Origin of the sequence: Streptomyces sp. NPDC007875 (assembly GCF_042868035.1) — a bacterium.
Lineage (GTDB): Bacteria > Actinomycetota > Actinomycetes > Streptomycetales > Streptomycetaceae > Streptomyces > Streptomyces antimycoticus.
Genome location: NZ_JBIADZ010000016.1, coordinates 1 through 57070, shown reverse-complemented (window position 1 = coordinate 57070; position 57070 = coordinate 1). Strand labels below are relative to the sequence as shown.

Genomic DNA, 57070 nt, shown 5'->3' with positions numbered 1-57070 from the left:
GGCACCGGAGCCCCGGTGTCGGGTGCGGCGCGCAGCGTTGTGGCGATGTCGGCCGCGGTGGCGCGTATCGCCTCCTCCAGCCCCGAGGGCCACGTGCCGCCGTCGCCCTGCCCGCTCACGGATTCCACGCGCCCTCCCTGCACCGAGCCGGGGAACTTCCCCGGGGTACGAACCCTGTCACGGCCCCACGGCCGCCACGATCACGGTGTCAGCACGATCCTGCCGAACACCTCACCGGCGTCCATCTTCTGGTGTGCCAGCACGGCGTCCTCCAACGGCAGCAGCTCATGGACCACCATGGGCAGCTCGCCGCGGCTTGCGGCAGCGAACTGCTCGGTCCGCACCGCACGTCGATCGGCTTCGGTCACGGTGTCGGCGCTGAAGGTGGCGAAGGACATCGACTTCTGGAACGCCGCCATCATCGTCATGCCGAAGTCCGCCGGCGGCCGGCCTCCGACCATGCCGACGGCCACCATGCGACCGTTCGGGTTGAGCTTGCCGAAGAAGGAAGGCATGTCCGCACCGGCGACGATGTCGATGATGACGTCGTAGCCCTCGGGGGCGTCCTGGCCACCCTCGCCCGAGCGGTCCAGCACATGGGTCGCGCCGAGCTTGCGCAGACGATCGCCACGCTCGGCCGACGACGTCGTGACCGCCACCGCGCCGGCACCGCCACGAGCCGCGAGCTGGACCGTCATGATCCCGATGCTGCCGGCCGCGCCGCGCACCAGCACTGACTCGCCAGGAGCGAAGTGGGCATGGGCAAGGCCGAAGTGGGCCACCACTCCGGAGCTCCCGAGCGTCACCGCGTCGACAGGCGACAGGTTCGCGGGGAGGGTCAGGATCTCCTCGACCGAGGCGATCGCCTGTTCGACGTAGCCGCCACTCACGCCGGTGAACGCCCATACGCGCTGACCGATCCATGACGGGTCGACGCCGCCGCCGACCGCGGTCACGGTGCCCGCTACCTCGCTGCCGGGGATATGGCCTTCCTTGAAGCCGTAGGAGGCCAGAACACCGCTGCGGATCAGGACGTCGACGCCACCGACGCCGATCGCCTCATTGGCGATGAGCACCTGCCCCTCGGCGGGAGTAGGGGCGGGGAGGTCGATGAGTGCCAGACCTTCGGGGCGTCCGAACGCCTGGATCGCGACTGCCTTCAATGTCGTCTCCTTGTCCTGGGGCGGCCGGGATCGAATGGGACCGGTCGGGACCGGCCGACCCCCGTCCCGGCGCCGAGGGGCCGCACTCGGAGAAGTGCCGGGCTTCCATGCCTTCGGACGCTAACGGACGCCCCCGTCCGTTTGGCTAAAGTGAGAGTGGTGACCGACCGTTTGCCTCACCCCCTGCGCTCCGACGCCCTGGACAACCGCGAACGCATCCTCGACGCGGCCCGCGCGCTGTTCGCCACCGAAGGTCTGAACGTGCCGATGCGGGAGATCGCCCGGCACGCCGGGGTCGGCCCCGCCACCCTGTACCGCCGTTTCCCGACCAAGCAGATGCTGGCCACCGAAGCCTTCGCGGACGAGATGCGCGCATGCCACGTCTTCGTCGACGAGGGGCTCGCCGAGCCGGACCCGTGGCGTGGCTTCTGCCTCGTGATCGAGAAGACCTGTGAGCTGCACGCACGCAGCCGAGGCTTCACCGAAGCCTTCATGTCGGCCTTCCCCGACGCGATGGACTTCTCCGCGGAGCGTGCGTACGCACTGAAGTCGATCGCCGAACTGGCCCACCGCGCCAAGGACGCCGGCCATCTGCGCCCCGACTTCGTCCTGGACGACCTGATCCTCATGCTCATGGCCAACAGGGGCATCCACACCACATCGAAGGCCACCCGGGTCGCGGCCTCCCGGCGCTTCGCCGCGCTCGTCATCCAGGCATTCCGTGCCTCCCCGCAGCACTCACCGCTCCCGCCGGTGGCACGGTTGGCACCCGCTGCACCAGGCAAGATCATGTGAAGACACCATCGAGGACCTGTCCGGGCGACGACCGTCGTGCGGACCGGCCCCGCGGCCCCTCCCACGTGCGGGCCCCAAGCGCAGCCCGGCCCGGAGAAGTCACCGTGCTGGTGGGTCCGAACGGCAGCGGGAAGTCGACGCTCCTGGGCACGATCGCGCGGTTGCGGCGGCCCAGGGCCGCCACACTCGTCCTGGACGCCGACACCGACGGGCCGGCCCTCAGCCCTCGTGAGTTCTCGCGCCGCGTCGCCCTGCTGACCCAGGGGCGTCCCATGCCCAGCGGGCAGACCGTACGGGACGTCGTGGAGTTCGGCCGCTATCCGTACCGGAGCCGCTGGAGCAAGGCGGACCCGGACGGCAGGGTCGCCGTCGAGCGAGCCCTCGCCATGACGGGGGTCACGGAAGTGGCGGGCGCCGCTCTCCAGGCGGTCAGCCGCAACGTCCTCGCATCCCCCGACACCCTCGCGGTGAACGCGGGCTCCTGCCTGGCCCTCGGCCTGGCCGCCGTCACCGGCACCTCGCTCCCGCTGCTCGCCTCCTCCGGTGTCGCGTTCATCGGCGGGCTTGTGGCGGCCGCCGTCGTGCTCGGGCTGTCGGGCTTGGGCGAGGGCACCGTCCGGCTCGTGCTCGCCGGCAGTGCCCTCGCCCTCGGCCTCACCGCCGTCACCGAAGGGCTGCTCCTGCTCTTTCCCGAGCGGAGGGAGGGCCTCTTCCAGTGGAACCAGGGCAGCATCTCCCAGAACGGGTTCGACCGCGTCGTGCAGATGGCGCCCATCGGCCTCATCGGGCTCGCCGGACTGCTGCTCCTCGCCCCCCCCGCATGAACGCCCTGACGCTCGGTGACGACGCCGCCCCCGGCCTCGGCGTCCCGGTCCGTGCCACCCGGGTCACCGTGGTCGTGCTCACGACGCTGCTCTCCGCGGCGGCCGGGCGTGCATCGAAGTGCGTGGCACGGGAGACCGAGGCGTGCCCCGTGTCTGCCTGGTGGTGCGAGATGGCGACGGTAGCCTCTACCGCGGACGGCGGCACGCAGGTACGGCGTTTTCACACGCGGGTGCGGATTGCCACCGGTTGGTCGTACGGGGGAGCGTTCTGGTGGCCGGGTCCCACCGGAGTCCGCGGACGGCCGCCAGGAGACATGAAGACATCGGGAGGGGCGGGCATGGGCCTGTGGGGCACGGCGCTGGATGCCGCGGGGATCAGTGACCCCCGGCTGCGGGAGGACTATACGCGCCAGCGGAAACTGGTGGCGGGCTACCGGCGCAGCTCCTACCTCGCCGCGCGCCTGCTGCTGCCCCCGCCGTTGCTGCCGCATCTGATCGCGGCGACCGCCTTCATGCATCGCACCGACACCCTCCTCGACAGCGGCCCCGCCGAGGAGCGCGCCGGGGCCTTCGCGGAGTGGGTGAAACAGGTGCGTGACGGCCTGGCCGGTGATGAAAGCGAGCATGCTGCCGTACGGCCGCTGCTGCACACCGTTTCCGCCCACCCAGGGCTGCGCGACCGGGTCGAGGACTTCCTCGACGCGGCCCCACTGGAGCTGGAGTTCACAGGATTCGCCACCGAAGCGGACTACCAGCGTTACGTCGACACCTATGCGCTACCGGCGTTCATGCTGATCGCCGGGCTGATCGCCGGGGAGGACACCGCGGTGGGCTACCGCGAGGCCTGCCGCGTGTACATCGACGGCAGTCAGCGCCTGGACTTCGTCAACGACCTGTCCGAAGATCTCGCCGACGGGCGCCTGAACCTGGTGCGGGAGACCCTCGACGCGCACGGTGTCACCCGCGACGACCTGGAGAACGCCCGGGACACCACCGGAACCCGGAGCCTGCTGGCGCACCTGCTCCGCCAGGCCCGTCAGTCCCTGTCCACCAGCCGGAGCCTGGTCGGCCTCGCGCCGCCCGAGGGCCGCCCGCTGTTCCGCGCCATGATCGAGATCGAGCAGCTCACGGCCACGGCGGCCGCCGCCAAGGGCCCCGGCGTCCTCCGCGCCCCCGCCCGTCCACCGCTGCCGACCACCGCTCGGGTGCTGCTCCGCGAGCGTCGCCGCGCCCGCCATCCGCGCGGAACGTGGCAGACGCTCGCGTAGATGCCGAACGTGGCACGCGCGCGCGTGAGTGCCGAGCGGGCAGCGGCACAGCTCGCCTCGTCGTCCGTGGCCTCTCAGGAAGCGCGTGCCTCGCTGGGCTCGGCCGCACCGGTGTCCCCGTTCGGGGTGGCAGTCGAATAGAAGACGGACTTCTGCTGCTTGGTGCGGTGTGCTTGGCCCTTGGCGACGAGTGATTCGAGGGTGCTGCGCACCACCGTGGGCTTGATGTCGCGTCCCGGAAGAGCCTGGGTGAGAGTGGCGGTGATCTCGGCCGCGGAGCGGGGCTCGCCGTGCTGGGTGAGGTCATCACGCACAAGCTCTCGGAGCGTGGGCGCGCCTGCTTCGCGCACGGACTTGCGGCTCGGGCGGCTACCGGCTGACGCCGCCCCCTTCCGCTTTCCGCCGGTCGCATCGGCTTTCTTCTTGGGCTTGCGCGTGGCAGGCAGCGCCACGGACTCCAGTGTCGCGGACGGACCATCCCCGGAGTCGCTGACGCCACCCTTCTCCGGTGCGCCACCAACGGCGTCGTCACCAAGAGTCTCTCGCATGCTGAGCAGAAGCGCCCGGTTGTCCTCCAGCACCGCCAACTGCTGTTGCAGTGAGGCGATTTCGGAGCTGAGACGCTCGTGCTCGGCGGAGTTGCGTTCCAGATCGGCGGCGACCTGAGCCGCGTACTGGGATTTCAGGTTGGTGTTATCGGCAGGAGTGTCCACTACAAGCTCCCTCATCTGGGCGCACACCACGTTGGTGCTGGATGGTACATCCGTGTGATTGCCACGTGGAGGCTGAGCCCGCCGTTGAGCCGGCGCGGTGGCCGCGGCCACCGCGCCAGGAGGTGCACACGCGGTCGGCCTCTCGGTGGCCGGGCTCTGACGGTCCCACAGCCTCTTGCTTCGCTCAGCCTGACACTCGTAAGGTGACGAGTGTCAGGCGGCTTGGGCCGTACGGGGGAGACGAGGACGTGTGGGTGGCGTCCACGCTTCCGTCCTGCCGGGCCGCCGACGCTTCAACTCCGCAGCAAGGAAGGCGAGATGACGACCATCGCATCCGAGGCCGCTTCCATCGAGGAAGCACCGTTCTTCCCCGCCCCGCGCACGTGTCCGTTCAGCGCGCCTTTGCAGCACACCGCGTTCCGGGAAGCCGGCGGTCTCCACAAGGTCACCATCTGGGACGGCTCCACGCATTGGCTGGCCACCCGGCACGCGGACATCCGTGCCGTCCTCTCCAGCCCGTCCTTCAGCGCCGATGTGCGCAATCCCGACTTCCCGCTGGTCCACTCCAACCAGCCCGACCACGAGGGCGGTCTGTTCCTGCGGCTGGATGACCCCGAGCACGCCCGGCTCCGGCAGATGCTCACCAAGGAGTTCAGCGTCAAGCGCACACAGGCGATGCGCGAGAACCTGCTGCGGATCACGGACGAGTTGATCGACGCCATGCTCGCCAAAGGCGGCCCGGCCGACTTCATCCGGGACTTCGCGCTACCCCTGCCCTCCCGGGCCATCTGCCTCGTCCTCGGCGTCCCTTACGAGGACCACGACCTCTTCGAGCGGCACGCCAACGCCGGGACGGACCTGGACATCAGCCACGACGAGCGCGCTCGTACACAGCGGGAGGCGTTCGCCTACTACGAGGCCCTCGTCGAGCGCAAACGCCGTGAGCCCTCGGACGACATGATCAGCCGGCTGCTGGCCCACCACACCGGCCCGGACGGGTTCGCGCCCGAGATGATGCCCGTCCTGGTCGGGATCCTGGTCGGCGCCGGGCACGAGACCACCGCCAACATGCTGAGCCTGGGCACGGTGGCGCTCCTGGTCAACCCCGACCAGCGCGACCGGCTGCGGGTCCACCCCGAGTTGGCCCCGAGCGCCGCGGAGGAGATGCTGCGCTACTGGAGCATCGTCTCCACCGATCCGCGACGTGTGGCCCTTGAAGACGTCGAAGTGGGCGGGCAGCGTGTCCGCAAGGGCGAGGGAGTCATCGTCTCGCTGATCGCGGGAAACCGGGACCCCCGTGCCTTCGGCGCCAACGAGGGCGAGTGTCCCGCGGACACGCTCGACATCGCGCGCAACGCCCGTCGCCACGTGGCGTTCGGATTCGGCTCCCACCAGTGCCTGGGCCAGAACCTGGCGCGAGTGGAGATGCAGGTCGCCTGGCCGCGGCTCTTCGAACGCATCCCCGGGCTGCGGCTCGCCATCGCCCAGGACGAGCTGCCGTTCAAGAAGAACTCCATCGTCTATGGCCTCAACTCCCTTCCGGTCACCTGGTGAGCCGGGCGGACCCCTGACGACAGAAGGACTGGCCATCGAGGTACCGCAGAATGAGGTGCATGAACGAGGACACCGCCACCGACACCACACGCAGGCGCAATCCCCGCGGCCAGGGGGACCGGCTCCGCGCGGAGATTCTGGCTGCCGTGGCACGGCTCCTTGACCAGAAACTCACGGGAAACCCACTGCCGGTGTCCCTCCGGGAGGTCGCACGCGAAGTCGGCATCGCCGCCCAGAGCATGTATCTGCACTTCGCCGACAAGGACCAGCTCGCCCGCGCCGTCGCCGAGGACGGCTACCAACGTGTCGTCGCGGCCATGTGCGACGCCGACACCCAGGCGGCCGACCACGGAGCCGACGCCGGCGAGCGCCTCCGCGCCCAGGCGAACGCCTTCTGCACCTTCGCCCGCACCGAGCGCGGTGTCATCCGCCTGATGTTCGGTCATAACTCGTCCAGCTTCGGCGAGCCCGGTCAGACGCACCCGGCCCGCCTGCTGTGGCAGCAGTGGCTGGACGCCATCCGCGCATGTGAACAGGAAGGGCTGCGCTGGCCGGACGGTGCCGAGCAGACCGCGATCCTCCTGTGGTCCGCCCTCTTCGGCCGCTTCGCCCTGTGGGCCTCCACCTTCGGGCGCCACGATGCGCAGGAGCTCACCACCTTCGTCGACCGTACCGTCGACACTCTGCTGCGCGACGGGCATCGGTGACGGGGCCTCAGGGTCTGTCGGCGGGTGCGCCGACATGGGGCAGACTGCGTGCGGCATCATGATCACTCGCCGTCCCCGTACCGGCGCGGTGACCGGCCGCTCCACCCGGCGAAGCACCTGAAAGGAACCACGGATGACCTTGGACGCAGGACCGATACGCTCCGGCGCGCACTCAACGGCAGACGCGGTGGCGGACGCGCTCCCGGCCACGATGCGCGCGGCGCGGTTCGACACGGCAGCGGGCACGCTCACCGTTGAGGATGTGCCCGTGCCCCGGCCGGGAGCGGGCGAGGTCGTGGTCAAGGTGGCCGCGTGCGGCATCTGCCAGTCGGACCTGAGCCAGCTCGACGGCCATATCGCACCCCGGCTGCCGGTGGTCACCCCCGGGCACGAGGCGTCGGGCGTGGTGGCGGCGGTCGGCGATGGCGCCGGGCACTGGAAGGCGGGCGACCGGGTGGTCCTGGGCGCGGGAAAGGCGTGCGGCACGTGTCCCGCCTGCCGGTTCGGCGGTGGCACGAACACCTGTGAGGACCTCCAGGTCATGGCCTTCCACTACGACGGGGCCTGGGCCGAGTACGTACTGACCGACGCCACCACGCTCATCGCCGTGCCCGACTCCGTACCCCTGGAACACGCCGCCGTGCTCGCCGACGCCGTGTCCACCCCGTACGGCGCCATCGACACCGCCCAGCTGCGGTCGGCCGAATCCGTGGGCATCTGGGGGCTGGGGGGCCTGGGCACCCACCTCGTGCAGCTGACCCGCATCTGCGGCGCCTCCCCGATCGTCGCCCTCGACCCCCTGCCCGCCGCGCGTGAGCGCGCCCTCGCCCTGGGGGCCGACTTCGCGCTCGACCCGACGGACGATGACACCCGGGCCAGGCTGAAGGAGATCACGGCGGGCAAGGGCCTGGACGTCGCCTTCGACTGCGTCGGGCGCACGCCCTCCTTCACCCAGGCAGAGCGTGCCCTCGGCCATCGGGGCCGCCTGGTGCTCGTCGGCATCTCTCCCGACCCGCTGTCCGTGGGCCCGGAACTCCACTTCGTGCGCAACCGCCACACCGTGATCGGACACACCGGGTATCGCATGGAGCATCTGGAGGACTTGGTCGAGCTGACCGCCCGGGGCCGTCTGGACATCTCCGGGTCGGTCAGCGCGATCCTGCCACTGGAGGAAGTGAACGAGGCCATCCGCCGGCTGCGCGACCGGGAGGGCAACCCGATCCGCATCCTGCTGCGGCCCTGAGCCGGGTCTGCTGTTGGCGAAGGCCGTTCTGCCGGTGGGCCATTCGCCTGGCCTCCCCGCTCAGGCCCCAGTCGCCCGGGCGGTCTGATCGACCCGTTCGCGTACCCAGGTCAGGAAGGTTCGCACCTCGGCGGCGGGCAGGGGGATCGCGGATGAGCGGGGGCGCTCGAAGCTGCGCACCGCGGCCTCGATGAGCGGGCGGAAGTCCTCCTCGGCCAGGGCGACTTCCCGCGCCGCCCCGCGCTTGGCCATCCAGCGACCCGTACGGCAGAACATCACCGAGCGGCAGCCGTTGAGCACACGGTTGTCCGCGAGGTGGCCTTCGCCGTCGCTGTGCTCACGGACGGAAGCGCGGATCGCGGCGAGCAGGTCCGGGCGCCGCGGCGCGGCGATCACCTCCCGCGCGGGGCGGCCGGACAGCGAGAGCCCGGTCTGATGGGCGACGGAGCGGTCGATGACGTACCAGAACGCCGGGGACCGCGCCGCGTCGAAGTCGGCGCGGTTCGGCAGCAGCGGGCCGGTGTTGAGGTCCAGAAGGTACCCGGCCGCGGCGGAGGGGCGGCTGAGGAAATCCGTTCCGTAGACCACCAGTTCCAGGCCCGCCGCCGGGCAGGGCAGGTGGGGGTGGGCGAGGGCCCCGGCCAGGTCGTGCAGGGCCGGTCCGGGCAGTGACGGCTCCACGGCGACCGTCACATCGACGTCGCTGCGCCCGTGCCGATAGTCCCGCAGTGCCAGGGAACCGACCGCGAAGACACTCACCAGATGAGGCCCGCACACCGTGCGGGTGCGCCGGACGAGTTCCTCCAGGTAGGACCGCAGTTCGGTGGGGAGGGACTGCGGATCTTCGTGAGGGTGGGCCATGTGTCCAGTATCCACGGCGTGATCCGGGCCGCAGATCCCCTCCGCGCACCCCAAGCATCCCTTATTGTGCCCTTTGTCGTAGATCCTTCGTGAGCGGGACGGAGTCGGGGACGTGGCGTTCGCGGAGTCGGCCGGTGGCGGCGAGCCCGCGTCCTCTCCTGAGCCCGGCCCCGTGTCCGGCATGCGGTCCTGGGTCCCGCTGCTGGCCGTGTGTGCCGGGTACTTCATGGTGATCCTGGACGTGACGGTCATCAACGTGGCCGTGCCGGTGATCGGCCGGGAACTGTCGGCTTCGCTCACCGGCATCCAGTGGATCACCGACGGGTACACCCTGGTCTTCGCCGGGTTCCTGTTGAGCGGCGGTGCGCTGGGGGACAGGCTGGGAAACCGCCGGATCTTCTGCACCGGCGTGGCGGTGTTCACCGTGTCCTCGGCCGGGTGCGCCTTCGCGCCGAGCGCCCCCGTCCTGATCGCTGCCCGGGTGGTGGAGGGCCTCGGTGCCGCGTTGATCGTGCCCGGCTCACTGGCCCTTCTCCAGCAGGCGTATCCGGCTCCGGCCGCCCGCTCGCGGGCCTTTGGGGTATGGGGCTCCATCGCGGGCATCGCGGCCTCGGCGGGGCCGCTGCTGGGCGGGCTGCTGGTCTCCACCGTGGGCTGGCGGTGGGTGTTCCTCATCAACCTGCCCGTCGGCGTCGCCTGCCTGGTGCTGACGCTGCGCCATGTGGCACCCTCCGACCGGCTCACCGGCCGGGCTCTGGACTGGCCGGCGCAGTGCGCGGTGGTGGCGGCAGTGGCCTCGCTGACCGCCGCGCTCAACGAGGCCGGCCGGCGTGGGTGGTCCGATCCGGTCGTCCTCGCCGGGGTGGGCCTGTCCGTACTGGCCACGATGGCGTTCCTGGCGCGCGAGCGGCTGGCCCGCTCGCCCGCCGTTCCGCCGAGCCTGCTGCGCTCGCGTGCGCTGGGCGGCGGAGCCGTCATCGGCCTGCTGTTCAACTTCGGCTTCTACGGCATGGTGTTCACCGCCAGCCTGGACTTCCAGCATCAGCGCGGCTACAGCGCCCTCGTCACCGGCCTGGCGCTGTTCCCCGCGGTGGCGATGACCATGTTCGCCTCCGTCCTGTCCGGGCGGCTGGCCCGCACGACCGGCGACCGTCCGCTGGTGTTCACCGGCATGCTTCTGGCGGGCCTGGGGCTGGCCGGCTGGGTCGCGGCGGGAACCGAGCCCGCCTACCCGCTGCTGGTGGCCCCGATGATGGCTGCGGGATTCGGCACCTCCTTCGCACTCACCGGCTCCGCCTCCACCGTCATGGGCGCCGCGCCCCCGGCGTACTCGGGGACCGCCTCCGCCCTGTTCAACACCACCCGCCAACTCGGAAGCGCCATCGGCGTGGCACTCGGTGGCACCCTGCTGGCCACGGCTGCCGACTACGGGGAGGGGCTGCGCACCAGCATGGCCATCGGCGCGCTCGCCTACCTGGCCGCCGCGGGGCTGGCATGGTTCTGCGTACCGCCGGGGCCCAAGGGCGAAACGCCTGATACGGAGGCTCGCACATCCCGCTGAGCGGTTGCCGACCCTATTACGGAACGTCGTGCGGCTGCCCGTCGTCGCGGACCCGTTGCACTCTGGTAAAGGTAAGTGACAATTCGTGGCCGGCGGTTCGGACCGTCTCGGGGCCACTGCCTCGACCTGTAATTCAGTCGAGCGAAACCGTTGTTTCGCTGCCCCCGCGGCTTCTGCCTCTGTCGTAGGCAGGATGCGCGCGTCCGTGTACGCGCGATGGCCGGGGAACCGCCCCGCGCACCCGCTCGTGGCCGAGGAGGGTGCGGAAGCCGAGGCGAGTGTGGTCGCTCCGTTCCGTGGTCGGCGTGCTCACCCCTGGAACGCCGTGGCGAATCGCCGGTCTCGAGGACGGTCCCCCCGGCCTGCCGGGCATCGGCTTGTCTCTGCCGCCGGAATCAGGTCATCGCGGCGGCCAGGTCATGGACCGCGGGCCGCCGTCGAAAAGGCACCGTTCCGTTGGCCGTTCGGCGGTGTCGCCGGTAAACGTGACCCTGCCTCATGGGTCGGCTGATTGGCCGAATATCGAAATGGTGAACGTGTCGGCCGGACCGGACCGGGCGGGCCGCGGCACGCGACCGACGCCGGCCGTGCGACCGGCCCCGGTCCCGTCGGATCGTCACAGCATGCCATCTGTGCGGTTGAATCATGCATGAATGTCCGAAAGTAAATCGGGATGAAGCGGTTTTATGGTGGCAGTACTTACGGCGAGGTGGCCGGGATTAGCATGCGACCTCGCGCGGCGGCAAGGGTGCCTGTGGGGGATTGGCTAAATCGAAATACATGATCGATTTAGGCTGAAACTAGCTGGCTGAACATCATTGCCGCTCCGGAAGAGGCCCAGATACCGTAAATGCGGGCCCCGTACGACGCGAAATGCGCAGGGAAACAAATTTCTGCCCGGGGTCCATTTCGCTGGACCCACCACTCCGGTATAGCGCAGTAAGTGAACGTATTGTCGAGGGCTTTGTCGCGCCGTCATGGCGTTTCGGAGCCCGGTCGGCGGATGAGGCCTCGCCGGAGGCCGGGACCGAAATGAGGGTGATGCACAGGTGGATGCTGTCTTCGTCATGCCCGGAACTGTGGCCGCTCCGCGCGGGGGCGTCCTTCGCGACCTCCACGACCGTTACGAGACCGTCCGTGACGCGCTGTCCCGCATCGACAAGGCAGCCGGGGGCCTGGGACTGCCCGACATCAGCACCAGGCTGATCGAGGACAACGGCACGAGCGACCGGCGCGGTCCCGAGGTCCAGTATCTGGAAATCTTCGCCGTCAGCCTCGCGACGCACCACATGCTGGTCGCCGAAGGCGTCGAGCCCATCGCGATCGTCGGACAGAGCATCGGGGAGCTGTGGGCCCTCGCCGCCGCGGGCCACCTGCCGGTGGAGGACGCCGCGCGCCTGGCCGTCGCCCGGTCCCAGGCGCTGACCCGGCAGAGCTGGCGGGGGAAGATGCTCGCGGTCGGCGTGGACGGACGGCGGGCGGAGTCGCTCGCCGGGCTGATCGACCATCCCCACCTGGTACTGGCCTGCGAGAACGCCCCTCGACAGAGTGTCATCAGCGGGCCCGAGGAACTGATCCGGCATGTGGAGCGGGTGGCCGACGCGCTCGGCTGGCCGAGCCTTCCCCTGGACGTCCCGCACCCGACGCACACTCCGGCGATGGCGCAGGCCGCGCGGGATCTCCGGACGACCGCGCCGAGGGTCGCGTACGGTTCCGGACGCTGGCGGGTGCGCTCCCCCTGGCTGGGGCGGGACGTCGGCGACGACGACCCGGTCGACCTGGTCGCCGGCGCGCTCACCGCCCGGGTCCGGATGCTGCAGACGGTCCGTGAGCTGCACGCGGCGGGTGCAGACGTCTTCGTCGAGTGCGGGGAGTGGCCCGTCGTCACCAAGTTCGTCGAGGCGTCGATCCCCGGTGTGCGGTGTGTCGTACCGCTCAGCGAGAGCGATCCGGTCGGAGCCGTCCGGGCGCTGGCCGAGGACTCCACGGCCATCGGCCCGTTCTACTCACGCCCGCCGGCACGGCCGAGCGACAGGCTCCTGCCCTCCGCGCGGGTGAGCACGCCCGAGCCGGCCGGCCCGCCTTCGGCGGTCGCCGTCGCGGAGGCGCCGGCCAGGGTCTCCGCGCCCGTGTCCGCCGCCCCGGCGTCCTACGCGGAGCCCGCCGCTCCGCCCGTCCCGGCCGCTCCGGTCATCGCCGCCGCTCCGCCCGTCCCGGCCGATCCAGTCATCTCCTACGCTCCGCCCGCTCCGGCAACCGCCCAGGCTCCAGCCGCTCCTGTCACGCCGGCCGCTCCGGTGGACGCGGTCGCCCCGCCGTCCACCGGGCTGGACTACGAAACGGTGCTGGCCGAGTTGCGCACGCTCTACGGTGACTTCCTGGGCTACCCGCCGGACCTGCTCGGCGAGGACGACGGTCTGGAGTCCGAGCTGGGCGTGGAGTCGCTCAAGCAGGTCACCCTGCTCGGCCGGGTCTCCGAGCGGTACGACCTGCCCGATCTGAGGTCGAACTCCTCGCTGCTGACCGCCGGTACGCTGCGCCGGATCGCGGAGAGCGTCGTACAGGGCCGGGCGGGGGCCGCCGGGTGACGGACGACAGCCTGCGGGGCAAGGTCGCCCTCGTGACGGGCGCCGCGAAGAGCCTCGGCGCGGACATCGTGCGCCGCCTGGCGCGGGGCGGCGCCCATGTGATCGTGAACTACTTCCACTCGGTCGACCAGGCGAAGCTGCTCCATGAGGAACTGGAACAGGCTGGCCACAGCTGCGAGTTCATCCGTGCCTCCGTGGCCAAGACCAGCGAGATCGACCGGATGTTCGACCTGGTCCAGGAGCGCCACGGTGGCCTGGACATCCTGATCAACAACGCCGCGGGCGGGGCGTTCCTGCCCCTGTTCGACATCGACGACACCTACTGGCAGCGGGCGTGGTCCACCAACGTGATGGCGGCCTACCACTGTTCGCGCCGGGCGGCCGAGCTGATGGCGGGACGTGAGGGCGCGAGCATCCTCTGCCTGTCCAGCGTCGGGGCGCACCAGCCGGTTCCGGGCTACGGTCCCGGTGGTGTCACCAAGGCGGCCCTGGAGTCGCTGGTCCGCTATCTCGCGCTGGAACTGGTCGGCCAGGGCATCCGGGTCAACACCGTGCTGCTGGGCTCCGTCGCCAGCGAGATCGTTGTGAACCTCGACGGTCCGGCGACGTTCGGCGGCACGGCCGTGGCCGACGAACTGATGAACCGCACCCTCTCGACGCCGGAGGCGGCCCGGTTGATCGTGCACCTCCTCCACGAGGACGCCGGTTTCATCACCGGGCAGACCCTCGTCGCCGACGGTGGTATCAGCATCGGCGGGATGCAGGGCCTGCGACTGCACAGCAGGCTGGCCGACCAGGTGAGCAAGCCCGTGCGCCGCCCGGTCCTGTCGGCATCGGCGCCGACAGCGTCCGCGCCGTCCGCGACCGTACCGGCCCCCGCACCGCCAGCGACCGCGCCTTCCGCCTCCGCACCCGCCCCCGCCCCCGCGCCATCCGCGTCCGCACCGTCACTCGCACCGCCCCCAACACCCCGACCAGTCGTGACCCCGGTGTCGGCCGAGGTATCGAACGAGGTGTCGGACCGGTCGGCGGAGGCGGATCCCGGTGCCGTCGCGGTCGTCGGACTCGGCCTTGCACTGCCCGGAGCCAACAACACCGCCGAGTTCTGGGACCGGCTGCGGGAGGGCGTCCTGCTCTCCAGCGAGCCGTCCGCCTTCGACCTGAAGCACTTCTGGGCTCCCACCCGCGAGGAGACCGACGCCTTCTACGTCCGCGAGGCCGGATACCTCCACGACTTCGTGCCGGACCCCGCCTCGATCGCCGAACCGGACGGGAACATCGGACACCCCGGCTGGCCGCGGACCACCCGCTGGCTGAGGCACTGTGCCGTCCAGGCTCTGGCGGGGGTGCGTCGGCGTCCGACGGACCGCTGGCTCACCGCGACCACCGGCATCCACGACCAGACCGGGCTCGGTCCCCAGGGCATCGTCCTCGGCGACGAGTACCGGCGCATGGTGCGCGAGGCGATCCCCGCCGACCGGGACGGCGACTGGCTGGCGGAGCTTGCCGACCACGCGATCAGCGCGCACTACGGCGGTGACGGCGGCGACCCGCAGTCCTACCTGCCCGCGTCTGTCGTCCGTAACGCGTTGCGCGGGCTGATCCCCGATGACACACAGCACCTGACCCTCGACGCGGCCTGTGCCAGCGGGCTGTTCGCCCTGGACGCGGCGGTCAAGGCGCTGCGCGAGGGCTCCTGCGACGTGGCGCTGGCCGGTGGCACCTCGGTGATCGAGCCGATCGGGTTCACGCTGTTCTGCCGGGCGCAGGGCATCTCGATGAGCGGCCGGGTACGGCCCTTCGACCGGGCGGCCGACGGGACCCTGATCGGCGAGGGCGCCGTCACGCTCGTCCTGAAGCCGTACGCGCGGGCCGTCGAGGACGGCGACCGGGTGCTCGGCGTCATCCGGGGCACCGGACTCGCCGCCGACGGACGGGGCAAGGGCATCCACGCCCCGGCCACGCGTGGGCAGGAGTTGGCGATCGCCCGTGCCTGGGCCGACGCGGGCGTCGAGGCCGACGACGTGGACTGGGTCGTGGCGCACGGCACCGGGACGCCGGTCGGCGACGAGATCGAGCTCCGCTCGTTGCTGTCCCGGCTCGGGCCGGGCGAGCGGACGTGTCTGCTGACGTCGAACAAGCAGGTCTTCGGGCATACCGGGGTTCTGGCGGGCCTGGTCTCGGTCGCACATGCGCTGGTCGCCCTCGAACGCGGAGCGGTGCCCGGCCAGCCCGTGGTCACCGATCCGCATCCGTTGCTGGGCGACGGCGAGCGGCTGACCGTGCCGGTCAAGGACGCCCCCTGGCCGGCCGACGGGGCGCGACCGCGCGTCGTCGGGGTGTCGTCGTTCGGCCTCGGTGGGGCGGACGCGCACGTGGTCCTGTCCGACCACGTGCCACGGTCCGCCCCCGCGCGGAGGCGGGGCGCCGACGTGCGCGACGACAGGGAGGACCTGGTCGTCGTCGGCTGGAACACCCACCTTCCCGGCATGGAGCCCGACCAGGTGCCCGCCTGGCTCCGTGGCGACGGGCCGCTCCCGGAGCCCGGCTTCGGTACGCCGTACCCCCTGCCCTCCCCGCGTGACGTACGCATCCCGCCGCTGACGATGCGGCACATGGACGCCGCCCACCTGATGGTGCTCCAGGCGCTCGGCCCGCTGCTGGAACAGCTCGGCGAGCCGGGCACGAGCCTGCGGCCCACCACGGCGATCGTGATGGGCTCGACGCTGCCGACCACGCACAACACCCAGGCGGCGCTGCGGGTACACGCCGCCGAGTGCGCCACCGCCTTCGACCTGCTGCCCGACCCGGCGCAGGCCCAGGTGCTCAAGGAGTACCTCGCGAAGGGCATGGCGGAGGCCAAGGGAGTGATCCCCGGCGATCTGAACGAGGACGACTTCACCGGGGCGGTCTCCTGCATCCTGTCGGGCCGGGCCGCCAACTACTACGACTTCCAGGGCCTGGGGACCAGCGTCTACTCCCAGCGGGACTCCGCGCACACCGCCGTCGACCTGGCCCTGCGTCAACTCCGGCACCGGGCCTGCGACCTCGCCCTGGTCGGCGCGGTGTGTCTGCGGCCGATCAGCGGCTGGGACCGGCACCTCGCCCACCTGGTGCCGGAGGGCCGGTCCATCGCGGAGGGCGCCGCGGTCCTGGCGGTCACCCGGCGCTCGACCGCGCTGGAGCACGGATTTCCCGTCCTGGGCACGCTCTCCGCCGAGGTCGCCGTCGCCGACCCCCGGCACCCGGTGACGCCCTCGCACGCCCTTCCCGTACTGGCCGGCACCGGACACACCTATCTCTCCCTGGATGCCCTGCTGACGGTTCTCAAGGCCGTCGTCACGGAGACGGACACCGTGGTCCGGCCCGCCGCCACCGGCTCGCCACTGATCCGCTTCACCCCGCCCGCGGGCCCGCGGGACGCGCTCACCGACCCGGAGCAGTCCGAACCCGAACGCGCCGGACCCCAACGCGCCCGGGCGGAGCACACCGGATCCGGGCACGCAGGGTCCGCGCACGCCGACCCAGCACCCGTCCGGTCGGAGCATGCCGGGTCGGAGCAGGACAGGGCGGAGCACACCGAGGAGTTCACCGGCCGCCGTCAGACCTTCCGGCTCGTGCCGACCGATCCGCCGCAGGCTGCGCCCGCCACGCCGTCGATCCCGCCGGGCACCGTCGTCATCACCGACGCCCCCGACCTCGCCGCCGCGGTCACCGGTCCGGACACCGCCGTCTGGTCACCGCGGCCGGGCGTCGCGGGCACCGCCCATGTCCCACCCGAGGACGCGCCCGGCGCGCTGACCGGCCTGCCGTTCGTCCCGCGCCACATCCGGGTGCTGGCCCGGCTGCCCGTCGACGACGACGGGTGCGAGGAGTCCGAGGCCGCCCGGATGGAGGACCTTCAGGACCTCGCCTTCACCACGCTCCAGGCGGCGCTGCCCGCACTGCGCTCCGGCGGCTCGCTCGCCGCGCTGCTGCTCGGAGAGGTGCAGGACGACCTGCCGCCCCCGCTGAGCGGGCTGTTCACCGGTCTCGTCCGCTCTGTGCGGGCCGAGGTGCCGCAGTGCGGCGGACTGACCCTGATCAGCGACGCGGTGGACGCGGCGACCGCGCTGGACCAGCTGGCGCGGGCGGGCGCCGCCCAGGTGCCGACCCACACGCTGGCCTGCCGCGGGGACGACTGGTTGGCCCTGGCAGTGGCCGACGATCCCGTATCCCCGTCCGACGGCGTCCCGCTGCCCTCAGGCGCGGTCGTGGTCGCCTTCGGCGGCGCCCGGGGGATCACTCCCGAGCTGCTGCACGAGGTGGCGACCGGCACCGACCGGCCCCATGTGTACGTCATCGGCCGCACCCCGCTGCCGGACACCGACGACGCGCTGCCATCGCAGGCCGAGTTCATGGCCGCCGAGCGCCGACGGCGTCCCGACGCCTCCGTGCGCGAGCTGCGCGTCGCCTACGAGAAGGCCGAGGCGCGCCTGGAGGTGCGCCGTACGGTGCGACGGCTGGCGGAGCTGTGCGGCCCGGACCGGGTCCACCACCGCGTGTGCGACGTCCTCGACGCCGAACGCACCACCGCCGTCCTCGGCGAGATCCTCGACCGGCACGGACGGATCGACCTGCTCATCAACACCGTCCTCGACCTGCGCTCGCGCGCCCTGCACGCCAAGACCCTCACGGACTTCCGGGCCGTGCGGGCCACCAAGGCGACCGGCTACCGCAACCTGAAGCGGGCCCTGGCCGGACGTACGCCCCGGATCTGGTGCAACTTCAGCACCCTGGCGACGCTCGCCCCCGCGCCCGGCGACATCGACTACTGCGCCGTCAACGAGTACCTCGCGTACGCGAGCGCAAGGGCACAGCGGCACGGGCCGGCGGGCGGCCACGAGATCGCGGTCCTGTGGAGCGGCTGGCGCGACGTCGGCGTCGCCAGCAGCGTCACCATGCGGGAGACCCTCAAACGCAACAAGATGGACGCCTACATCAGCACCGCACAGGGACGCGCGCAGTTCCTGTCCGCGGTGACCCGGCCGCCGGCGGGCGGAGTGGCGTTCTTCATCCGGGAGGAGGAACGCGTCCTGCTGGCCCGGCGCGGCATCAGCACCCATGGCTCCCGCGCCGAGCCGCGGATCGAGGCCCCGGACGCGCCCGATCCGGCCCCGCCGGACCCGGAGCTGACCACACCTCTGCTCGACGGAGTGCTGTACCGGGGCGACGACTGGGCCGTGTTCACCAAGACCTGGGATCCGGGCACCCTCGCCGAGCGGGACGGGCGGTGGATGCGGCATCACCAGGTCAACGGTGAGTACACGCTCGCGGGCACGTTCACCCTGGAGGCGGCGGCCGCGGCGGCGGCCACCCTCTGTCCCGGACTGCGGGTCACCGGGTTCCGCGGTCTCGTCTGCCGGTCGTCGATCACGGTCCGGCTCGCCGGGCCGATGCGCACCGTCGCGGTGGAGGCCCGGGTCGTGAGCCGTGCGGGCGACCGCGCCGAGGTGGCCGTGCGGATCACGGCACACCGGATCGGCAAGAACGGCAAGGTACTGCGCTTCAACGACCTGCTGTGCGAGACGCGGGTGCTGCTCGCGGACCGTTTCCCGGCGCTCGCCGGACCACCCGACTTCTCGGGCCACGAACCCGAACCCGACTTCGCGATGCCGGTGTACTCCCCGGATCCGCCGATCTCGCTCACCGGACCGTTCGCCGGCACCGGTGACTACGCCCGCGGGCCGGATGGCAACAGCGCCAGGTTCCGTCTGGACCACGCCGCCTGGGCTCCGGTCCTGGCCGGGATGACCGTACCGGCGATCCTGCTGGACGCCATGGTGCACCTGTTGCTGCTGCCGCCGCGCGGTGACCTTCCACCGCTGGTCGGCCCGATGGCCGGACTCGACGAGGTCGACCTGGGCGGGCCGGGCGACGACTGCCGGCTCAGCGCGCTGCATCCGGTCATCCGGCTGCACTGCGACTTCGCCACCGGGGAGCTGACCGCGCTGACCGGTGACGGGCAGGTGCTGGCCCGGATATCCGGGGTCAGCGCACACGCCCTGGACCACAGCGGAGAACTCGTCCGGCCCCGCGGCGACGCGCCACGACCGGTCCGTTCGTGACAGCCGATTCGTGACAGCCGAGGAGACAGCAGTGTTGTGGCAGGACATCACGATCGCCGGGACCGGTGCCTGGATACCGCCGATCCGGCAGAAACACGAGCCGTGGGACATGCCGGTGGACAACGGGCCGCCCTCGCTGGTCGCGCTCAACGGATTCACCTCGGCCGCCGTCTCCACGGACAGCACGCCGTCGCAGATGGCCGCCCGCGCCGGCCTGAAGGCACTGCGCCACGCGGACGTCACGGGCGCCGACCTGAGCCTGCTGGTGCACGCCAACTTCCAGGACGAGGACCACTACGCGCCCTCGGCCTATCTGCTGCGGGTGCTCGGCGGGCCGGACACCAACGCGATCGAGCTGGGCGCCGCCAGCGACGGCGGGGGAGCCGCGCTGGTCACCGCGGCCGAGCACCTCACCGCCAAACCGGTCGCGAAGGCCGCTCTGGTGACCGCCGGTGTCCGGTTCCGGCCAGAGCGGTGGGGCCACGTCTCGGAGATGGGGCACCTGGCCGGTGACGCCGGGGCCGCCGCCGTCCTCACCCGGGGGACGGGCTTCGCGCGGCTGCTGGCGACCGATCAGGCCGCGCAGCCGCAGCTGGAGGTGCTGACCCGGGCCCGGACGGCGGCCGACGGCAGCGGCCGGCCGCTCCTCGTCGAGGAGACCGGATTCATGCCGTACATCGACGCGCTGCGGCAGTCCACGCGCCGCTGTGTCGAGACCGTCCTCGAGGAGACCGGCGTCCGGCCGGAGGGCATCGCGCGTGTGCTGCCCATCGCGATCGGATCGGAGGTGCTCGACCTGCTGCTCGGCGGTGCGCCGCTGGGCCTGCGGGCCGCCGACACCAGCTGGACCTTCGGCCGGCACCTCGGCCACTGCGGACCGTGCGACGTCCTGCTCGCCCTCGACCGGGAGTTCCGCTCCGGCACGCTGCGGGCCGGAGAACGGGTCCTCGTCGTGAGTTTCGGGCTCGGCTTCCGCTGGACCACCGCGCTGCTGGAGATCACCCGCGATCCCGTCACCGCGGTGCCGGACGGCCACTCAACGAAGAAGTGAGGTTCCCCATGACAGACACGAGTACGGCCTCCGCCGGGTCGGTGCCGCTCGCCCCGCGGGCGTGGCCGCTGCTGGGCCACGCGCTGCCGCTGCTCCGTGACCCGCTGGCCTTCATCATGTCGCTGTCCGGATACCGCGAGATGGTCCGCGTCCGGCTCGGCCCGAGCTCCGCCGTGATGATCTGCGACCCCGACCTGACCCGGCAGGTGTTCCTGAACGACCGGACCTTCGACAAGGGCGGCCCGATCTACGACCGGATCCGCGAGGTGATCGGCGACGGCCTGTCCACCTGCGCCTATCCCCTGCACCGGCGGCAGCGCCGGCTGTGCCAGCCCTCGTTCCACCCGACCCGCCTCGCCGGGTACGGCGCGGTGTTCGCGCGGGCGGCCGCGGCCAAGGCGGGCTCCTGGCGGGACGGCGACGTCCTCGACGTCACCCAGGAGATGATGACGCTCACGACGCGGGCCACCATGGAGACGATGTTCAGCGGCGCGCTGCCGGCGGAGACCATGCGGCGGTGCCTGGCCGACACCGCGGTGATCGTGAGCGCGTTCTTCCGCCGGATGATGACGCCGGCCCTGCTGCGGCGGCTGCCGACCCGGCAGAAGCGGCGCTACGACGACGCCCGCACTCGGCTGGCCGCCACCATCGCGGAGATCATCGCCGAGCGGCGGGCCGACCCGACCGACCACGCCGATCTGCTCTCCACGCTGGTCGCGGCGGTCGACGAGGAGAGCGAGGACGGCCGCCGGCAGCTGAACGACGCCGAACTCGCCGACGAGGCCCTCACGTTCTTCCTCGGCGGCATGGAGACCACGGCCATCACCCTGGCCTGGGCGCTGCACCTGCTCGCGACGAACCCGGACGTCCAGCACCGTCTGAAGGCCGAGACCGACCGGGTCCTGGCGGGCGGGAAGCTCGACCCCGCGCATCTGCCCTCGCTCGGTCTGGCCTCCCGGGTGGTGACCGAGACGCTGCGGCTGTATCCGCCGGCCTGGATGATGACCCGTGTCGTCCGGGAGGACGCCGAACTGGGCGGCGTGCGGTTCAAGGGCGGCAGCACCATCGTGCTGAGCCCCTACCTTCTGCACCGCCGGGCCGACCTTTACGACGAGCCCGACCGGTTCGACCCGGACCGCTGGCTCGACGCCCAGCCCGACCGGGCCACCTACATCCCGTTCGGCGCCGGTGCCCGCAAGTGCATCGGGGACCAGTTCGCCCTCACCGAGGCCATCCTGGCGCTGACCGCCATCGTCGACCGCTGGGAGCTGTCCCCGGTCGGCGACCAGCCGTTCCAGCCCAAGGTGGAGACCAGCCTGAGTTCACGGGGACTGCGCCTGCGGCTCACCGAGCGGCGGTCCTCCGGCACCGGCGACGCGGAGCACGGCGCCACCGCACCGCTGTCCGCCTCCCTCCAGCCGTCCACCCAGCCGGGCGCCGCCGCCTGCCCGGTGAAGCACGGGAAGTGATCCCATGAGGCCTCACCTCAAGCCCCTGGTGAAGCAGTTGCTCGGCTCCCGGGAGATCAGCCTGCACGCCGCGGAGCCGGCCGACACCCTGCACGCTCCCTCGCGGCCCTACCCGAACGGCTGGTTCTGTCTGGCCTTCAGCGACGAGCTGCGGGCCGGGTCCCTCACCACTCGGCGGCTCGCGGGCGCCGAGGTCGTCCTCTACCGGACGGCCAAGGGCGTGCTGCGGGCGGTCCGGCCCCAATGCCCGCACCTCGGAGCCCATCTCGGCGTCGGCGGATCGGTCGAGGGCGAGGACATCGTCTGCCCCTTCCACCGGTTCGCCTTCGACCCGTCCGGTGCCTGTGTGCGCACGGGCTACGACCAGCCGCCGCCGAAGGCGTCGCTCACGCAGTACCCGGTGTGCGAGGCCAATGGCTCGGTCTACGTGTGGTGGCACGCCCTCGGCATGCCCCCGCAGTGGGACGTCCCGCTCTTCCCGATGGACGACCGGCAGCCGTTCAGCCACGGCACGTTCGACATCGCCGGTCACCCGCAGGACGTCATCGAGAACGCCTTCGACTGGGGGCATCTGCCGGCCCTGCACGGTCTGGAGGAGGTCGACATCGAGGGCCTGCCGGTGACGGGGGAACCGGTCAGCACGGTCACCGCGACCGCCCGCAACACGATGATGCGGGGGTTCCACCAGTCCTACACGCTCACGGTGATCGGACTGGCCACCATCGCGGCGCGGACGGTCCTGCCCGCGGGCGCGGGAAGCCTCTATGTGATGCTCCACGCCACCCCGACCGCCCCGGGGCGGATGCAGGTCCGCTTCGGCACGAAGCTGGAGCTGAACGGACTCCCGGGGGTGCCGGACTGGCTGGGACGCCCGGCGGTGCTGCCCCTGGCCCGGCTGCTCAGCGAAGTCCTGCAACGGGTGGGCAGCGTCGACACCGGCGCGGACCTGCTGATGTGGCACCACCAGGAGCACGTCGCGCGCCCCCGGCTCGCCAAGGGCGACGGTCCGATCGGCCGGTACCGGCAGTGGGCGCAGCAGTTCTACACGGAACCCTCGGGCGATCTGCTCCCCCCGCGGCCCGAGCGCTCCGAGGTGAGCGGCTCGGAGGAGTGAGCGCAGGCGACAGGGCATGGGATGGCTGTGTCGCCGGTCGACCCCGACCGGCGTCGGCTGGACGACGAGGCCCCGGGGCGGATCGAAGGCGCTTCTACGAGTACGAGGGAGAAATAGGCATGGCCATGTCATCGGACCCTGCGGTTCCGGAGCCCCTGGGCGACCCCGGCGACATCGAGACGGAACTGCTGCGGCACCTCGAACTGCGTACCGGGAAAACCTGGTCGGCCGACGCGGATGTCTTCGGCTCCGGCGGGCTGTCCTCGCTCTTCGCCATGGAGCTGGTGGTGCACCTGGAGAGGACGTACGGCATCGCCGTACGCGGCGCGGATCTCCAGATGGACAACTTCCGGACCGCGCGGAGCATGGCCGCGCTGGTCGGCCGACTCCGGCGGCCGGCCGTGGGCGGCTCCGGCGCTTGACGCCGTCGCAGCGGCGGCCCCCGCGGCCTACTCCTCCGAGCCGGCAGCCGACGGCGGTACCTCGACGACGAAGAACAGGAAGGTGGTTTTGGTCGAAAGGTCATGAAAGCCGTCGGGGAACAGGTCACGGGCGGCCGGGTCGGGCTGCGGCTCGCTGATGACGGCAAGGCGGAAGCCGGCGGTGGTGAAGGCATCGGTCATCGCGTGCAACGGCTTGCGCCAGAACTTCATCGGGAAGTACTGCCCGTTGAACGTCCAGTCGAACGTATAGCTGGTGGTCGCGAAATAGTCGGGCCGAGGATCCTGGAACGCGTAGGCCACGAAAGGGTGGTCCACCGAAGCGATCAGCCGGCCGCCGGGCCTGAGCACGCGCCGCATCTCGGCCAGCGTCGGCCCCCAGTCCTCCAGATAGTGCAGGACCAGCGACGCGACCACGTCGTCGAACGCACCGTCGGCGAACGGCAGGGGGTCGCCCAGGTCGGCCATGCGCAGGGCCACGTCGTCACCCAGCCGCCGCCTGGCCAGCGCCAGCATCCCGGCGCTGGAGTCGATGCCGGTGACGACGGCACCGCGCTCGCGCAGCGCAGCGGACAGGGGACCCGAGCCGCAGCCGGCGTCCAGAACCCGGCGACCGGCCACGTCTCCGGCGAGCGCTAACATCGCGGGCCGCGCGTAGTAGGCGTTCACGAGGTTGTTCTCGGTTTCCGCCGAGTACGCCTCGGCGAAGCTGTCGTAGTCATTCGCCCGGGCCGGATCCGCAGGCCGGGCGAGAATCTCGGGCATGTCGCTCACTCGGTCCATCGCCGCAGCCTAGCGTTCACATGATCCGCCGGACAGAACCCAGGCTGCCCGGCCTCTCGAAGCCAGATCAGCCTCTGGCCACCACGCAGAAGGGATGCCCAGCCGGATCGGTGAGGACCCGCCAGCGATCTTCATTCGGCTGGCAATCCGGCTTGCCCGCGCCCAAATCCAGTAGCCAAGCCTCGGCCTTGTCCAGGTCGTCGACGTCGAAGTCCAGGTGGAACTGCTGGGGAACGGTTTGGCCGGGCCAGCGGGGAGCCTGGTAGTCGTCCACCCGCTGGAAACCGATGAAGAGTCCGTCCGCACGGAGGAGACCGGCAAAGTCGGCGTTGGACTTCGGATGCGGTTCGAGGCCGGTGGCCTGCTCATAGAACGCTGCCAGCACCAGGGGGTCGGCGCAGTCGAGTGTTATCGCGGACAGCTTCATCTGCGGTGGCATGGCAGCTCCGGGCCAGTCGGTGACCTTCGCGATGTCACACACTAATAGGTGGGACAGTCCCGTTCGCGCGTTCAGGCGTCCTCCATGGGCGGCAGTCCGGGCAACAGCTTCTCCAGCGTGACGGGGAAGTCGCGCACACGCACCCCTGTGGCGTTGAAAACCGCGTTCGCCACCGCCGCACCGGACCCGCAGATGCCCAGCTCACCGAGGCCCTTCGCGCCGAGGATGTTGGCCTTGTCGTCGTATCCGTCCAGGACGACGGCGTCGACGTCGGGGATGTCGGCGTTGACGGGCACCAGGTATTGCGCGAGGTCCCGGTTGACGAAGGCGCCGGAGCGTGGGTCGACGACGGCCTCTTCCTCGAGGGCGGCGCCGGCGCCCCAGATCATGCCGCCGATCAGCTGCGAGCGGGCCGTCTTCGGGTTGAGCAGGCGGCCCACGGAGAACACGCCGAGCATCCGCCGCAGACGGATCTCGGCGGTGTCCGCGTCGACGCCCACTTCGGCGAAATGGGCTCCGTAGGTGTGGATCGAGTAGTTGGTGTAGTTGGGCTCATCGCCCATGAAGCGGGTTTCGCCCATTGCCTCCACACCGTCGGGGTGGTTGCGTGCGACCATCTCGCTCAGCGGCTCCGACGCGCCACCGATGCGGACGTCGCCGTCGGAGAACACGGCATCTGCCGGGTCCAGGCCGCGCAGCGCGGAGCGCGCGTCGTCGTGCGCCTCGGCCAGCAGTTTCTCGCGCAGCGTCGCGCACGCCCGGTCCACCGCGGTGCTGGAGTTTGCGGCGCCCCACGAGCCGCCGGATCCCCAGCTGGTGGGGTTGTCGGAACGCCCGAGCTCAATGCGCACCCGGTCGGGCGGCAGACCGAGCCCGCCGGCCGCGACCTGAGTGAGGATGGTGTACGTGCCGGTGCCGATGTCGGTCATGTCCGTCTGGACGACGGCGGTGCCGTCCGCCTCCAGCCGCACCCGCGCCGCGGCCGGCCCTTGGAGATGCACCCGGATGGCCACGGCCATCCCGTAGCCGACCAGCCACCGTCCCTCGCGTCTGCTCGCAGGGGTGGCGGGACGATGCTCCCAGCCGAACCGGCTCGCGCCTTCGCGCAGGCATTCGACCAGGTGCCGGTCGCTGTACGGTACGCCTCGCTCGGGGTCGAGGGTGGGCTCATTGCGGATCCGCAGCTCGACCGGGTCCATCCCGAGCGTATCGGCCAGCTCGTCCATCGCCGACTCGACCGCCAGCAGACCCGGCTCCTCGCCCGGCGCGCGGACGTCCGTCCCACGCGGCAGGTCCAGCGGCGTGAGCCGGTGACTGGTGAGCCGGTGGGGCGCGGCATAGAGGCTGCGGCTGGTGGCGGCGGTCTGCTCGGCGTACTCCACGTCCGGATTGGTGTGCATGGTGACGTCGTGGGCGATCGCGGCCAGCCGTCCGTCGCGCTCCGCGCACAGTCGGACCCGCTGGTCCGATGTGGGGCGCATGCCGACGAGCTGGAAGACCTGCTGCCGGGTCAGCGCGACCTTGACCGGCTGGTCCAGTTCGCGAGCGGCGAGCGCCGCCAGGATGGTCTCGGAGTGGATGCCCAGCTTGGATCCGAATCCGCCGCCGACGAAGGGGGTGAAGACGTGAACCCGCGCCGGGTCGATCCGCAGTGTGTTGGCGATCGATGCCTGCGCCGCGTCGACGATCTGGGAGCTGACATAGACGATCAGGTCCTCATCACGCGGCGCCACCATGCACGCGTTCGGTTCGATGGGCATGGAGAGCTCATACGGCGTCGTGTAGTGCTGGTCGACCTTGACCGCCGCGCCGGCGAATCCGGCATCGAAATCGCCCACTGACGTGTCCGTGGGCAGTCCGGCGTTGACCGTTTTCGGGACGTACGCCTCACCTTCGTGCTCGGCGAAGGCGAATCGCCCCCGGCCGCCCGTGTACTCCACCTCGATGAGCTCGGCCGCCGCCCGGGCCTGCTCGAAGGTCTCGGCGACGACCAGCGCCACCGGCTCGCCGTAGTAGTGGATGTCCGGTCCGGTCAGCACCGGCTGGGCGCGCCAGTATTCGAACGGAATGGACTCATCGCGGATGCCCTGCTCGGGAGCGTTGAGATGCGTCATCACCATGCGCACTCCAGGGGCGCCTTCGGCGTCCTCGGTGTCGATCTCGATGATGCGGCCCTTGCCGATCGTCGCGCCGGCGATGAACCCGTAGAGCGGTTGGCCGGCCTCCCAGTGCTCGTAGGCGTAGGCGGCCCGGCCGGCGACCTTCAGCGGGCCGTCGACACGCTGCATGGCTTGCCCGATCATCTCGCCTCCTCAGCTCGCCTGGGCCGCTTGCGCCAGCGTGCGGTACAGCGTGCGCTTGGCCAGCTCGATCTTGAAGTCGTTGTCACCCCGCCCGACCGCGTCGCGCATCGCCGCCTCGGCCGCGGCGCGGTAGGTGGCCATCGTGGCCGGACGGCCCGTCAGCGCGTCCTCCGCCTCGACGGACCGCCACGGCTTGTGCGCCACTCCGCCGAACGCCACGCGTGCCTCGCTGATCGTTCCCTGATCGATCGAGACGATGGCCGCCACCGAGACCAGCGCGAACTCGTACGACGCCCGGTCGCGCACCTTGCGGTAGATCTGGCGGCCCGGCGGGGGCGAGGGCAGCGCCACGGCCGTGATCATCTCATCGGGCGCCAGTACGGTCTCGATGTTCGGGGTATCGCCCGGCAGCCGGTAGAAGTCCGTGATGACGACGCGGCGCACCGAGCCGTCGGCCCGGAGCAGCTCGATCTGCGCGTCGAGCGCGGCCATCGCGACGGCCATGTCCGAGGGATGGGTGGCGATGCAGGAGTCGCTGGCGCCGAGGATCGCGTGTATCCGGTTGAACCCGCCGATCGCCGCGCAGCCGGATCCAGGGGTCCGCTTGTTGCAGCCCGCGGCCGTGTCGTAGAAGTAGGGACAGCGCGTGCGCTGCAGCAGATTTCCCCCGGTGGACGCCTTGTTGCGCAACTGGCCCGAGGCGCCCGATACCAGCGCCTCCGAGAGCACCGGATAGCGAGTGCGCACCCGGGAATCGGCGGCCACGTCGGAATTCCGCGTCTGGGCGCCGATGCGCAGCCCGCCGTCCGGCAGCTCCTCGATGTCCCGCAGCGGAAGCCGGCTGATGTCGACCAGATGGCTGGGATCCTCGATGTCGAGCTTCATCAGGTCGAGCAGATTGGTGCCGCCGCTGATGAACTTCGCGCCGGATCGCGCCACCGCGGTGACGGCATCCCGTGTGTCCGTCGCCCGCTCGTAGGTGAAGGACCTCATCCAGGGCCTCCCTTCGCGCTGTCGCGGATGGCCGCGACGATGTTCGGATAGGCGGCGCACCGGCAGATGTTGCCGCTCATCCGCTCGCGGATCTCGTCATCGGTCAATGTGATCCGCGGCGCGGCCACGTCGGCGGTGGCGTGGCTGGGCCAGCCCGCGGCCACCTCGGCGAGCATGCCGACAGCCGAACAGATCTGGCCGGGAGTGCAGTAGCCGCATTGGAAGCCGTCACGCTCGACGAAGGCCTGTTGTATGGGGCCCAGGTGGTCGGGATCGCCCAGGCCTTCGATCGTCACGATCTCGTCGTCCTCATGCATGACGGCGAGCGTCAGACAGGAGTTGACGCGCCGGCCGTTGATCAGCACCGTGCACGCACCGCACTGCCCGTGATCGCACCCCTTCTTGGTCCCGCTCATGCGCAACTGCTCGCGCAGCGCGTCGAGCAGCGAGGTCCGCGGATCCACCTCGAGAGGCCGCACCTGATCGTTGACGTTCAACGTGATCGCCGAGAGCGGGGCCGGCTCGCCCTGGCTCCGCCTCATGGCGTCCGTATCCGAAGCGCTCATCACGGCCCGCCTTCCTCACTGGGTGCGGAGGTCACCCCGGATGTGCGGCGCCACTGCCGGGCGTGACCCCGCGGCCCGTCGCCACTACCCGGGCACGCTCCCCTGTTCCCAGCGTCTCGCAAGAACGCGACCGTCGCACCGCGAGGGTTTGTCACCGGCGGCGTCGGCTGCCACCGGTTCCGCATCCCGATGGAAGTGACAGTGTGTTGTGTATCTGTCGCTTATCGTGGTCGTGTAGGTGGCCGTCGAGCGGAGTTGGCGAGACTCGGCTGTCTCCTGTGGTGGCTGCGGGGATACAGTCCGGCCAAGGTCCGGATGGGTACCAGGGGAGGGGCTGGTGTGTTCGAGGCCGTGACGGTGAGTGCGCTCACCGCATTCCTCACCGCGGTGGGGAACGGTGCCGCCGGGGAGATGGGCAAGCAGATGCTGCTGTCGACGGGCGCACTGGTGAGACGGACCCTGGGGCGGGAGACGCCGCTGCCGGCCACCCCGGAGGGGTGGGAGGTGCTGGCGCGGGAGATGCACGCGCGCCTCAGCGGGGATCCGCGGCGCGGTGGTGAGTGGGCCATTTTGCTGCGGACCTTGCAGGACTCCGAGGTGACGCTGCGTCCCGGTGCCGGACTCCCGCCTGCCACAAGGGATTTCACCGACCGTCAGACCGTCTTGCGGCGACTGAAGCGGGAGGCGACCCGCGCCGCGGCGGGGCGGCCACGCGTCGCGCTGTTATACGGGCCGCCCGGGATCGGAACCAGCGCGGTGGCTCTCCACTGGGGTGCCGACCAGGTTGCGCACTACCCCGACGGGCAGTTCTACGTCGACCTTCGGGATGCCGCCGGGGAGAGCGGACTGGAGCCGTCTGCCGTCGTGCTGCGCCTGCTGGGGCAGATGGGCGTCGAGCCCGAGGGGATTCCGCCCGCGGAGTCGGCGCGCGTGGACCTCTATCGGCGGTTGCTGGCCGGCCGCAGGGCGCTCGTGGTGATCGATCACGCGTCCTCGGTCGCGCAGGTCCGCGCCCTTGTCCCGGCCACGCCGGAGGTCTTCCTGCTGGTGGTCGCCTCCGGTCCGGCCTTCGCGCTGGAGGCGGAGCGCATCGAGGTGCCGCCGCTGAGCGACCGGGACGCGGTGAAGATGCTGCGCAAGGTGGCCGGCCCGGAGAAGGTGGCGCTGGCCAAGCCTCGGATGCCATCCCTGCTCGGCCACTGCGCGGGCAACGCCTTCGCCCTGAAGGCCGCGGCGATGAGCCTGCTGGCCGAGGAGCCGCCCCTGCCGGAGGACGCGGCGGAGTCCGCGGCACGTCATCCGGTGCACGGCATGGTGCACAGCGCCTGCCGTCGCCTCAGTCCGGACACGGCACGGCTCTGCCGACTGACCGCCCTGGGCGGCTGGCCCGCGATCGACGCCCGGCTGGCGGGGGACACCGCGGCGGTCGGCCAGGAGGAAGCCGCCGGGATGCTCGCCGAAGCGGCGGACGCACAGCTGGTGGAGGCCCTGGGCGACGGCCGGTACCGCTTCCGGCCCGAGGTGCGTCGCGTTCTGGCGGACACCGCCGCCCTGGAACACGGGATCCCGGAGTGCTCCGCGGCGATGTCCCGGGCCCTCGACGGGCTGCTGAACCGAGCGCTGCACGCCGCGCACGCGGCGCTGCCGCAGAGCTGGCGGACCGAGCCGGCTCCGTCGCGGGGCACTCCGTACCGTGACGAGGCCGAGGGCATGGCGGCGCTGCTGGCCGAGACCGGAAACGTGGTCCGGGCGGTGTCCGTGGCGGAGGAGTACCAGCACATCGACACGGCGATGCGCATGGCCCGCGCGCTGTGGCCGGTGCAGCTGAAGGCCGGGTTCTGGGACGAGGTGCTGCCCGCCCTGCGGATCGCGGCCCGGTGTGCCGACCGGCATCACGCGGACTCCCGCATGGCGGGCGCGCTGCACTTCCAACTGGGCCACTGTCTGGGCGAATTGAGGCTGTGGAACGAGGCCGACCGCGCGGTGCACACCGCCGCCGCGTGTGAACGCGTCGCGGGACATGTACGGGGCGAGGCGTCGTCCGTCGAGATGCTGGGCCTGCTGAAGCTGAACGACTGGCGGTACGACGCGGCGTACGAGCGGTTCGTCGAGGCGGAGCGCATCTACCGGCGGATCGCTCCCGGCCAGGAGGGCGCGCAGGACCTGCCACGTGCCCTCGCCCTGGCCGAACGCCACCAGGGGCGTGCCCTGCGCGGTATGGGCCGGCTGGAGGAATCGCGTGCTCGCCTGGAGACCGCGCGGGACTTCTTCGCGGAACGAGGAGAGGCGTACAACCAGGCCCGCGCCCTCACCGACCTCGCCGAGACGCTGCACGACGCCGGCGACGACGCCGAGGCGCTGACGAAGATCGCCGAGGCCGAGCGCCTGCTCAACCCGGAGAAGGCGACTCCGCACCTGAACCATCTCGCCCGTCTGCGGCTGCGCTGCCAAGCCCCGCGCTAGCGGGCACCACCGCCACCGGGTGCACGCCGCCGGCCGTGTGCACCCGGAGCGTCATCCCACCGGGCGGCACGGTCCGGCCGTCCGCCAGCCAGGCGTGCAGCGAGGAGGCGTACGCGGCCGGGTCGGCGTCCGCACCCGGGCCCGCCTTCAGCTGGAACACGCCGTGCGCCCGGCCGCGCACCGTGCACCGGTCCGGTCCGCTCACGTACACGGCGAGCGCACAGTGCGGATGCCGGTCCAGCACCTCCGCGCTCCACTCCTCCGGGCCACCGAGGCGGGGGTCGTCCGGCTGCCCCTCGCGTAGGATCACGTCGGCCAGGGCCAGGTCGCCGGGGTCCCGGGTGTCCTCGTGCACGGCGAGGTGTGTTTCGCCGACGGCGTCGTACGGGTGCCCCGTGGTGCGCTCGATCCGGACCTCGGTCCCGTGCACACGGGTACGGACGTTCAGGGGAGCCGTGCGCCCTGGGGGATCGTATGGCGGCAGGGGCAGCGGCTCCAGCAGCGCGGGGGCCGCGGGCTCGGGGAGGTCCATCAGGCCGTAGAAGAGCCGCCGCAGCAGCGCCGCCGAGGCGCCCGGGGCCGAGCTGGTGAACTCCGCCGGACCGGCGAGCGGCCGGTGCCACGCCAGCAGTTCCTCCAGCTGATCCCGTGGCGGGCCATGCGGATCGAGCCGCGGCGCCTCCCGGACGAACGTGGCCAGTGGCGCCGCGGGATCCAGCCTGTCCTGTGTGGCGGACGCCAGCAGTACGGGGATGCCCAGCGCCGCGGCGTAGTAGGAAACCGCCCCGAAATCCCCCACGACGACATCCGCCGCCAGCAGCGCCTGTCGCCATGCGTGCACGGGGTCGATCAACGTGAGACCGCTGCGGCGGGCCCGGTCCAGCCACACCCGGATCTGCCCCGGGCCGTGTCCGTACCAGATGTTCGGATGCAACACGGCCACCAGCCGGTAGTCGTCGGCCGGCAACTCGGCGGCGAGCCGCGGCAGCAGACTCGGCAGGACGTCATGGTCACCGCCGTTTCCGAAGAGACCCTCCGGATTCCAGGTGGAGTTGAGCACCACGAGCCGCTGACCGCGCCGCACACCCAGAGCCCGCCGGAACCGCTCACGGTAGGCACGGCCGGCCAACAGGCGGTCGAAGCACGGGTCGCCCGCGAGGACGGCCGCCTCCTCGGCTTCGGGGCATACGCGCCGCAACCGCTCCAGCTGCTCCGGGTGGGACAGCACGAGGCCGTCCACGAAGGGTTCGCCGTTCGCCAGCAGCCACTCCGGTGACAGCCCGAACGTCGGCTCGCGGCCTCCGGCTTCCGTCACCACCAGCTTCTTGGTGTATCCGACACCGTGGGACAATACGGCTAACCTGCCGCGGAGAAGGCTGAGTTGACCACCGAAGCTCGCGGAAACCGCCAGGTCCACCGGTGTTGCCAGCGCCTGCTCCCAGGGCAGTACGGGCAGACCCAGCTCGGCGAACAGCTCGCGGATTCCCCCTTGGAATGCGGATGACTCCGTCGACGTGGCCAGCAGTTGCACCCGAAAGTCGTCGTGGAACAGCGGCAGCACGTCCAGCAGGCGTCCGGCAGAGGTGACGTTGTGCACCACCAGCAGGACGCGGCGAGGGGTGGCCCGGCTGGCCCAGCGATCGGAGCCTTCCCCGACCGGGACCCGTATCGCCCGGGGATCGGCTGACCCCACTCGCCACCTCCTGCTGGTCACGCGACGTCCTCGGTATGCCGGATCACCCTAGCCATGCGATCGAGCGCGCGGTGACGCCCGGCCGCGACATTTCAACACGCTGCTCCAGGTGCTCGACGACGGCCGGCTCACCGATGCCCACGGCCGCACGGTCGACTTCCGCAACACCGTCGTCGTGATGACCAGCAACCTCGGCTCCGAGGCCATCGGTGGGCGCGGCGCCCTCGGCTTCGGGACGGCGGAGGCCGAGACGGACGAGCAGGCCCGGCGCGAGCGCGTCCTGCGACCGCCGCGCGAGCACTTCCGCCCCGAGTTCCTCAATCGCATCGACGAGATCGTGGTCTTCCGGCAGCTCACGGACGAGCATCTGCACCGGATCACCGATCTGTTGCTGGAGGAGACTCGCCGTCGGCTGGACGCCCAGGACGACCGGGCCCGAGCCGAGGTCGCGGACGGACACCTGGTATTCCACACCACCGGCACGGCCTCGAACGCGAACCAACCGTGACGCTCACGGTGGGCCGCGAACGCCACGCCGTGCCCGGCGCGCTTTCCGCCGTATCGTGGGAAGAGTCCACCGGGGCCGGTGCCTCGTACGGGTCGTGCGGGGTGGCGGGCCCCGGGCAGGCGGCGCCCCGAAGGCGGAAAGGAGCGCAACGGAGATGGATCAGACGAACCCGGTCCCGGACCCCGAGCGCAACTCCGGACTACGGCCCAGCGTGGGCGTGCCCCCGGGGGAGACCCCACCGGCCGAAGACGGCCTCTCGGAAGCGGGCCCTCAGGAGACGTACAACCCCACGAAGGGCTGGTCGAAGGGTCCCACGATCATCATTTGGGCCTTTGTGGCGCTGTTCGCGGCCTTCTGCGTCGCGTTCGCGATCGCCGTGCTGTAGGTGACCGGAGAGGCCCGGCCCCCCGCGTGCCTGGCACTCGGGGGCTGTCGGAGTGCCTGTTGTCAGGTGTCGCTCGCCTTCCTCTCCACTGACGCGTGGCCTCGCACGTCATCTTCACCTCTCCACTGACGCGTGGCCTCGCACATCATGTTCACCTTTCAAAGTGGCTGGGAACACGGGGGTGGACGCGAAGGAGGCCGGTTGATGCACGACGACCACGAGGCGCGGAGGAACGAGGGCGGTGAAGTGCGGTCCGGCCGTGCGGAGACCCGGGAGGAGCGGGCCGACCGCAAGTGGGCCGAGTTGCTGCAGGAGGTGAGGGTGACGCAGACGGGCGTGCAGATTCTGTTCGCCTTCCTGCTCACGGTCGCCTTCACCCCGCACTTCCAGAGCCTTGGCCAGGTGGACAGGTCCATCTACGTGGTGACCGTCCTTCTGGGGGCGGCGGCCACCGGCGCGTTGATCGCGCCGGTTTCCTTGCACCGGATCGTCACCGGACGCCGGCTGAAGCCGGAAACGGTGGACTGGGCCTCCCGCTTCACGGTGGCCGGGCTGGTGCTGTTGCTGTGCACGGTGGCGTCGGCGCTGCTGCTGATCCTGCGTGTCGTCGTGGCCGATGCCACCGCGTTCTGGCTGGCGGCCGCGGCCTTGATCTGGTTTGTGCTCTGCTGGGTCGTCCCCGCGGCCTGGCTTTTCCATCGCTCGCGCAGGGGGAGCTGAGGAGCTGCGAAGGGCCGCTGAAGGCCGCTGTAGGGCTGCGATGCCCGGCCGCCCGGCCCGGCGTCGCACGGTTTCCCGTCCAGGTGGCGGGGCACCCGTCGCCCATGGATCACATGGAGGCTCCCGTCCTGGAGGCCCTGGCCCGGTACCACGAGCGTGGGGCCCTCCCCTTCACCCCGCCCGGGCACAAGCAGGGCAGGGGGGCCGACCCGGAGGTCGTCAAGGTCCTGGGTGAGGAGGTGTTCCGCACCGACCTCCTCGCCTTCGGCGGCCTGGACGACCGGCTGGGGTCGGGCCGCGTGCTGGAGCGCGCCGAGGAGCTGATGGCGGACGCGGTGCGCGCTGAGCACACGTTCTTCTCGACCTGCGGCAGCTCGCTCTCCGTCAAGGCGGCGATGCTGGCGGTCGCCGGCCCCCACGAGACCCTGCTGGTGGGTCGGGACGCGCATAAATCGGTGATCTCCGGCCTGATCATGTCCGGTGTCCGGCCGGTCTGGGTGGAACCCGAATGGGACGGTGCCCGCCACATAGCGCATCCTCCCTCGGTCGCGTCATTCGAGCAGGCCTTCGATGCGCATCCCGAGGCCAGGGGCGCCCTGGTGACCAGCCCCACTCCGTACGGCTCCTGTGCCGATCTGGCGGGGATCGCCGAGATCTGCCATCGGCGCGGACGTCCGCTGATCGTCGACGAGGCGTGGGGAGCGCATCTGCCGTTCTGTTCCGAGCTGCCGAGCTGGGCCATGGACGCGGGTGCCGACGTCTGCGTGACCAGCGTCCACAAGATGGGCAGCGGCCTGGAGCAGGGCTCGGTGTTCCATCTGCAGGGCGACCTGATCGACCCGGCCGTCCTGAAGTCCCGCGCCGATCTGCTCGGCACCACGAGTCCGTCCGTGCTCCTCTACGCGGGAATGGACGGGTGGCGCCGGCAGATGGCGCTGAACGGCGAGGAACTGCTCGGCGCCGCGCTGCGCCGGGCGCATGCGGTACGCGAGGAGATCGGCGCCATCGACGGACTGCACGTGGACGGGCGCGCGGACTACCTGGGCCCGGGCCTCGCCGTCGACTTCGACCCGTTCCCGGTCGTCATCGATCTCACCGGGCTCGCGGTCAGCGGCTACCGGGCGGCCGACTGGCTCCGGGAACACCACGACATCAACGCCCACCTGGCCGACCACCGGCGGATCAGCACCCAGCTCACCCACGCCGATGACCCCTCGACGACCGGCCCGCTGCTCACCGCGCTGCGCGACCTGGTCGGCCACGCGGACGACCTGCGGCCCGCTCCCGAGGTGACCGTACCCGCGGCGGGCGAGTTGCGGATGGAGCAGTCCTGCCTGCCGCGGGACGCCTACTTCGGCTCCGTGGAGGACCTGCCCCTGGCCCGCGCGGCAGGCCGGGTGGCGGCCGAGATGGTCACCCCCTACCCACCGGGCATACCGGCCGTGCTGCCCGGCGAGGTGCTCAAGCGGCCGGTCCTGGAGTATCTGCGCACCGGAGTGAAGGCCGGGATGAACCTCCCCGACGCGGCCGACCCCGGCTGGGACACCATCCGCGTCCTGGTCGAAGGGACCGGAGCCGACTGACACACCGACGCAGGTCGGCTCGAGGCGGGGCCGACCACGACAGAGATGGCCTATCACGACAGAGGCGGCCCATCACGACAGAGGCGAGGAACAGTGAGCGAAACGCGTCCTGCGAAGCCGACCCGGCTGATGCCCTTGCCCACGGCGCGGGGAGAGGTGTCCGCCGCGCTCGTCGACGCCCTCGTACAGGAGCCCGGCGGGGCGACACTGCCCGTCGGCCGCGCGCTCCGGGCGGCCGATCCCTACGGCGATGATCTGCAGCTCGCGTTGTACGTGTGCTACGAACTCCACTACCAGAGCTTCTCCGGTGTGGACGACACCTGGGAGTGGGACCCGGATCTGCTCCGGGTGCGGCAGGCGCTGGAACGCCGCTTTCTGGCTGCGCTGCGCTCCGATGCCACCACCCACGACGACCCGGACACCGCCGTGGCCGAGCTGCTGGTGGAGCCGGCCGATGGGACGGGAGTGTCGCACTATCTCCGGGACGAGGGTGAGCTGTGGCAGCTGCGTGAGTACATCGCGCATCGGTCGCTGTACCAGCTCAAGGAGGCCGACCCGCATGTGTGGGTCATTCCTCGGCTGCGCGGCCAGGCCAAGGCGGCGATGGCGGCGGTGGAGTACGACGAGTTCGGGGCCGGTCGCGGGGAGCGGGTGCACGCGGAGCTGTTCGCCGATCTGATGGCCGACCTGGATCTGGATCACACGTACAACCACTATCTGGACGCCACATCGACGCGGATGCTGGCGGTGGTCAACATGATGTCCCTGCTGGGGCTGCACAGGGCGCTGCGCGGCGCTCTGGTGGGACACTTCGCGACGGTCGAGATCACCTCGTCACCCGCCTCCGACCGGCTGGCCCAGGCGCTGCGACGGCTGGGTGCGGGTGAGGCGGCGGTGTTCTTCTACACCGAGCATGTGGAGGCCGACGCCGTCCACGAGCAGGTCGTACGCCACGAGGTGATCGACGAGCTCCTGAAGCGCGAACCGGGACTGGCCGCGGATGTGGCGTTCGGCGTCGATGCCACCATGTTTCTGGAAGACCGCCTCGCCGAGGAGCTTCTGGGCGCCTGGCGGGAGGGCCGGTCCTCACTCCGCGTTCCGCTGTGATCCCGGCTGTACCGCTTCCTCGGACTCCGGCTCGGGCACCGTCGCCCCGGTGGTTCGGCCCGGCAGTACGACCAGCGCCACGGCCGCGCCGACCAGGGCCGCCGCCACTCCGACGCTCATCGTGACGGACTGGGCGTCCGTGAAGGCCGAGCGGGCCGCATCGGCCAGCGCCCCGCCGTCCGCGTGTTTCCGGGCGTGCGACAGGGTGGCGCCGAGCGAGGACATCGCGTCGTCGGGCAGACCGTCCGGCAGCTTGCCCCGGTAGAGGGTGGCGAGCAGACTGCCCAGCCCGGCCACGCCGAGAGCGATGCCGAGTTGCTGGTGGGTGTCGTTGAGCGCGGAGCCCATACCGGCCCGCTCGGGCGGCACCGCTCCCAGCACCGTGCTGGTGGCCGAGGGCCCCGCGATACCGGATCCGATGCCGGCCAGCGCCAGCCCGATGGACACCGACGCATAGCCGCCGTCCTCGGAGAGCGAGGCCAGCACCACGAACCCGGCCGCGGTGACGGTGAATCCGGTGACGATGCAGGCCCGTGGCCCGAGCTTCGCCGGGGCCCGGCCGCCCACGGTCGAGCCCGCCACGACCCCCGCCGCGAGCGGTACCGCGGCCAGACCGGTCTCGAACGCGCTGTAGCCCAGCACCAGTTGCAGATACTGGCTCAGCACGAAGAGGGTGCTGCCGGTGGCGATCGTCATCACTGCCACCGCGAAGCCGGCCCCGGAGAACCGCCGGTCGCGATAGAGCCGCAGATCGACCATCGGCGTCGCGGAGCGATGCTGCCGTACACCGAAGCCGACCAGCGCCATCAGCGCCACCGCCGTCCCGCCCAGCACCGCGGGCGCGGTGTACCCGTACACCGGGGCCTCGATCAGGGCCCACACCAGGCCGGTCATGCCCGCGGTGACCAGAACGGTGCCGAGCAGATCCAGCCCCCGGCCATCGGCCGCCCGCGTCTCGGGCACCAGCCGTACGACCCCGAACAGGGTCACCGCCACCACGGGGATGTTGATCAGGAAGACCCCCGCCCAGCTCCACATGTCCACCAGGGCGCCACCGAGCAGCGGCCCCGCCGCCATGCCGACGGAGGCGACCGCGCTCCACACCGCGAAGGCCCGCGGGCGCTCCTGCTCGGGGAAGACCACGACGAGGACCGCGAGGGTCGCGGGCATCACCAGCGCCGCGCCCACCCCCATGAGCGCCCGCATCGCGATCAGCCACCACACCGACGGGGCCGCCGCGGCCAGCGCCGACGCCGCCCCGAAGACCAGCAGCCCCGCCACGAGGGTGCGCCGCCTGCCGTAGCGGTCGCAGAGGACACCCGCGGTGATGAGGAGCCCGGCGAAGACCACGACGTAGGCGTCGATCACCGCCTGGAGCTGGTCCGTCGGGGCGCCGAAGGCATCGCCGATGGCGGGCACCGCGACATGCAGGACCGTGTTGTCGATCACGATCACGAGGAGGGCGGCACATAAGGCCACCAGGATCGCCCACCGGCGCGGATGGCCTTCTTCGTCCCTCATGGTCCTCCCTCGTTCACTTCTCCTACGCTGTCGGAATCTATCCAACAGCGTAGGAGTGATGGAACGGTGACGGCAACGGAGTAGGCTGCGGGCTCGTGAGCGCGAAGCCGAACGGGACCAGGGGAACGAACGGGAACAGTGGAAGGAAGGCGCTGGACAACGCGCCGGGAGCGGTATGGTTCCGCGCCGAGAAGACGTCCCGCCCCCGTCCTCAGCTCTCACATGAGCGGATCATCGCCACCGCCGTCCAGCTGCTGGACCGCGACGGCGTACAGAAGCTGAGCATGCGCCGGCTCGCCGAGCGGCTCGGCGCCCACGCGACCAGCCTCTACTGGCATGTGGCCACCAAGGACGACGTCCTCGACCTGGCCCTGGACGCCGTCTTCGCCGAACTCGACCTCCCCGAGGAGCACAGCGCCTCATGGCAGGAGGACATCGAGGCGTTCATGACCGGCCTGCGCTCCGTCCTCCTGCGCCACCCGTGGGCCGCGGCCCTGGCCAACTCCCGCCCCCTCATGGGGCCCAACGCCCTGCGCTCCTCGGAGTTCGCCTACACCGCGCTCACCACGGGCGGCTTCGAAGGCGTCCACCTGTCGTCCGCCGCGGCCACCATCACCCACTATGTGATCGGCTCCGCCTCCTGCGAAGCGGTGTGGCAGCAGCGCTCCGACGAGGCGGCGACCCGCTCGGCCGTGGACGCCCACATCCGCGACCACATCGACGATTACCCCACTCTCGCCGGTCACTTCCCCCTCCTCCAGGAGGACGACTGGGACTCCCACTTCCACCGCGGCATGCGTCTGCTGCTGGCCGGTCTCACCTCCCCCGGGGCTCACGCGTGAGCGGTTCGGCGCCGCAGGACACCGCCCACGCCGACGAGCCAACGCATCACCCCGCCGACGAGCCAACGAAAGGAGCGGTCATGACCGCCCCGGCCCCGACGCTCATCGAGGCGGCCCGGCGCCTCGCCGATGAGGTGCTGGCGCCCGGCGCCGAGTCCGCCGACCGCGAGGGCGTCCCCCTGGCCACGATCGCCGAGGTCAAGAGGTCCGGCGTGCTCGGGGTGGGCGGCCCGGTGGCGTACGGCGGGACGCAGGCGCCGGACGCGGTCGCCCGCGAGATCGCCGAAATCCTCGCCGGGGCCTGCTGCGCCACCTACTTCGTGCAGGCCCAGCACCACAGCCCGGTCAGGATGCTCGCCGCCGCCGACTCCCCGGCGCGCGAGCGGCTGTTGCGGCCGCTGTGCGACGGCACGCTGCTGTCCGGTATCGCCTTCTCCCATCTGCGGGCCTACCCCCGCAAACCGGTGCGGGTCACCCGTATCCCGGGCGGCAGGCGCTTCGACGGCCGGGTGCCGTGGTACACCGGCTGGGGCCTGAACGACGTGATGCTCCTCGCCGGGGTCACCGACGACGGCGAGGCGCTGTTCGCCTTCGCGGACGCCCGTGAGCAGCCCGGTCTGCGCCCCACTCCGCAGCTCCAGCTGGCAGCGCTGACCGGCACCCGCACCGTCGGCCTGGAGCTGGACGGCCTGGTGGTCCCCGAGGAGGCCGTGATCTGGAGCCGTCCCTACGAGGAGTGGGCTATCGCGGACCGGCCGAAGAACACCAACCCCAACCCGGCCGTGTTCGGCGTGGCCGGCGCGGCCCTGGACCTGCTGGAGGCCGCCGGGGACGCGGAGGCGAAGGAGACGGCGCAGGTGCTGGGCGAGCGGCTGGGTGAGGTGCGCCGGGAGGCGTACGCGCTGGTGGACGAGGTTCCGGCGGGCGAGCGACTGGCGGACCGGCTCGCGGTGAAGACCCGGGCCTACGACGTGCTGCGCGCCGCCACCACCGCGGCGATCGTCGCGGGCGGCGGCCGGGCGTTCGGCCTCGGCAGCCCCGCGCAGCGGCTGGCCCGGGAGGGCCTCTTCCTGGTGGTGCAGGGGCAGACCGCCGACGTCCGCAGCGCCCACCTGCGGGCGCTGCGTGGCTGACCCGCCGCCGCGGCCCCAGACGTGATCGGTGGCCCGGCCATGCACGGTCGTCCGTGTCCGCATGCCTATTCCAGGCCGGACGCCCCGAGGATCCCCCGGGTGGCCGTGTCGTCGAGGTGCCGGCCCAGCAGCCGCAGGATCTCCGTGCCGTGCCGCAACGTACCGCGTTCGAGGGAGCGCCGCGCACCGGTGTCCAGCTCATGCCACAGCAGGGGATCCGCGACCAGGACGCGCAGGTCGAGCGTCACCCGGCGGCCGTAGACGTCGCACAGGAGCAGGCGGGTGGCGATCCGGCCGTCCCGCCACACCTCGGCCAGGGCGTCGGTGCGTACCCGGCGGACGCGTACCAGGCCTCGTACGGTCAGCCAGCCGTCGCCCGCCGTCACCCGCGGTGGCCGCAGCACGGTGAACACCGCCACCGCGAGCAGGGCCCACAGATCGGCCCGCCCCACGGTGAGCCCGCCCGAGGCCCAGTCGAGCAATGTCGTCACCCCGCCGAACGCCAGCGCGAGACACACCGCCCACCGCGCGTCCGCATGCGGACGGCCGCCACGGGGCGTCCGGGCGGGCCCGCCCATCAGCCGTTCCATACGCGCACGCTAAGCGGGGCGTGGGGCGGGCGGAACGCACCCATGGCGCACCCTGACGCTCCTCTTACGCCGCCGTGCTGACCTTTAACGGGACGTTGGCGCTCCGCCGGTGCGGAAGGTGGCCGGACCCGGCGCATCAGGTCCGGCCACCCCGTTTCACACGGTGAGCTCCTTGCGGATGCGGTTCAGCATGAAGGCGGAGGACTCCCGGGCGCGTTCCTCCCAGGCGAAGACACAGGCTCTCGGCGGTGCGCTCGGGGCGGCCGTTGAACTCCGAGTTCATCAGCGGGCATTCGAGGTCGGCGGTGATCTCGATCATCCGCTTCCAGTAGCGGACGGCGGCCTGCCGACTACCGCGCCGGTAAGAGCGTGATCGAGGTCCGCCGGCTGGCCGAGGTGCGCGAGGCCAAAGGGCTCGTCATCGACGAGTAGTGGCGGGCGGCCCGAAGGGGTTCACAGCTTTTCGAAGGGGTCGTGTGCGGCGAGCAGCTTGTCCACCCGCGCCTGGTCGACCCGGCTGACGATCTGCCCGGCCTCCTGCCGGTCCCGGATCACCTTGGCCAGGGTGAAGGCGGACGTCACCAGGTAGAGCACGGAGATGGCCAGGAAACCGCGCACCCAGGCGTCGGCGCTCAGCTGGAAGATGCCGATGGCGGTGGCGGCCATGGCGACCGCGAAGGAGGCGACCGCCTGACCGTAGAACGCGGCCGTGCTCTGCTGCTTGACCGGTGTCTCACTCATGCGGACAAGAATCGGCGGATGCGGTGGTCCCCGCATCCGTCCGGATACTCAGAAGGTACTCAGAAGTCGGGCGCCGTCGTCCGTCCGCCTGGTCCGGGCCGCGGGCCCCGCGCTCTTGTCGCTGTCGTTCACCGCGCCGCTGCCTCCGCCGCCGGGCTTGCCAACCGGAACAGTGTTCCGTATCGTTACCGGAGCGACGTTCCGTTTGCTCGTGCTGTCAGAGCAGGGACCCGGCGAGCACGCCGCGCATGGCCACCACGCTTCCGCATCCTTCCGGAAGTCGGCCGACCAGAAGCTGTTCCGCTTGAACCTCGGCAGCGCGCCCAGCCGCCGCTGCCGGTGCCGAAAGGACCGACGGTTCCATGTCGCATACACCCCCACCCCGTTTCGGGATCATGACCGCCCCCATGCAGGTCGACTACCACGACGTCCTGCGGGTCTGGCGCGAGGCGGACACGATCCCGGAGATCGAGCACGCATGGCTGTTCGACCACCTCATGCCGATCGGCGGCGACCCGGACGGACCGGCCTACGAAGGCTGGACGCTGCTCACGGCCCTCGCCGCCCACACCCGTCGGCTGCGGCTCGGCCTGCTGGTGACCAGTAACCGGTTCCGGCCGCCCGCGATGCTGGCCAAGATCGCCACGACCGTCGACATCGTCTCCGACGGTCGGCTGGAGTTCGGCATCGGCGTCGGCTCACGACCTGGCCACCCCCTGGCCCGGCGTGAGTACGCGGCACACGGCCTGCCCTTCCACGACTCCGCGCACGCCGTGGGCAGTCTCGCCGAAGCCTGCACGGTGATCCGGCGGCTATGGACCGAGGAGAAGCCGTTCGACTTCCACGGCACCTATCACCAGCTCACCGGAGCGTTCGGCAACCCCAAACCCGTCCAGCGCCCCCACCCTCCGATCGTCATCGGCGGACGCTCGTCCGCGACGCTGCGTGTGGTGGCCGAGCACGCGGACGTGTGGAACATGCCCGGCGGCGAGATCGACGACGCCGTCAACCGCAGCGCACTGCTGGACCGCTACTGCGCCGAGATCGGCCGCGACCCCGCCGCGATCACCCGCTCGATCGTCCTGTCCGTCTCCTACGACCAGCCCGGCGTCACCCGGGCCGCGATCGCGGAGGCGATCGACGCCGGTTTCGGGCACATCATCCTCGGCCTGGCGGCGCCCTACCCCGCCGATGTCGCACGGTGGGTCACCGACGAGCTCATCAGCGCGTCGGCCTAGCGGTTCTCAACCGGCATCCATCCGAACCCGGGTGAGCGCGGCGACCGCCTCCCGCGGGTCGTCCGCGTGAAACCGGAGCGTACGGGCGAAGCCCTCCGCGCCCAGCGGCCGCACGAACTTCACCGGTTCCGTCAGCTCCACCGTCACCGTGGTCTGGCTGCCCACCGCGAGGTCGAGCACTCCGTCCGCGCTCACCCGCACCGGCCGCCCGTCGGGGTAGCGCCGGTCGACGCGGGCGGTGGCGATGGTGGCGGCCGGGACCCGCAGGTCGAACAGCGCGCCGTACCGTACGCGCAGCGAGCCGTCCGGCCCCACGATGTGCGGCCGGACCACGCAGGCCGCGTGCAGGGCGAGGATCAGCACCACCCCGTACACGTCGATGACGAGCAGGACCGCGTGCACGGCCGGCCAGGGGATCACCATCGCCAGCGCGACCGTCTCGATGACCGAGACGAAGACCATCCCGTACATCATGGCCGTCTGGGGTCCGGTGTAGGCGACGGCCAGCGCCCCCTCGGGGATCTGGTGGCGGCGGCGCAGCACCCACTGGGCGAGGCTGTGCAGGGACCGGATCTCGTGTGCGAGGAGCCGGTACACGACCACCGGGAGCAGGGTGTGCAGCGCGCCTCTCACCCACGCCACCGCCCGTGCGATCGGAGAACTCATGACGCCCTCCTGTCGCGCAGCCGGGCGGTCAGCTTCTCCATCACCCGGCGCACCACCGCGGCCTGGGCGGGCGAGTAGTCGGCGAGAAGCGCCTGCTCGAAGCCGGTCGCCGTCGGGCCGCTGTCCGGGATGGCCGCCAGCAGCGCGTCCGGTACGGCGGCGATGAGGTCGTCGGCCAGCGCCGCGATCCGTGGATCGTCCGCCTCGGCCCCGTCCAGTTCGTCCAGCCGCTCGTACAGGGGGAGTATGGCGGGGTCCTCGGCCAGCGGCCGCAGCGCCGCGTACACCGCGTCCCCGCCGACGATCCCGTCCATCAGGATCAGGTGCTCGCGGTCCTTGGCGGCGGCCGGCGAGGCGGTGGCGGGAGCGACCTTCAGGAGCTCGATGAGCGCGGGGGAGAGTGGCGCGTCCGGTGTGAGCGGGTCCTCCAGAAGAGCTTTGAGGACCCTGCGGTGCTGCTGGATCTCGTGTTCCTGGCGCGCGAGGTCGGCGTCCAACTCGCCCAGCACTTCGGTGAGTTCGCGCCCGGCGTCGTCCGCGAGGACGTCCCGCACCTCGTCCAGGGCGAGCCCGAGCTCGGTCAGCCGCCGGATCCGGGCCAGCAGGATGGCGTCCCTGAGGCTGTAGACACGGTAACCATTGGCCCGCCGCTGGGGCTCGGGCAGCAGGCCGATGTGGTGGTAATGCCGCACGGTCCGGGAGGTGACTCCGACCAGCGCGGCGATCTCTCCGATGCGCATGGTGCCAGTAGAAACCCTGCCGCTACGACAAGGTCAAGCGCGGCCCTGGCCTGCCCGGGCTCCGCCCGGCGGGCCCTCGACGGCGCCGATATCGGGGCGGCCGCGGTAGAGCGGGGCGCCCCGGTAGTCACGGCCGCCGTTGTCCGGGACGACGGTGCCGTTGCCGATCAGCGGTGAGCCCGGCCGGGGAGCGAAGCCCAGCGCGGTGCGCAGCCGCGGGCCGCTGTCGGCCGTGCCGTACGGCACGGACACCGCCGGGTTCACCAACAGCGGGTCGCCCGTGCGCGCGGTGGTGTCGGTGGCGGGTACGGGCAGTGGGGCGCCGCCGTAGAAGTTGTTGGCGTAGCGGATGGTCGGGCTGGCGGTCAGGCTCGCGTCGGCGACCGCCGAGGAGAAGGCGTTGTCGTGCAGGTCGTAGCGCGCGTTCAGGGAGGAGCCGTAGCCGTGGACGAGGTACCGGCTCGCCGGATTGTGCACCGTGTTGTTGTAGACCTCGGCCGAGGCAGCCCGGTCGGCCGCCGCGCGTTGTCCCCGAGACATGGATACCGCGCAGATCCCGTAGATTCTCGCCCGGAGCCCCGGTCGCGGGCGTCTCGTTGCTGACGTCCAGGTCGCGGATCTCCCAGTACTCCTGGTTGAACAGCCGCACCGCGTCATCGACGGTGCCCTCCCCGCGGATCCGCGGCTTGGGCCCCGGGCCATAGCTGCCGATCACGATCGGACGGTTCTTCTCGCCCGAGCCCTTCGGCCACAACTGGCCCTTCCAGGAGCCACCGGCCTTCAGCAGGATGCGGTCCCCGGCCCGGAACGTGGTCCGGTCGACGCGGCCGAGGCTGCGCCAGGCCCTGGCGGCGCTGGTGCCCGGCGCCCCGTCGTCCCCGGAGCGGGAGTCGACGTAGTAGGTGGTGCCGTGGCCGCGGGGGCGGTCGGTGTGGCCTGCGCGGCTTGTGCCGTGGTGGGGTGCGCGACCAGCGTGGCCGCGCCGAGGGTGGCGGCCGCGAGAAGGCCGAGCGGCCGCCGGCCGAGTCTGACGGATCGTCGTCCAGGTGTCATTCGTCGAATGGAAAGCGCTGTCGCAGCTAGTGTCAAGGGTCCGGATGGGCGTGCGCGAGGATCACGCAGTACAAGGAGGAAATCGCTTTCTTGGATGGCGTCCCATGGGCACGCTCGCGCGGTGGGCCGCGGCTCTCATCCGGCCGTCCAGTGGCGACCCGTGTAGGGGGCAACGGCACGGTAGCGTAAGGAGGTCGACATACGGTCAGGTGCGGTGAGACCGCACATCCGGGGAAACAGTGAGGGAGCCCTATGCGGCACGAGATCAGCCCCGAGCCCATACTTCAGGTCGGGCTCGGCTTCATGGCGTCGAAGGCACTGCTCACCGCCGTCGAGCTGGATCTCTTCTCCCAGCTCGCGGAGGGCCCCCGCACGGGCGGTGACCTGGCCGAGGCGCTCGGGCTGCATCCGCGCGGCGCCGCCGACTTCCTCGACGCGCTGGTCGCCCTCGGATTCCTGGAGCGATCCGGGGGCGTGTACCGCAACAGCCCGTCCGCTGACACCTTTCTCGACCGCGAGAAGGCCACCTATGTCGGCGGCGTCCTGGAGATGGCCAACAGCCGGCTGTATCCCTTCTGGGGGTCGCTCACCGAGGCGCTGAGAACAGGCGAACCGCAGAACGAGCACAAGCACGGCGGCGACGTATTCGACGCCATCTACCGGGACCAGGAGGGCCTCGAGGGATTCCTGCACGGAATGACCGGGCTCAGCATGGGCAAGGCACTGGTGATAGCCGAGCGGTTCCCCTGGGCCGACCACCGGACGGTGCTGGACGTCGGGGGAGCGGTGGGCTGCCTTCCGGTGGCGGTGGCCCGGCGTCACCCCCATATGAGCGGTGGTGTCTTCGAGCTGCCCCGGGTGCGGCCCGTCTTCGAGAAGTACGTGGCGTCCTTCGGCCTGGAGGACCGGCTCACCTTCCACGCAGGCGACTTCTTCACCGACGACCTGCCCGGCGCCGATGTCATCGTGCTGGGCCAGATCCTGCACGGGTGGGGCCTGGAGGAGAAGCGGCTGCTGCTGAAGAAGGCGTACGACGCGCTGCCCGACGGGGGAGCGGTCCTCGTCTACGACGCCATCATCGACGACGACCGCAAGGAGAACACCTTCGGTCTGCTGGCGAGCCTGAACATGCTCATCGAGACCCGGTCCGGCTTCGAGTACACGGCCGCCGACGGCCGCGCCTGGATGACGGAGGCGGGATTCCGCAGCAGCCGGATCGAACCGCTGACGGACGGCTACTCCATGCTGGTGGGCATCAAATAGCGGTCACATGGCCGCCCGGCCTATAGCCATCACGCACCCGCCCGGCCCGGCGCCGGGACCGCCCGGCGCCGGGCAAGCGCTCCCTCGCGGTGGGCCGCTAGAAGCGGTAGCGCAGGATCCGGCCCACATCCCGGAAGCCGGGCAGGTGTGCCATCACCCGCATGCTCATCCGGCCGGAGGTGGGCATCCTCTCCACCCCCGGCATGTCCACGCTGCGCACCGCATCCAGGCAGGTCAGCCCCGGGTGCCAGGTCTCCACCTCATGGGGGTCGTCCAGACCCCAGTGGAGTGTGGCGCCCGCGTTGCGCACCGCGGGGACCATCTTCTGGAGCCGGATGCCCAGCGGACCGTAGACGTCGAAGAGCAGTTGGCCGCTGGGGAACCGTTCGGTGATCCGCTGGATCAGCCGCTTGCCGTCCTCCTTGCGCAGATACATCGTCAGCCCCTCGGCGACGACCACGGTCGGCCGGTCGTCGGGCACCGCGCGCAGCCACGCCTCATCGGTCACCGAGGCGCCGACCATCTCGTAGTTCCCCGACGGCTCGGGTAGCAGCCGCCGGCGCAGATCGATCACCTCGGGATAGTCGATGTCGAGCCAGCGCACCGACGAGGGCGGGTCGAGGCGCTGCACCCGGGTGTCGAGACCGCAGGCGAGATGGAGCACGGTCGCCTTCTGATGCTCGGCCAGGAACTCCATGGCCCAGTCGTCGAGCTGTTTCGCCCTCAGGGCGATGCCGACCGCCGTCGTGTCCGTCATCCCCGTTTTGCTGAAGTCGTAGGCCACGCGCTCCACGGCCTCGCGGGCCGCGTGGTCGTGCAGGATGGAGTCCGGTGAACGGCTGTCGACCGCCCTGCCGTACAGCGTGGCGAGCAAGGTCTCCTGAGCGCCGCTGAGAGTGATCTTTTCGCGATCCATGGTTCCTCGTCGATGTGGGGGGACCGGACGGAACATTCCGCGTGGTTGCGTACGGAACGGACAGAACCCGTGTCCGTACGGTCCCACGTTCCCCCGGGCAAAAGCGACCGGCCCCTGGGCCATTCGAGTTCATCCGGCCAACATCAGGGGGCCGGGCGTCAGCGGCCCTCGCCGTCGCCCCGCGGCAGCCACAGATCGGGCCCGAAGACCTCGTAGTGGATCGCGGAGGGGTGCACACCGCGCTCCAGCAGCTGGGTCCGCACCGACCGCATGAAGGGCAGCGGCCCGCACACATACGCCTGGACGCCGTCCGGGATCCCGATCCCGGACAGGTCGACATGGCCGGTGCGCTCGGCCGGCCAGTCGCCCTCGGGCCGCTCGTACCATACGTGCGCGGTGCCCTGTGCCAGCTTGGTGACCAGCCGCTCCTGGTCGGCGCGCAGCGCGTGGTCGACGGGGGAGCGGTCGGCGTGGACGGCGATGACCGGGGCCCGATGACCTCTGGCCACCAGCTCCTCCAGCATGGCCACTATCGGGGTGCAGCCGATTCCCGCGGAGGCGAGCAGCAGTGGCGTGTCCGTGACGCCGAGCACGATGTCGCCGTAGGGCGCGGAGACGGTGAGCGCATCGCCCTCGTGGACGTGGTCGTGCAGGTGGCCGGAGACCTCACCGGCCGGGTCCTCGCCGGCGTCCACGCGCTTGACGGAGAAGGTGCGCACCGTGGCGTCGGGGGCGTTGGTCAGGCTGTACTGGCGGATCTGCCGCGCCCCGTCGGCCAGTTCCACCTGCACCGAGACGTACTGGCCCGCTCTGAACACCGGGGCGGGGCGGTCGTCCGCCGGCCGTATCCGGAAGGTGACCACATCCGCCGTCTCCCGGGTCCGCTCGATCACCTCCCACTGCCGCCAGGTCCCCCCGGCCAGCACCCCCTGCTCCGCGTACAGCCGCCGCTCGGTCTCGATCAGGGAGTTGGCCATCAGCCAGTAGACCTCGTCCCAGGCGGCGATCACCTCCTCGGTGGCCGCGTCGCCGAGCACCTCCGCGATGGCGGCGGACAGATGGCGGTGCACTACCGGATACTGCGCGGCGCTCACCCCGAGCGATGCGTGCTTGTGGGCGATCCGGCTCAGCAGGGCGTCGGGGCGGACGCCCGGCTGCTCCACCAGGGCGGTGGCGAACGCGGCGATCGCGCCCGCGAGAGCCTGCCGTTGCGTGCCCGCGGCCTGGTGGGCCCGGTTGAACAGATTCCGCAGCAGTCCGGGGTGGGCCGCGAAGAGCTTCCGGTAGAACAGGTCGGCGATGGTACCGATGGCCTCACCGACGGCGGGAAGCGTGGCGCGGACGGTGTCGGCGGACTTCTGGGAGAGCATGAGTGGGCCTAACTGGTATCTCAGATTCATATTCAGCGGCATGGGTGAAGCGGGCATGGCGACCTCCGTGGCATCACGGCTCAGCGGGACGGAACCCTGGGCTCGCACCCCGGACGGGGCGGCCTCACGGGGACAGGCCGGGTGCGCGCCCGACCAGCCCCAGCAGTACCGGGCCGGTCGGGGACGCCACCAGATCGTCCACCGTCAGGGGATCGAGCGAGGCGAGGAACGCCTCCTGTGCCCGGCGCAGCGCCATGCGCAGCCGGCACCCCTGCCGCAGTGGACACGGCGCATCCCCCTCGCAGTCGACGACCTCGCCGACCCCTTCGAACTCCCGGACCAGCTGGCCGACCGAGGCGGTGCGCCCGGTCGCGGTGAGTGCCAGCCCGCCGCCCCGTCCGCGCCGCGTCTCGATCAGGCCCAGGTGCTGCAGCCGGGCCGCCACCTTGGCCAGATGGCTGTAGGGCACCTGCATCTCCCCGGCGACCTGCCGGGCGGTGCAGGGCTCGGCTCCGGTGACCGCCAGCCGCATGATCGTGCGGAGTGCCAGGTCCGTTGACTTCGTCAGCCGCATGGCGCCACATTAGCTGAATGCGAATCTAAGATGCCACTTATGCGAGCGTGTTCCGGCCACGTACGCGTGCGGTGTTCCGGCCCCGCGCCGGTCAGGCTTCGTCGGGCGGTCGGCGGCGCAGCGCCCGCGTCACCGACCAGGCGACGGACACCATGGGCACCGCCACGACCGCCCCGATCACCCCCGCGACGATGCTTCCGGCGATGACCGAAATCGCCACCACCACCGGATGGAGCCGTACCGCCCAGCTCATCACCAGCGGATGCAGTACATGGCCCTCGAACTGACCGACCGCCACGATCAGCAGCAGCACCACGGCCGCGATGGCCGGACCCCGCCCGGCCAGAGCCACCACCGTCGCCACCGCCAGCGCGATCGGCGAACCGATCAGCGGAACGAACGTCGCGAAGAAGACCAGCAGCGTCAGCGGCAGGGCCAGCGGCACCCGCAGCAGGGACAGGGCGATACCGACCAGGGCCGCGTTGGAGGCGGCCACGACGATGATGCCCCGGGTGTATCCGGCGAAGGTGGTCCACGCCGCCCGCGCCGCCCGGTCCCACGGAGACCGGGCGCGCTCGGGGAGCTGGCCCCGGAACCACCGCCACATCCGGTCCCCGGAATGGATGAAGAAGACCGAACAGAACAAGGCCAGGAAGAGAGCCGTGCCCGCCTCCACGACCCGCCCCGCGCTGCTGAGCGCCCTGCTGATCAGCGTCGCGCGATGCCGCGACGCAAAGGAGGTGACCTTGTCGTGGGCCCCCGACAGCACGCCACGCCGGACATGGAACGGCGGCCCCTCCAGCCACCGCTCGATCCGGCCGATCCCGCCGCGCAGCTCACCCACGAGCCGGCCCGCCTCCCCGGCCGCCGCGTTTCCCACCAGCGCCAGCAGCCCCATCACCACGAACAGCGTGCCGAACACCGCCAGCGCCACCGCCAGCGGCCTCGGAAGCGCCCGCGCCAGCAGATCGGCCAGCGGCCGCAGCAAGGCGGTGGCCACCAGCGCGAGAAACACCGCGACCGCGACGAGCTCGAACTGCCCCAGCACCGAGAACGCCAGATAGACGGCCACCCCGATGACCATCAGACGCCATGCGTAGGCGGTGGCCAGACGCAGCCCGGGATGGACCCGCCCGCCCTCGTCCCCCGCCCCGCGCACCGCCGCCGCCAGGGCCGCGGAGCCGGAGTGGCGGGCCCGCGCCACCGCCCGCGAGGCACGCCCCGCAGAGCCGCCGGTCACACCCCGCCGAGCGCGTCTGTCCCGCCTTTTCGGTCGCTCGGGCGGGGGCGGAGCGTCGCTGCTCACGTCGGCGCCACCGCCTTCCGCGTCCCGGTCCTGTGCGGTGGAAGAGGAGGGTTATTCATCCCCATACGTACAGATTCAATCAGGGTGGCTGTCCGCGCGCCGGAACACCTCTCCCCGGCGCGGCGGCCCCACCCCGCCCCCTGCCGCTCCGTACCGGTGCCTGCATAAGATCGCCCTGGTCACCCCTCGGCAAGGAGTCGCTCGTGGCATACGACATCAGCGCCATCCGCGCACAGTTCCCCGCACTGAAGGCCGGATCGGCCCACTTCGACGGCCCCGGGGGCACCCAGACCCCTCTCCCCGTCATCGAGGCCATCTCCGACGCGCTGGCCAACCCGCTGGCCAACCGAGGCCGGCTCACCGCGGGGGAGCGCAACTCCGAGGCCCTCGTCCAGTCGGCCCGGCAGGCCATGGCCGACCTGCTCGGCGCCGACCCGGCCGGGGTCGTGTTCGGGCGCAGCGCCACCGCCCTCACCTACGACTTCTCCCGCACCCTCGCCAAGACCTGGTCGCCGGGGGACGAGGTCGTGGTGTCCCGGCTGGACCACGACTCCAACATCCGCCCCTGGATCCAGGCCGCCGAGGCCGCCGGGGCCACTGTGCGCTGGGCCGACTTCGACCCCGCGACCGGCGAACTGACCCCCGACGACATCAGCGCCCAGCTCGGCGACCGCACCCGGCTGGTCGCGGTCACCGCCGCCTCCAACCTGATCGGCACCCGCCCGGCCATCCCGGAGATCTCCCGGCGGGCGCATGCGGCCGGGGCGCTTCTCTACGTCGACGGCGTGCACTACACCGCTCACGCCCATGTCGACATCCGGCAGCTCGGAGCGGACTTCTTCTGCTGCTCCCCCTATAAGTTCTTCGGCCCCCACCTCGGCGTCCTGGCGAGCCGGCCCGAACTCCTGGAGACCCTGACCCCGGACAAGCTGCTCCCCTCGACGAACGCCGTCCCCGAGCGCTTCGAATTCGGCACCCTGCCCTATGAATTCCTCGCCGGCACCCGCGCCGCCGTCGACTTCCTCGCCACCTTGGCCCCCGGCGCCGAAGGCAGCCGAAGGGAGCGGCTGGCCTCGTCGTTCACGGCCCTCGAACAGCACGAAGCCACCCTTCGCGGGCGCATCGACGAGGGCCTGGCCGCCCTCGATGCGATCACTATCCACTCACGGGCGGCGGACCGCACCCCGACCGTGCTGCTGACCATCGACGGCCGCGACACCACCGAGGCCTACCGTCACCTCGCGAGCCGCGGGGTCGACGCCCCCTCCGGCTCCTTCTACGCGGTGGAGGCATCCCGCAGGCTGGGCCTGGGCGACACCGGGGGCCTGCGCATCGGCCTGGCCCCGTACAACAGCGCCGAGGACGTCGACCGCTTGCTGGAGGCGCTCTCGGACTTCCTGCGCACGCCGGCCCCTCGCGGCTGAGTCACCCGGCGATCGGGGGCCGGTCGACGGATCGTGGCTAGGAGCGTGCTTCGATCCGTGCCAGGTAGTCCCGGATGATGGAGACGTATTCGCGGCGGATCGACTCCTCCTCGAGATATCCCATATGCGCGGCGCCGGGCTGTGTGATGTGCTCGGAGTCAGGGATGCGACGGGCGATGTCCGCGAGATGCGAGGGGACGCATTCGTCGAATTCTCCGCCGAGCACGAGCGTCGGAACGCGAATGCGATGGAGCTCGTCGAATATGTTCCAATCCTTCAGGGTTCCGGTGACGTGGTAGTCCGCCTGCCCGATCATCGTCCTGAAGGTCGTCAGACTCATAAGGGCCGGGTCGAGGGCCGCCGAAGAGGTGCGCACAACAAAGGCACGCAAGTACGCCACTTGGGCAAGGCGGTAGTCAGGATCGTCCGTCTCTCCTCTCAGCTCACGGCCATAGGTGCGGTCGAGTACATCACCCGGCAGCTTCGCCAGCAGGTCCCGAACCTCTTCCTGGAAGCGGGGAATGCTCGCCAATCCATTGGCGCAGATCAGGCTGCTCCACCCGGGATCGCGCTCCGCGGCGAACTGAAGGCCGAGCATCGCTCCCCAGGAGTGGCCGTAGATGTGCGGCCGTTCCAGGCCGAGAGATTCGGTCACCGCGCCGAGTTCGTCGAGGAATCGTTCCACCGTCAGCAGTGAGGTGTCTTCGATCGGATCCGAACGCCCCACTCCGAGCTGGTCGTACCAGATGACCTCACGCTCCCGGGCAAGCGGCTCGAATGCCTCGAACAGCGGATCACTCGGGTAGCCCGGTCCACCGTGAACAAGGAGAAGCGGAACACCGCCGCTGCCCATTCTGCGGTACCAGACCTTTCCTCCCGGTACGGAGACCTTGCCTTCCAGCACGTCAATCAACCTCAATTCCGGTGGAGCATTCGAGCAATTGGTGGATCGCCGGAACTCTAGAGCCGTCAATCCGCGAAAGTAAGGCTTGACTTGCCTGGTCACGTCGGGCAGGACCGGCAAGGGTCCTGCCGCGGGTGGTGGTGTTCGCGTGGATGTTCCCGTGGGGGCGGTATTGGGGCCGGGGCGGTGCGACGGGCAGGCTCGTGGGTGCTGTGCCTGCGTCGTATGGGGAGGGGCCTCCTGTGGCCGATGTGTTACCGCGTGGCGATCGGCTGCCGTCGTTGACGGGTCTTCGCTTTCTGCTGGCCGGGTTGGTGCTGGCGGGCCATGTGCTGACGCTGGGCAGATTCTTCGAGGACCAGGGGGTCTATGAGGCCGCCGATGCCTCGTCCATGGCCAGCGCGGCGGCGGTCTCCTCCTTCTTCCTCCTCAGTGGTTTCGTGCTGGCGTGGAACGCGTCTCCGACCGACACCGCCCTCCGGTTCTGGCGCCGCCGACTGGTGAAGATCTTTCCCAACCATGTGGTGACCTGGACCTTGATGCTGGGCCTGCTCATGGTGACGGGCACCGCCGCCTTGCTTCCGGTGCCGGATCCGGGGTTGGGGGAGGCGGTCCGGAACCTGCTGCTGGTGCACGCCTGGGTTCCGGACATGGCCGATTTCAGCAGTGTCAATCCGGTCACCTGGTCCATCTCCTGCGAAGCGTTCTTCTACCTGCTCTTCCCCCTGCTGATCCGGCCGGTGCATGCGCTCCCGGCACGGCTGCTCCGGCCGGTGATCGCCCTGGTGGCGGCGCTGGTGGTGACGATGCCGCTGGTGGCGATGGCCGTCACCGACGAGGCGGCCCCGGGGAGTTGGTCGCCGCTTTCGACGGAGCGGTGGTGGATGATCTACTTCTTCCCTCCGGTACGGCTGCTGGAGTTCATCCTGGGAGTGGTGCTCGCCCGGGCGGTCCAGCTGGACCGCTGGCCGATGCTGCGGCTGCGCTGGCCGCTGCTCGCCCTGGCGGGAGTCTTCGCGGCGCGGCCGCAGTTGCCGGAGGAGTACGTATGGGGTGCGGCCACCTGTCTGCCGGTGGCCGCCCTGATCCCGGTCCTCGCCACCCGCGATGTCCAGGGGCACGGGAGCTGGCTGGGGCGCCGTGGCCTGGTGGTGCTGGGCGAGGCGTCGTTCGCGCTGTACATGGTCCACTTCCCGGTGCTGTACGCGATCCGGGTGCAACTGGACCAGCGGACCTTCGACACGGTGACCGCCACGGCGCTGTCCCTCGTGGTGTCGGCGCTGTGTGTGGCGGTATCACTGCTGCTGTGGCGCGGTGTCGAGATGCCGATGATGCGCCGTTTCGCCCGCCCCCGCGCCCGTTCCGCGCCGACCGTGCACCCCGCGCCCGGCGGCCAGACCGCCCCCATGCCCCAGGAGGACCCCACTCCATGACCGGGGCCCGGTGCATACCCGCGCGCGGCGGTCGTACGGACCGCTCAACGTGGAGACGCGCGGAACCGCTCAGCATGGACAGACGCGAACGCGGTCGCTTTCACCGTCGGAGAGGAACGCCGCCACTTCCCGCCCCTCCTCGGCGACGGCGGTGCGGTCGGCCTGGGACAGGCGGCCCAGCGGGGTGACGACCACGGTGCCCTCATCGACGCTCCAGGTCGCGGCGACTCGGCCGTCCACCAGCACCACACGCGCCCCGGCGACCGAAAGGTCCCGATGGGCATCGTCGATGATCCGGCCGCGGTCGTGGTACCCGAGGATCGCGTTGTCGAACGCGGGCAAGAACCGCACCGGCGCGGGTGTGTCGGGGTCCGGACGTGGCGCGCCGGGGAGGTCCAACAGCTCGCGGCCGCGTTCATCGCGGAAGCTGACCAGTTCCTCGCGTATCGCGGACACCGCGGCCGGGAGTCCGGCGAGGCCGCACCAGGCGCGCAGATCGGCTGAGGCCGCGGGGCCGAAGGCGGCCAGATAGCGCCGTACCAGCGCCTGGCCGACCGGGTCGGCGCCGTCGGGGGAGGGCGGGTCCGGCTGTCGGCCCAGCCAGGAGGAGAGCAGGACATTGCGCACCCCCGCCTTGGTGCGCCACAGCCCGCGGGGCGGCGTCTGCGCCACCGGGACGAGGGCGGCGATCAGCATTTCGCCCAGTGCCCGCGGCGGCGGGGCGGGCCAGCGCGCGGCGAGCGCCCCCACCAGCTCGGCCATCGAGCGGGGCTCGCCGTCGGCCATCACCGCCCGGCCCGCGGCGGCGAGTTCGTCGAGGTCTATCCCCTCGAGCTCACGGCGGTAGGTCCCGAGCACCCGCTGGCGCAGCATGGTCTCGTGGCGGGCCCGCCAGGCCAGGGTGTCATCCGCGGTGAGCAGGTGAACGGTGCGGCGCATGAGGTGGGTCCGCACCAGGCCGCGCCCGCTCAGGAGGTCCGAGAGGACCGCCGGTTCGAATGCGCGCAGCCGCGACCAGAGTCCGACGAACGGCTCCTGCGGTTCCTGTGCCTGCATGCCGCACAGGTGCGCGACGGCGTCGAGGACCGGTACGTCCGCGCGATCGAGCAGCAGCTGGCGGGCGAGCGTCGCGCGGCCCAGCGCCCGGTTGCCGAGAACGGTCATCGTGCCACCGCGGCGCGCTCGCCGGCCGGTCGCCGCCGCAGTGCCGCGCGTTCGACGGCCGGCGGGGTGTAGGACACATCGAGCGGGCCGATATCGGTTCCGGGCGGCACGATCTGGTCGATCCGGTCGAGGACGTCGTCGTCGAGGGTGACCGCGGCCCCGGCCAGGAGATCATCGAGGTGCTCCATGGTGCGCGGCCCGATGATGGCCGAGGTGACGCCGGGGTGGGTGATGGCGAAGGCCATCGCCAGGTGGGTCAGTGACAGACCGGCCTCCTCGGCCAGCGGGATGAGCCGCTCGACGGCGTCGAGTTTGTGCTCGTCGGTCAGATGCCGGGGCACCCAGTTCATCCGCGCGTTCCGCACCGGGGGCCCGCCCTTGCGGTAGCGGCCGGTGAGCAGGCCCATCGCCAGCGGGCTCCACACGAGCGTGCCCATGCCGTACCGCTGGCAGACGGGCAGGATCTCGCGCTCGATGCCGCGGTTGAGGAGGGAGTACGTGGGCTGCTCGGCGCGGAAGCGCTGCAGTCCGCGCCGGTCGGCGACCCACTGCGCCTCGACGATCTCCGAGGCCGGGAGGTTGGAGGAGCCGATCGCGCGCACCTTGCCGCTGCGCACCAGGTCGGTCAGGGCGGAGAGCGTCTCCTCGATGTCGGTGCGCGGGTCGGGATGGTGCATTTGGTAGAGGTCGATGTGGTCGGTCCGCAGGCGGCGCAGCGAGTGCTCGACCTCGGTGATGATCCAGCGTCGGGAGCTGCCGCAACGGTTGGGGTCCTCACCCATCGCCCCGTTGACCTTGGTGGCCAGCACGATGTCCTCGCGCCGCCCCTTCAGGGCCTTGCCCACGATCTCCTCGGACATCCCGTGGGGTCCGTACACATCGGCGGTGTCGACGAAGTTGATGCCCGAGTCCAGCGCCCGGTGGATGATCCGGACACAGTCGTCGGGATCGGGGTTGCCCACCTGGCCGAACATCATCGTGCCCAGGCAATAGGGGCTGACCCGAATACCGGTCCGCCCCAGCTCACACGTCTTCACGGTCGCGCCGTTCCCTTCGGTTCCTTGGCTCTTGGGTTCCGGAACCGGGGGGGGGGGGGGGGGGGCCCCCCCCGGGGGGGGCGCGGAGGGCGCCCCGCCCCCCGGGGTGATGAGCACCCACAGACCCCCCGCGGGTTGCCGCGGGCCCCCGGGG

The 57070-nt window shown here is 71.2% G+C and carries 47 protein-coding genes and 2 pseudogenes (1 of these 49 cut by a window edge); 25 read left to right on the top strand and 24 right to left on the bottom strand.

Annotation, left to right across the window (positions count from 1 at the left end; genetic code table 11):
• Window positions 1-128 carry the start of a maleylpyruvate isomerase family mycothiol-dependent enzyme gene (locus ACFYOY_RS29325; protein ID WP_351885468.1) on the bottom strand. It extends 694 nt beyond the left edge of the window, so only the first 128 of its 822 coding nucleotides appear in the window; it begins with the start codon at window positions 126-128; the stop codon falls past the left edge of the window.
• A 72-nt stretch (window positions 129-200) separates the two neighbouring features.
• On the bottom strand, window positions 201-1163 hold the full coding sequence (locus ACFYOY_RS29320) for a zinc-dependent alcohol dehydrogenase family protein (protein WP_388590542.1): 963 nt from the start codon (window positions 1161-1163) through the stop codon (window positions 201-203).
• 159 nt (window positions 1164-1322) lie between these two features.
• On the opposite strand from ACFYOY_RS29320, the gene ACFYOY_RS29315 reads away from it, so the two are divergent.
• The 3 genes from ACFYOY_RS29315 to ACFYOY_RS29305 all read left to right on the top strand — a co-directional run bounded on the left by ACFYOY_RS29315 (window position 1323) and on the right by ACFYOY_RS29305 (window position 4050).
• Complete coding sequence (locus ACFYOY_RS29315) at window positions 1323-1958, top strand: helix-turn-helix domain-containing protein (protein ID WP_351885474.1); 636 nt, start codon at window positions 1323-1325, stop codon at window positions 1956-1958.
• Between the two features lie 65 nt (window positions 1959-2023).
• The gene (locus ACFYOY_RS29310) at window positions 2024-2782 is read left to right on the top strand and encodes an iron chelate uptake ABC transporter family permease subunit (protein WP_388590540.1); all 759 of its coding nucleotides are present in this window, start codon (window positions 2024-2026) and stop codon (window positions 2780-2782) included.
• A 314-nt stretch (window positions 2783-3096) separates the two neighbouring features.
• Window positions 3097-4050 carry a squalene/phytoene synthase family protein gene (locus ACFYOY_RS29305; protein WP_351885616.1) on the top strand — a complete coding sequence of 318 codons (954 nt, stop codon included), beginning with the start codon at window positions 3097-3099 and terminating at the stop codon, window positions 4048-4050.
• A gap of 74 nt (window positions 4051-4124) precedes the next feature.
• Here ACFYOY_RS29305 and ACFYOY_RS29300 read toward each other — a convergent pair whose 3' ends face one another.
• Entirely contained in the window at window positions 4125-4778 is a 654-nt protein-coding gene (locus ACFYOY_RS29300; protein WP_351885477.1) for a hypothetical protein, read from the bottom strand.
• 303 nt (window positions 4779-5081) lie between these two features.
• Between ACFYOY_RS29300 and ACFYOY_RS29295 the strand changes: the two genes are divergently transcribed.
• From ACFYOY_RS29295 to ACFYOY_RS29285, 3 genes are all read left to right on the top strand, one after another.
• Window positions 5082-6317, top strand: coding sequence for a cytochrome P450 (locus ACFYOY_RS29295; RefSeq protein ID WP_388590537.1), 1236 nt, complete (start codon window positions 5082-5084; stop codon window positions 6315-6317).
• A gap of 59 nt (window positions 6318-6376) precedes the next feature.
• Window positions 6377-7024: a TetR/AcrR family transcriptional regulator gene (locus ACFYOY_RS29290; protein ID WP_351885483.1), complete on the top strand. Its 648-nt coding sequence runs from the start codon at window positions 6377-6379 to the stop codon at window positions 7022-7024.
• A gap of 133 nt (window positions 7025-7157) precedes the next feature.
• Window positions 7158-8267, top strand: a complete 1110-nt coding sequence (locus tag ACFYOY_RS29285; RefSeq protein ID WP_351885486.1) for a zinc-binding dehydrogenase — start codon at window positions 7158-7160, stop codon at window positions 8265-8267.
• A gap of 60 nt (window positions 8268-8327) precedes the next feature.
• Here the strand turns inward: ACFYOY_RS29285 and ACFYOY_RS29280 are convergent, their stop codons facing one another.
• Entirely contained in the window at window positions 8328-9128 is an 801-nt protein-coding gene (locus ACFYOY_RS29280; protein ID WP_351885488.1) for an aminoglycoside adenylyltransferase domain-containing protein, read from the bottom strand.
• Window positions 9129-9240: 112 nt separating this feature from the next.
• On the opposite strand from ACFYOY_RS29280, the gene ACFYOY_RS29275 reads away from it, so the two are divergent.
• From ACFYOY_RS29275 to ACFYOY_RS29245, 7 genes are all read left to right on the top strand, one after another.
• Entirely contained in the window at window positions 9241-10689 is a 1449-nt protein-coding gene (locus ACFYOY_RS29275) for an MFS transporter (RefSeq protein WP_351885491.1), read from the top strand.
• Window positions 10690-11756: 1067 nt separating this feature from the next.
• The gene (locus tag ACFYOY_RS29270; protein ID WP_351885494.1) at window positions 11757-13277 is read left to right on the top strand and encodes an acyltransferase domain-containing protein; all 1521 of its coding nucleotides are present in this window, start codon (window positions 11757-11759) and stop codon (window positions 13275-13277) included.
• Window positions 13274-19384, top strand: a complete 6111-nt coding sequence (locus tag ACFYOY_RS29265) for an SDR family oxidoreductase (protein ID WP_388590533.1) — start codon at window positions 13274-13276, stop codon at window positions 19382-19384. Before ACFYOY_RS29270 ends, ACFYOY_RS29265 begins: the two co-directional genes overlap by 4 nt.
• 31 nt (window positions 19385-19415) lie before the next feature.
• Complete coding sequence (locus ACFYOY_RS29260) at window positions 19416-20435, top strand: 3-oxoacyl-[acyl-carrier-protein] synthase III C-terminal domain-containing protein (protein WP_351885500.1); 1020 nt, start codon at window positions 19416-19418, stop codon at window positions 20433-20435.
• An 8-nt stretch (window positions 20436-20443) separates the two neighbouring features.
• Window positions 20444-21904 (top strand): cytochrome P450, encoded by a 1461-nt coding sequence (locus tag ACFYOY_RS29255; RefSeq protein ID WP_388590530.1) that lies wholly within the window; start codon window positions 20444-20446, stop codon window positions 21902-21904.
• A gap of 4 nt (window positions 21905-21908) precedes the next feature.
• Window positions 21909-23018 carry a Rieske 2Fe-2S domain-containing protein gene (locus ACFYOY_RS29250; protein ID WP_351885506.1) on the top strand — a complete coding sequence of 370 codons (1110 nt, stop codon included), beginning with the start codon at window positions 21909-21911 and terminating at the stop codon, window positions 23016-23018.
• A 119-nt stretch (window positions 23019-23137) separates the two neighbouring features.
• Window positions 23138-23440 carry an acyl carrier protein gene (locus ACFYOY_RS29245; RefSeq protein ID WP_388590528.1) on the top strand — a complete coding sequence of 101 codons (303 nt, stop codon included), beginning with the start codon at window positions 23138-23140 and terminating at the stop codon, window positions 23438-23440.
• Window positions 23441-23467: 27 nt separating this feature from the next.
• Here the strand turns inward: ACFYOY_RS29245 and ACFYOY_RS29240 are convergent, their stop codons facing one another.
• From ACFYOY_RS29240 to ACFYOY_RS29220, 5 genes are all read right to left on the bottom strand, one after another.
• Window positions 23468-24241 (bottom strand): class I SAM-dependent methyltransferase, encoded by a 774-nt coding sequence (locus tag ACFYOY_RS29240; protein ID WP_351885509.1) that lies wholly within the window; start codon window positions 24239-24241, stop codon window positions 23468-23470.
• Between the two features lie 67 nt (window positions 24242-24308).
• Window positions 24309-24680: a VOC family protein gene (locus ACFYOY_RS29235; RefSeq protein WP_351885512.1), complete on the bottom strand. Its 372-nt coding sequence runs from the start codon at window positions 24678-24680 to the stop codon at window positions 24309-24311.
• A gap of 71 nt (window positions 24681-24751) precedes the next feature.
• Window positions 24752-26983 carry a molybdopterin cofactor-binding domain-containing protein gene (locus ACFYOY_RS29230; RefSeq protein WP_388590525.1) on the bottom strand — a complete coding sequence of 744 codons (2232 nt, stop codon included), beginning with the start codon at window positions 26981-26983 and terminating at the stop codon, window positions 24752-24754.
• 9 nt (window positions 26984-26992) lie between these two features.
• A complete protein-coding gene (locus tag ACFYOY_RS29225; RefSeq protein ID WP_388590523.1) occupies window positions 26993-27976 on the bottom strand; it encodes an FAD binding domain-containing protein in 984 nt (327 codons plus the stop codon).
• Window positions 27973-28542 (bottom strand): 2Fe-2S iron-sulfur cluster-binding protein, encoded by a 570-nt coding sequence (locus tag ACFYOY_RS29220; protein ID WP_351885521.1) that lies wholly within the window; start codon window positions 28540-28542, stop codon window positions 27973-27975. Before ACFYOY_RS29220 ends, ACFYOY_RS29225 begins: the two co-directional genes overlap by 4 nt.
• 339 nt (window positions 28543-28881) lie before the next feature.
• On the opposite strand from ACFYOY_RS29220, the gene ACFYOY_RS29215 reads away from it, so the two are divergent.
• Window positions 28882-31005: an ATP-binding protein gene (locus tag ACFYOY_RS29215; protein WP_388590521.1), complete on the top strand. Its 2124-nt coding sequence runs from the start codon at window positions 28882-28884 to the stop codon at window positions 31003-31005.
• Here the strand turns inward: ACFYOY_RS29215 and ACFYOY_RS29210 are convergent.
• Window positions 30932-32698, bottom strand: coding sequence for a hypothetical protein (locus tag ACFYOY_RS29210; protein WP_351885527.1), 1767 nt, complete (start codon window positions 32696-32698; stop codon window positions 30932-30934). The two genes, ACFYOY_RS29215 and ACFYOY_RS29210, sit on opposite strands and share 74 nt — an antisense overlap.
• Window positions 32699-32774: 76 nt before the next feature.
• Between ACFYOY_RS29210 and ACFYOY_RS29205 the strand changes: the two are divergent.
• The 5 genes and pseudogenes from ACFYOY_RS29205 to ACFYOY_RS29185 all read left to right on the top strand — a co-directional run.
• A pseudogene (locus tag ACFYOY_RS29205) lies at window positions 32775-33125 on the top strand (AAA family ATPase); the annotation flags it as partial.
• Between the two features lie 235 nt (window positions 33126-33360).
• Window positions 33361-33591 (top strand): DUF6480 family protein, encoded by a 231-nt coding sequence (locus tag ACFYOY_RS29200; RefSeq protein WP_237510552.1) that lies wholly within the window; start codon window positions 33361-33363, stop codon window positions 33589-33591.
• 204 nt (window positions 33592-33795) lie between these two features.
• Complete coding sequence (locus ACFYOY_RS29195) at window positions 33796-34311, top strand: DUF6328 family protein (protein WP_351885530.1); 516 nt, start codon at window positions 33796-33798, stop codon at window positions 34309-34311.
• A gap of 104 nt (window positions 34312-34415) precedes the next feature.
• The gene (locus ACFYOY_RS29190; protein ID WP_388590518.1) at window positions 34416-35894 is read left to right on the top strand and encodes an aminotransferase class I/II-fold pyridoxal phosphate-dependent enzyme; all 1479 of its coding nucleotides are present in this window, start codon (window positions 34416-34418) and stop codon (window positions 35892-35894) included.
• A 129-nt stretch (window positions 35895-36023) separates the two neighbouring features.
• Window positions 36024-37001: an iron-containing redox enzyme family protein gene (locus ACFYOY_RS29185; protein ID WP_388590649.1), complete on the top strand. Its 978-nt coding sequence runs from the start codon at window positions 36024-36026 to the stop codon at window positions 36999-37001.
• On the opposite strand, the gene ACFYOY_RS29180 is transcribed toward ACFYOY_RS29185, so the two are convergent.
• Window positions 36981-38522, bottom strand: a complete 1542-nt coding sequence (locus ACFYOY_RS29180) for an MFS transporter (RefSeq protein ID WP_388590516.1) — start codon at window positions 38520-38522, stop codon at window positions 36981-36983. The two genes, ACFYOY_RS29185 and ACFYOY_RS29180, sit on opposite strands and share 21 nt — an antisense overlap.
• A 95-nt stretch (window positions 38523-38617) precedes the next feature.
• Here ACFYOY_RS29180 and ACFYOY_RS29175 point away from each other — a divergent pair, with 95 nt between their 5' ends.
• Both ACFYOY_RS29175 and ACFYOY_RS29170 read left to right on the top strand, forming a co-directional pair.
• Window positions 38618-39364 carry a TetR/AcrR family transcriptional regulator gene (locus ACFYOY_RS29175; protein WP_351885542.1) on the top strand — a complete coding sequence of 249 codons (747 nt, stop codon included), beginning with the start codon at window positions 38618-38620 and terminating at the stop codon, window positions 39362-39364.
• Between the two features lie 80 nt (window positions 39365-39444).
• Entirely contained in the window at window positions 39445-40497 is a 1053-nt protein-coding gene (locus tag ACFYOY_RS29170; protein ID WP_388590514.1) for an acyl-CoA dehydrogenase family protein, read from the top strand.
• 65 nt (window positions 40498-40562) lie between these two features.
• Here the strand turns inward: ACFYOY_RS29170 and ACFYOY_RS29165 are convergent, their stop codons facing one another.
• The 3 genes and pseudogenes from ACFYOY_RS29165 to ACFYOY_RS29155 all read right to left on the bottom strand — a co-directional run bounded on the left by ACFYOY_RS29165 (window position 40563) and on the right by ACFYOY_RS29155 (window position 41828).
• Window positions 40563-41087: a hypothetical protein gene (locus ACFYOY_RS29165; protein WP_388590512.1), complete on the bottom strand. Its 525-nt coding sequence runs from the start codon at window positions 41085-41087 to the stop codon at window positions 40563-40565.
• Between the two features lie 238 nt (window positions 41088-41325).
• Window positions 41326-41436 (bottom strand): annotated as a pseudogene (locus ACFYOY_RS29160) (sugar phosphate isomerase/epimerase); the annotation flags it as partial.
• Between the two features lie 104 nt (window positions 41437-41540).
• Window positions 41541-41828, bottom strand: a complete 288-nt coding sequence (locus ACFYOY_RS29155) for a YiaA/YiaB family inner membrane protein (RefSeq protein WP_059146397.1) — start codon at window positions 41826-41828, stop codon at window positions 41541-41543.
• A 362-nt stretch (window positions 41829-42190) separates the two neighbouring features.
• Between ACFYOY_RS29155 and ACFYOY_RS29150 the strand changes: the two genes are divergently transcribed.
• A complete protein-coding gene (locus ACFYOY_RS29150) occupies window positions 42191-43066 on the top strand; it encodes an LLM class flavin-dependent oxidoreductase (RefSeq protein WP_351885551.1) in 876 nt (291 codons plus the stop codon).
• 6 nt (window positions 43067-43072) lie between these two features.
• On the opposite strand, the gene ACFYOY_RS29145 is transcribed toward ACFYOY_RS29150, so the two are convergent.
• From ACFYOY_RS29145 to ACFYOY_RS29135, 3 genes are read right to left on the bottom strand one after another with little or no spacing between them, the layout of a single operon-like run.
• Window positions 43073-43732 carry a hypothetical protein gene (locus ACFYOY_RS29145; protein ID WP_388590509.1) on the bottom strand — a complete coding sequence of 220 codons (660 nt, stop codon included), beginning with the start codon at window positions 43730-43732 and terminating at the stop codon, window positions 43073-43075.
• The gene (locus tag ACFYOY_RS29140; RefSeq protein ID WP_388590507.1) at window positions 43729-44472 is read right to left on the bottom strand and encodes a MerR family transcriptional regulator; all 744 of its coding nucleotides are present in this window, start codon (window positions 44470-44472) and stop codon (window positions 43729-43731) included. The genes ACFYOY_RS29145 and ACFYOY_RS29140 overlap by 4 nt, the downstream gene beginning before the upstream one ends.
• 33 nt (window positions 44473-44505) lie before the next feature.
• Entirely contained in the window at window positions 44506-45012 is a 507-nt protein-coding gene (locus ACFYOY_RS29135; RefSeq protein WP_388590505.1) for a hypothetical protein, read from the bottom strand.
• Window positions 45013-45777: 765 nt separating this feature from the next.
• Between ACFYOY_RS29135 and ACFYOY_RS29130 the strand changes: the two genes are divergently transcribed.
• A complete protein-coding gene (locus ACFYOY_RS29130) occupies window positions 45778-46788 on the top strand; it encodes a methyltransferase (RefSeq protein WP_351885563.1) in 1011 nt (336 codons plus the stop codon).
• 97 nt (window positions 46789-46885) lie between these two features.
• On the opposite strand, the gene ACFYOY_RS29125 is transcribed toward ACFYOY_RS29130, so the two are convergent.
• The 4 genes from ACFYOY_RS29125 to ACFYOY_RS29110 form a co-directional block, all read right to left on the bottom strand.
• A complete protein-coding gene (locus ACFYOY_RS29125) occupies window positions 46886-47704 on the bottom strand; it encodes a class I SAM-dependent methyltransferase (RefSeq protein ID WP_351885566.1) in 819 nt (272 codons plus the stop codon).
• A 158-nt stretch (window positions 47705-47862) separates the two neighbouring features.
• Complete coding sequence (locus ACFYOY_RS29120; RefSeq protein ID WP_351885569.1) at window positions 47863-49074, bottom strand: globin domain-containing protein; 1212 nt, start codon at window positions 49072-49074, stop codon at window positions 47863-47865.
• Window positions 49075-49198: 124 nt separating this feature from the next.
• Entirely contained in the window at window positions 49199-49648 is a 450-nt protein-coding gene (locus ACFYOY_RS29115; protein ID WP_351885571.1) for an Rrf2 family transcriptional regulator, read from the bottom strand.
• A 91-nt stretch (window positions 49649-49739) separates the two neighbouring features.
• Window positions 49740-50888 carry an AI-2E family transporter gene (locus tag ACFYOY_RS29110; protein ID WP_388590502.1) on the bottom strand — a complete coding sequence of 383 codons (1149 nt, stop codon included), beginning with the start codon at window positions 50886-50888 and terminating at the stop codon, window positions 49740-49742.
• A 269-nt stretch (window positions 50889-51157) separates the two neighbouring features.
• On the opposite strand from ACFYOY_RS29110, the gene ACFYOY_RS29105 reads away from it, so the two are divergent.
• Window positions 51158-52378: a cysteine desulfurase-like protein gene (locus ACFYOY_RS29105; protein WP_388590500.1), complete on the top strand. Its 1221-nt coding sequence runs from the start codon at window positions 51158-51160 to the stop codon at window positions 52376-52378.
• Between the two features lie 37 nt (window positions 52379-52415).
• Here the strand turns inward: ACFYOY_RS29105 and ACFYOY_RS29100 are convergent, their stop codons facing one another.
• On the bottom strand, window positions 52416-53282 hold the full coding sequence (locus ACFYOY_RS29100; RefSeq protein WP_351885577.1) for a proline iminopeptidase-family hydrolase: 867 nt from the start codon (window positions 53280-53282) through the stop codon (window positions 52416-52418).
• A gap of 242 nt (window positions 53283-53524) precedes the next feature.
• On the opposite strand from ACFYOY_RS29100, the gene ACFYOY_RS29095 reads away from it, so the two are divergent.
• Complete coding sequence (locus tag ACFYOY_RS29095) at window positions 53525-54715, top strand: acyltransferase family protein (protein ID WP_388590498.1); 1191 nt, start codon at window positions 53525-53527, stop codon at window positions 54713-54715.
• A gap of 69 nt (window positions 54716-54784) precedes the next feature.
• Here the strand turns inward: ACFYOY_RS29095 and ACFYOY_RS29090 are convergent, their stop codons facing one another.
• Both ACFYOY_RS29090 and ACFYOY_RS29085 read right to left on the bottom strand, forming a co-directional pair.
• On the bottom strand, window positions 54785-55879 hold the full coding sequence (locus tag ACFYOY_RS29090; protein WP_388590496.1) for a winged helix DNA-binding domain-containing protein: 1095 nt from the start codon (window positions 55877-55879) through the stop codon (window positions 54785-54787).
• On the bottom strand, window positions 55876-56916 hold the full coding sequence (locus ACFYOY_RS29085) for an aldo/keto reductase (RefSeq protein ID WP_388590494.1): 1041 nt from the start codon (window positions 56914-56916) through the stop codon (window positions 55876-55878). Before ACFYOY_RS29085 ends, ACFYOY_RS29090 begins: the two co-directional genes overlap by 4 nt.
• Between the last annotated feature and the right edge of the window lie 154 nt (window positions 56917-57070).

What these genes read in the sequence shown, in the direction of transcription:
- ACFYOY_RS29150 (WP_351885551.1), top strand. Translation starts at nt 42,191, where the DNA reads ATGTCGCATACACCCCCACCCCGTTTCGGGATCATGACCGCCCCCATG.
- ACFYOY_RS29285 (WP_351885486.1), top strand. Translation starts at nt 7,158, where the DNA reads ATGACCTTGGACGCAGGACCGATACGCTCCGGCGCGCACTCAACGGCA.
- ACFYOY_RS29235 (WP_351885512.1), bottom strand. Translation starts at nt 24,680, where the DNA reads ATGCCACCGCAGATGAAGCTGTCCGCGATAACACTCGACTGCGCCGAC.
- ACFYOY_RS29280 (WP_351885488.1), bottom strand. Translation starts at nt 9,128, where the DNA reads ATGGCCCACCCTCACGAAGATCCGCAGTCCCTCCCCACCGAACTGCGG.
- ACFYOY_RS29115 (WP_351885571.1), bottom strand. Translation starts at nt 49,648, where the DNA reads ATGCGGCTGACGAAGTCAACGGACCTGGCACTCCGCACGATCATGCGG.
- ACFYOY_RS29165 (WP_388590512.1), bottom strand. Translation starts at nt 41,087, where the DNA reads ATGGAACGGCTGATGGGCGGGCCCGCCCGGACGCCCCGTGGCGGCCGT.
- ACFYOY_RS29120 (WP_351885569.1), bottom strand. Translation starts at nt 49,074, where the DNA reads ATGCTCTCCCAGAAGTCCGCCGACACCGTCCGCGCCACGCTTCCCGCC.
- ACFYOY_RS29135 (WP_388590505.1), bottom strand. Translation starts at nt 45,012, where the DNA reads ATGTCTCGGGGACAACGCGCGGCGGCCGACCGGGCTGCCTCGGCCGAG.
- ACFYOY_RS29230 (WP_388590525.1), bottom strand. Translation starts at nt 26,983, where the DNA reads ATGATCGGGCAAGCCATGCAGCGTGTCGACGGCCCGCTGAAGGTCGCC.
- ACFYOY_RS29240 (WP_351885509.1), bottom strand. Translation starts at nt 24,241, where the DNA reads ATGGACCGAGTGAGCGACATGCCCGAGATTCTCGCCCGGCCTGCGGAT.
- ACFYOY_RS29125 (WP_351885566.1), bottom strand. Translation starts at nt 47,704, where the DNA reads ATGGATCGCGAAAAGATCACTCTCAGCGGCGCTCAGGAGACCTTGCTC.
- ACFYOY_RS29195 (WP_351885530.1), top strand. Translation starts at nt 33,796, where the DNA reads ATGCACGACGACCACGAGGCGCGGAGGAACGAGGGCGGTGAAGTGCGG.
- ACFYOY_RS29145 (WP_388590509.1), bottom strand. Translation starts at nt 43,732, where the DNA reads ATGAGTTCTCCGATCGCACGGGCGGTGGCGTGGGTGAGAGGCGCGCTG.
- ACFYOY_RS29180 (WP_388590516.1), bottom strand. Translation starts at nt 38,522, where the DNA reads ATGAGGGACGAAGAAGGCCATCCGCGCCGGTGGGCGATCCTGGTGGCC.
- ACFYOY_RS29225 (WP_388590523.1), bottom strand. Translation starts at nt 27,976, where the DNA reads ATGAGGTCCTTCACCTACGAGCGGGCGACGGACACACGGGATGCCGTC.
- ACFYOY_RS29140 (WP_388590507.1), bottom strand. Translation starts at nt 44,472, where the DNA reads ATGCGCATCGGAGAGATCGCCGCGCTGGTCGGAGTCACCTCCCGGACC.
- ACFYOY_RS29155 (WP_059146397.1), bottom strand. Translation starts at nt 41,828, where the DNA reads ATGAGTGAGACACCGGTCAAGCAGCAGAGCACGGCCGCGTTCTACGGT.
- ACFYOY_RS29290 (WP_351885483.1), top strand. Translation starts at nt 6,377, where the DNA reads ATGAACGAGGACACCGCCACCGACACCACACGCAGGCGCAATCCCCGC.
- ACFYOY_RS29270 (WP_351885494.1), top strand. Translation starts at nt 11,757, where the DNA reads ATGCCCGGAACTGTGGCCGCTCCGCGCGGGGGCGTCCTTCGCGACCTC.
- ACFYOY_RS29200 (WP_237510552.1), top strand. Translation starts at nt 33,361, where the DNA reads ATGGATCAGACGAACCCGGTCCCGGACCCCGAGCGCAACTCCGGACTA.
- ACFYOY_RS29130 (WP_351885563.1), top strand. Translation starts at nt 45,778, where the DNA reads ATGCGGCACGAGATCAGCCCCGAGCCCATACTTCAGGTCGGGCTCGGC.
- ACFYOY_RS29170 (WP_388590514.1), top strand. Translation starts at nt 39,445, where the DNA reads ATGACCGCCCCGGCCCCGACGCTCATCGAGGCGGCCCGGCGCCTCGCC.
- ACFYOY_RS29090 (WP_388590496.1), bottom strand. Translation starts at nt 55,879, where the DNA reads ATGACCGTTCTCGGCAACCGGGCGCTGGGCCGCGCGACGCTCGCCCGC.
- ACFYOY_RS29185 (WP_388590649.1), top strand. Translation starts at nt 36,024, where the DNA reads ATGCCCTTGCCCACGGCGCGGGGAGAGGTGTCCGCCGCGCTCGTCGAC.
- ACFYOY_RS29250 (WP_351885506.1), top strand. Translation starts at nt 21,909, where the DNA reads ATGAGGCCTCACCTCAAGCCCCTGGTGAAGCAGTTGCTCGGCTCCCGG.
- ACFYOY_RS29305 (WP_351885616.1), top strand. Translation starts at nt 3,097, where the DNA reads ATGAAGACATCGGGAGGGGCGGGCATGGGCCTGTGGGGCACGGCGCTG.
- ACFYOY_RS29295 (WP_388590537.1), top strand. Translation starts at nt 5,082, where the DNA reads ATGACGACCATCGCATCCGAGGCCGCTTCCATCGAGGAAGCACCGTTC.
- ACFYOY_RS29300 (WP_351885477.1), bottom strand. Translation starts at nt 4,778, where the DNA reads ATGAGGGAGCTTGTAGTGGACACTCCTGCCGATAACACCAACCTGAAA.
- ACFYOY_RS29220 (WP_351885521.1), bottom strand. Translation starts at nt 28,542, where the DNA reads ATGAGCGCTTCGGATACGGACGCCATGAGGCGGAGCCAGGGCGAGCCG.
- ACFYOY_RS29245 (WP_388590528.1), top strand. Translation starts at nt 23,138, where the DNA reads ATGGCCATGTCATCGGACCCTGCGGTTCCGGAGCCCCTGGGCGACCCC.
- ACFYOY_RS29255 (WP_388590530.1), top strand. Translation starts at nt 20,444, where the DNA reads ATGACAGACACGAGTACGGCCTCCGCCGGGTCGGTGCCGCTCGCCCCG.
- ACFYOY_RS29190 (WP_388590518.1), top strand. Translation starts at nt 34,416, where the DNA reads ATGGATCACATGGAGGCTCCCGTCCTGGAGGCCCTGGCCCGGTACCAC.